A 57,671-nucleotide genomic window follows, 5' to 3' on the forward strand; every position below is an offset into this window, starting at 1 on the left:
TTCGATGCGGAACATACATTTGATGCAGCTGCCGTGGCGCCTTACGTCACCTGGGGCACCAGTCCGGACCAGGCCGTACCCGTGACCGGTACCGTGCCCATGGCGGAAGCAGTCACTGATGTCAACGACCATGCCGCACTGGAGCAGGCGCTTCGCTATACCGGCCTGAAGAGCGGTTCTGCGATGGAAGGCGTTGCGGTGCAGCGCGTATTCATCGGTTCCTGCACCAATGCCCGCATAGAAGATCTGCGCCAGGTCGCTGCTATCGTCAGGGACCGCAAGGTGGCGCCGTCGGTGCGCGCCATGGTGGTGCCGGGTTCCGGCGCGGTGCGCCTGCAGGCGGAAGAAGAGGGTATTGCCGCCTTGCTGATGGCAAGCGGCTTCGAATGGCGCCGCCCCGGCTGCTCCATGTGCCTGGCGATGAACGACGATATGCTGGCACCAGGCGAGCGCTGCGCTTCCACGACCAACCGTAATTTTGAAGGCCGCCAGGGCCGCGGCGGCATCACCCACCTGATGAGCCCGGCAATGGCCGCTGCTGCCGCGCTGACAGGGTATATCACCGATGTCCGGCAGATCGACGCCACGCTGGCCACTTTAGCCACAGCAACCACGTCCGTAACATCGGCCAAATCAACTGAACGCACAGCAGGAGCCGCCCATGTCTGAATCCGCACTGATACAGGGCGTGGGCGCGCCGCTGCCGATTTCCAACCTGGATACCGACCAGATCATGCCCAAGCAATTCCTGCGCATCATCAACAAGGCCGGGCTGGACAAGGGACTGCTGTATGACCTGCGCTTTGATGAAAACGGGCAGGCGCGCGCAGACTTCGTGCTGAACCGCCCTGGTTATGCACGCACCAAAGTGCTGGTCGGCGGCCCCAACTTCGGCTGCGGCTCCAGCCGCGAACATGCGGTATGGGGGTTGCAGCAATACGGCATCCAGGTGGTAATTGCCTCCAGCTTCGGCGAAATCTTCTACAGCAATGCGATGAACAACCGCCTGCTGCTGGTCATACTGGAAGAGGCTGACGTGCAGCGCATTCTGGCAGACGTCTCCAGCCCGGAAACCAACCAGGTGACGGTGGACGTGGAAAGCATGACGGTGCGCAGCCACAGCGTGCAGGCTGCATTCACGATGAGCGGGCGGCACCGGCACATGTTCCTGGAAGGGCTGGACATCATAGGCGCGACCCTGGCGCATAAGGAAGAAATCCAGGCCTTCGCTGCGGAGCACTGGCTACAACGGCCATGGCTGCAAGGCGTGGCGCAAAAGACACGCGAAAAACTGGGAGCCCGGCTGGGTTCCCAGCCGGGTAATTCATAAAAACTGCAATTTAACAAGCTAGGCCGATAACAACAGCGGCGCGCTGCATGGACACTGAGTCCATGCACAAGGCGCAGCCGCCAAAACGGGCCGCATATCCATCCCGTATGGATTCAACGAAGGAGACAATATGGACGCAAGCATGACAGATCTATCCACAGCCCCGGCCCTGGCAACAGCGCCAGCACCATCCGGCACATGGCAGAAGATCATGGATTACAAGATCGGGCCGCTGCCCTTGCCGGTATTCGTGGTCATTGCCGCGATGACGATCATTGCCGCACTGTGCAAAAGGCTGCCGAACGACATGATAGGCGGCTTTGTCGTGCTGATGCTGTCCGGCTTCCTGCTGGGCGAACTAGGTAACCGGCTGCCGGTGTTCAAGCACATAGGCGGCGCAGCGATCTTCTGCATGTTCATCCCCTCGGCGCTGGTCGGCTACAAGCTGATGGATCCTGAAATGCTGAAGGCCATCACCACCACGATGAAAACGGCGAACCTGCAATACCTGTACATCGCCTGCCTGGTGGCCGGCAGCATCCTGGGCATGAACCACCGCATCCTGGTGCAGGGTTTCATGCGCATGTTCATCCCGCTGCTGGTGGGCACGGCGGCGGCGGTTGCGGCCGGCATCTCGGTCGGCCTGCTATTCGGCTACGACCCCATGCATACCTTCTTCTTTATTGTCATGCCGATACTTGGCGGCGGCATAGGCGAGGGCATCCTGCCGCTGTCGATAGGCTATGGCGAAATACTGGGCAAGCCGCAGGCGGAACTGGTTGCCATGCTGGTGCCGGCCGCGTTGCTGGGCAATGTCATTGCGATCCTGGCCAGCGGCATGCTGAAGCGCCTGGGCGAAACCCACAAGCACTATACCGGCGACGGCATCCTGATCAAGTCCGGTGAAGACCGCGAACTGCTGCGCGAGCAGGGTACGGCAGCCCCCATCGAGCTCGGCCTGCTGGGTGCGGGGTTGATCATAGGCTGTGCATTCTTCATCCTCGGCTCGCTGCTGGCGCCGGTGACCGGCATTCCCGGACCCATCCTGATGATTATCAGCGCAGCACTGCTCAAGGTCAGCAAGATCATTCCGGCCAGGATGGAGCTGGGCGCTTATCAGATGTACCGCTTCATGTCCGCCAACCTGACCTTTGCCATCCTGGTCGGCCTGGGCACGCTGTTCGGTTCATGGAATGAACTGGTCAAGGCTTTTACGCTCGGCTATTTTGTCATCTGCGCCACGACGGTGGGCGCGATGGTGGCAGCCGGTTTCTTCGTCGGCGGCTGGCTGAAGATGTATCCGGTGGAATCCGCCATCGTCACTGCCTGCCATAGCGGCCTGGGCGGCACCGGCGACGTTGCCATCCTCTCTGCCTCCAACCGCATGGGCCTGATGCCGTTTGCTCAGATTTCCACCCGCATAGGCGGCGCTGCGATGATCGTGTTTGCCACCATCCTGATGAAGATATTACACTGAGTTTGCTGTATCCTGTCCGGGTGGCCTATGGCCGACCCGCAGGCCACGGCCCGGTCCGGTTTTAGCCGGCCCGGGCTTTCCTGTTTTTATTGTTTTACGTAATTTTTTTGCAAACCCTCCATGCCCGACCAGCACCTGATACTGACCGTAGTCTTCAATCTCATCATGGGTGTGGGCCTGGGCGCCGTCGGCGGCCTGCTGGGCATAGGCGGCGGCCTGATCGCCATCCCCGTGCTGACATTTTTATACGGCATGGACCAGCACCTGGCGCAAGGCACGGCGCTGGTCATGATCACGCCGAATGTGCTGATCGGCTTCATCCGTTACCGCCAGCGCAACCAGATAGACATGGGCGCCACCGGCGGGCTGGCGGTGGCCACCATCATCACCTCATTCATCTCGGCGCGCTTTGCGTCGATGGTGGGAGCGCATAGCCTGCAGTTTGCCTTTGCCATCTTCCTCATCGTGCTGGCCGTGTATTTCCTGTGGCAACTGCGCGCCAGGGCCAGTACGGCGGCTCCCAAGGCAGCGGTCCCTAAAAAATTCATACCCGCAGTCGGCGTGCTCAGCGGCGCGATGTCCGGCCTGTTTACCGTAGGCGGCGGGCTGGTGGCGGTGCCGGCGCTGGTCAGCCTGTTCGGCGCCACGCAGATGCAGGCGCAGGCCATGGCACTGGCGCTGGTGATACCCGGCTCCATCGTCGCGCTGTTCACCTATGCGCACGCCGGCCACGTCAGCTGGATCACGGGCATACCGCTGGCCATCGGCGGCATTACCAGCGTGTCCTGGGGCGTGGCGCTGGCGCATAAGTTTTCGCCGCTGAAGGTGCGTGTGCTGTTCTGCTCGGTGCTGGTGGCTACTGCCGTAATGATGCTGCTGCAGAAATAAACCGTTCGTTCCAGCCGCCAGCCTGTTTTTTATCCGGTTTTACACCAGTTTTACACCGGTTTTCCCCTTGCCCGTCTGTCGTTTTGCGGTTTCGTCGGATATCATGCGCCGGGAGTGGGAAGGGCTGTTATTCTTGCTCCAACGCTACTATCCTGGAACAGATCATGTTGACGAGCTTTCTTTTTATTCTCCGCACCGTCTTTGCGTGGGCATTTGTGTACCTTGCCTTCCTGATTTTTTCGCTGACGGTGATGTTCCCGTACAACTCGCCGCCTGCCGAGTTCTTCCTGACAATGGCAGCGCTGCTGGCCTGTGTTGTCATCAGCGGCGGTTTTTCCCACTTGCGGCGGGTGCGCCTGATTGCCGATCAGGTCAATGCCAGTACGCTGGCCAACCGCCAGCGCCGCCAGATAGAGATACCCTGCGAGGCGGGCGAGGCCTTCGATATCGTGGATGCCGCGATACGCGAGCTGCCGGGGACCGAGCTGGTGGAAAGCGCGCGAGACAGCCTGCAGGTGCGCGCCAAGGTAAAGCGCATCGATCCCTATACCAACCAGCTGCTGGCGCGGCTGAGCTTCTTCAACTGGTTCGGCTCCCGCCGCAACCAGATCCTCGCCACCGTCACGCCCGGGCAGGATACCGGCAGCGTCAAACTGATCTGCGAACCGGAGCGTGCCGCCTGGAGCGACTGGTTCCTGGTGGATGACGGCACCAACCTGGAAAATGCCGAAGCCATCAGCCGCGCCATCACGCGCCGCGTGGCCGAGCGCCGCCGCAGCGAGCAGGCCAGCGTCAAGCAGACCGTCACTGAAAAGGAACTGACGGTCGCCAAGCTCAGCCTGCTGCATGCGCAGGTGGAACCGCACTTCCTGTACAACACCCTGGCCAGCGCGCAGGTGCTGACCCGCACCGATCCGCCACGTGCCGACGAAATGCTGGGCAACCTGATCACCTACCTGCGCCATTCGCTGCCGCGTACCGAGGATTCGCTGTCCACCATAGGCGAGGAGCTGGAGCGTGCCCGCGCCTACCTGGACATCCTGAAGATACGCATGGGCTCGCGCCTGCAGTTGCAAATCGACATTCCCGACACGCTGAAGTTTGTGCCTTTCCCGACGATGATGCTGCAGACGCTGGTGGAAAACGCCATCAAGCACGGCTTGGAACCCAAGACCGGCGGCGGCACGATATGGATACTGGCGCGCACTACCGATAGCGCGGTGGCGGTGACGGTGGCCGACGATGGCCGCGGCTTCAGCGCCGAAGGCGGCGGCACCGGCATCGGCCTGCGCAATGTGCGCGAGCGCTTGCGCCTGGCTTACGGCGCCGCGGCATCTTTTGCGATTGTCGCCAATTTCCCTAACGGCGTTGCCGCCACGATTACCGTGCCTGTATCGGGCGAAGGAGCCGAACATGCCTAAATGCGTTGTCGCCGAAGATGAGGCGCTATTGCGCGATTCGCTGCTGCAGCTACTGTCGGAAGTCTGGCCGCAACTGGATGTGGTGGCTGCCTGCGATGACGGCGGCGCGGCGCTGGAAGCGATTGCCGAGCACCAGCCCGACGTGGTTTTCCTGGATATCCGCATGCCCGGCCTGTCGGGCCTGGAGGTAGCCGCCGCCATGGCCGAAGCCAGCCCGCAATCGCAGATCGTATTCGTCACCGCCTATAACCAGTATGCAATAGACGCGTTTGAAAAAGGCGCTGTCGATTACCTGCTGAAGCCGATAGAAAAAGACCGCCTCGCCGCGACCGTGCAGCGCCTGCAAAAACGCGCCGCCGCCGGCACTACCGATGCCTCCGCACTGGCCGCGTTGCTTGCCCGGCTCAGTGTTGGCCTGCCAAAGACGCCTGTGCCTGAGCCACTGGTCTGGATCACCGCCAGCGCCGGCACCGAGACCCGGCTCATCATGGTGGACGATATCGCCTACTTCCAGTCGGACAACAAGTACACCATCGTCATGACCGCCCAGGGCGAAGCCATCCTGCGCAAGCCTATCCGCGAGCTGCTGGACGTGCTGGACCCCAACATCTTCAAACAGATCCATCGCGCGACCATCGTCAATGTGAAGGCGATTGCTTCCATTGCGCGCGATAATAGCGGGAAGGGGATCGTGAAGTTGAAGACCCGGCCCGAGACCCTGAGTGTCAGCCAGCCATTCATGGCCTTGTTTCGGAATATGTGAGGGGAGGGTAGCCGGCGAGCGACGGCGGGCTTTAGGTCTGCATAGGCTGGTTATCCTTTTTACGTGCCTGGATTTTGAAATTGCTGGCAGGGCTACCCCCAGGCCAGCAATCTCAAAACATAATTCATCAAGTCGCTACAAGCCAACATTCCATCGTTAAACAACACGCAGACTCTATCCCATCCCAACTTATGGCAAACTGAATCCCTCATTTGCCGAGCTATCCCTTGCCAAATGTCCATGCACCACATGCCGCATGGCGATCCCGCGGCAGCAAGCCCTGATTGAAAAAATAGAAAATAAATAGAAACCAACCTTGGAGAAGATATGCGTTTGAAATTATTGCAGTCCGCAGTGGTAACGGCATTGGCGCTGGGAGCGTCGGCGGGCGCGTATGCGATTGACGATACTGCCATGCAGAACATCACGGGCCGGGTGACGGCGATTGAGCCGCAGCTGATCAGCTGGCGGCGCGACATCCACCAGCATCCGGAATTGTCCGGCCAGGAGACGCGCACATCGGCGCTGGTGGCGGCGCATCTGAAAAAGCTGGGGTATGAGGTCAAGACCGGCGTTGGCGGCACGGGTGTGGTGGGTATACTCAAAGGCGGCAAGCCCGGCAAGGTCGTGGCGCTGCGGGCGGATATGGATGCCTTGCCGGTAAAGGAGATGGTGGATCTGCCGTTTGCTTCCAAGGCCAAAGGCACGCACATGGGCAAGCAGGTGGATGTGGCGCATGCCTGCGGACATGATGGGCACACTGCTATCCTGATGGCGGTGGCAGAAGTTCTGGCGGGCATGAAGGACCAGTTGCCGGGCACGGTAAAGCTGATTTTCCAGCCGGCGGAAGAGGGCTTGTCCGCCGAGCAGGCCGTGCCGGGTGCGCATATAGGCGCGGCGGCGATGATCGATGCGGGCGTCATGGACAACCCCAAGGTGGATGCCGTGTTCGGCCTGCATCTGTCTTCGGGCTTGCCGGCAGGTGTGATCGGCTACCGCAGCGGGCCGGTGATGGCGTCGGCTGATACCTATACGATCAAGGTTACGGGTAAACAAACGCATGGCGCGATCCCCTGGGGCGGCATCGACCCCATCGTGTCGTCCGCGCAGATCGTGCTGGGGCTGCAAACCATCATCAGCCGGCAGACCGACCTGACCAAGGAGCCGGCAGTTGTCACCGTGGGCACCATCCACGGCGGCAACCGCGAGAACATCGTGCCGGATTCGGTGGAGATGATGGGCACGGTGCGTACCTTCGATGACGGCATGCGCGACGACATCCTGCGCCGCATGAGCCTGACAGCGACATCGATTGCACAAAGCAGCGGCGCCAGGGCGGACATGGCCGTCAGCCCGGTGCATTATTCGACCACCGTCAATAACGACGCGCTGACGCAAAAAATGCTGCCCACGCTGGGCAAGGCGGCCAACGGCAGGGTGGTGATGGTGCCGAAGGTCAGCGCGTCGGAAGATTTTTCGGAATACCAGAAAAAAGCGCCTGGCCTGTTCTTCTTCGTAGGCTCGACTGCGCAGGGCATCGATCCTAAAACGGCGCCGGTCAACCACTCGCCGCTATACCAGGTGGATGAGTCTGCATTGCCGGTCGGTGCGCGGGCCTTGTCTGCGCTGGCGGTGGATTATCTGAGCTCAAATTAAGTCTACACTGGGTGCACCGCCGGGTGCATAAGCCGCAATAGCGCGGTAGCATGCAATATAAAACTCCTTTAAAACCCATTGCCCTGGCGGGCGGTGGGTTTTTGTTTTGGGCATTGGCTATTTTGCAAGCCCTGAATGATAGCGATGAATGATAGCAATATGTTCAGACCGGACATGGAAATTACTATAGACTTCAATGCTCTCCAAATGAAAAAAATTGCAAAATGGCCGGCTCTTCTACACTTGACCAGGCGGATTTTCGCCGCATCCTCGCCCGCAATGTCACGATCCCGCTAGCCACCGGCATAGGCAGTGCGCTGGTCTTCGTCGCGCTGATGATCTACCTGATCTCCACGCTGGACTGGGTAGACCATACGCATGAGGCCATCGCCCATGCGAATGATGTGTCCAAGCTGGTTACCGATGAGCAGACCAGCGTGCGCGGTTTCCTGATCACCGGCGATGAAAACTACCTCGCGCCTTTCATGCTGGCCAAATCGAAGATTGCGTCGGCGCTGCCCTCGCTGGCGGACTTCGTCAATGACAATCCCATCCAGGTAGACCGGGTCAAGCGCATCATCGCGCTGCATCGTGCATGGGAAGCTTATGCCGTCGGCACCATAGAGTTGCGCCGTCAAAGCGACAAGCTGCCTTATGCACGCGTAGGCGGCGGCAGGGCCGAATATGAAGAGATGCGCAAGGAGTTCGACGATTTCGTGCAGCATGAGCAGGGACTGCTCAAGGAGCGCAACGATTCCGCAAAAAGCGTGTCTTTCGGCGGTGCGGGCCTGTTCGTTATCTTCAGCCTGGTGCTGAGCGTTATCCTGGCCATATTCGGCCGGCGCGAGCTGGTCGGCTTGTCTACTACCTACAACAATGCGCTGGTGCACAGCACCGAGCAGGCCAAGATACTGGAGCAGCAAGCCTGGCAGCGCAGCGGCCAGAACGAACTGGTGGAAAAAACCATAGGCGAATCTTCGGTGCAGCAACTGGGCCGCAGCCTGCTGGATTTTCTTGCGTCCTATCTGGATGCCGCCGTGGGTGCGCTGTATGTCAGGGATGCATCCGGCACGCTGACCCGGGCAGCCACCTATGGATTCAGCAAGGAAAGCGAAGCAATGCCGCAGACCTTCCGCGATGCAGAGAGCCTGGTTGGCCAGGCGGCACTGTCGAAGCGCGTGATCCGGCTGGACAATGTCCCCGACAGCTATCTGACGGTGAATTCCGGGCTGGGCGCCACTCTGCCGAAGAGTATTGTGCTGGTTCCCATTGACCAGGAGCGCGATGGGTATGGCGTGGTGGAGTTGGGGTTCATGCATGCGCTGACGGCGCGCGATCTTGAATTTTTGACGCTGGTAGCACCGCGCATCGGCGCTACCGTCGCATCCGTGATGTCGCGCCTGCGCCTGCAGGACGCGCTGGCGGAAACGCAGCAACTGAACGAAGAACTGCAAACCCAGCAAGAAGAATTGCGCGCGGCGAATGAAGAACTGGAAGAACAATCGCGGGTACTGGAGCAGTCACAGGCCAACCTGGAGAACCAGCGGGCGGAGCTGCAGCAGACCAATCACGTGCTGGCGGAACAGGCGATGGCGCTGGACCAGAAGAATATCGCCCTCAATACTGCGCAGCATGAGCTGGAACAGCGCGCGCTGGACCTGCAGCGGGCCAGCAAGTACAAATCCGAATTCCTGGCCAATATGTCGCATGAGCTGCGTACGCCGCTCAACAGTTCGCTGATCCTGTCCAAGCTGCTGGCGGACAACCAGCCCGGCAATCTGAGCCCGGAGCAGGTCAAGTTTGCGCAGACCATTTACTCCTCCGGCAACGACCTGCTGAACCTGATCAACGACATCCTGGATATTTCCAAGGTGGAGGCAGGCAAGCTGGAGCTTGATCCCGAAGACATACCAGTGGCTTCGCTGGCGGAAAGCATACGCGCAACCTTTGCGCCGCTGGCTTCGCAAAAGGCGCTGACGTTCACCGTGGATATCCAGCCCGATGCGCCTGCGGCGATCTTCTCCGACCGCCAGCGCGTGGAGCAGATACTGAAAAACCTGTTGTCCAATGCCGTCAAATTTACCGAGGCAGGGCAGGTGAAGATGACGGTGACGTCGGGCGCACACGGCGCGATTGTGTTTGCCGTTGAAGATTCTGGTATCGGCATCGCAACCGAGCAGCAGAAAATCATCTTCGAAGCTTTCCAGCAGGCCGACGGCACCACCAGCCGCAAATACGGCGGCACCGGCCTGGGCTTGTCCATCTCCCGTGAACTGGCCAGCCTGCTGGGCGGCGCGATCACGGTGGAAAGCGCCATCGGCAAGGGCAGTACCTTTACGCTGACACTGCCACCGAAACTGCAACTGGATACTGCTACCCCTGCTGTGGCAATAGCAGGGGCGCCATTGGCTGCGCCGTCCTCTCCTGCGCGGGAGCAAGTGTTTATCGCCCAGGTTCGGCAGCCGGCTGCGGCTCCGGCTCCGGCAATCCTCAAAACACCTAGTGCCCAGATGCCTGCCTTCCCGGATGATAGGCATCAGCACGGTGCGGGCAACAAGCGCACCGTGCTGGTCATTGAAGACGAGCCGGATTTTGCCCGCATCCTGTACGATCTGGCGCATGAGATGCAGTACCAGTGCCTGGTGGCGATGACGGCGTCGGAAGGCCTGCAGATGGCGGCCGATTTCCTGCCGGATGCCATCCTGCTGGATATCAAGCTGCCGGATGCGTCCGGCATGAGTGTGCTGCAAAAACTGAAGACGACGGGCGCCATCCGCCATATCCCGGTGCATATCGTGTCCGCCACGGACCGCGTGCAGGTGGCCTTGCAGCAGGGCGCCGTAGGCTACGCCGTCAAACCGACGACGCGTGAACAGCTGAAGCAGGTGTTTGAGAAACTGGAATCCAAATTCAGCCAGACCACCAAGCGTGTGCTGCTGGTAGAAGACGACGACCGCCAGCGCGAAAGTGTGATGGAGCTGATCGGTAGCGATAACGTGGAGATCACTGCGGTGGGCTACGGCAATGAAGCGCTGGAGCTTCTGCGCACCAGCATTTTCGACTGCATGATCATCGACCTGAAGCTGCCGGACATCCAGGGGCAGGAGCTGTTGCAGCGCATGGCCAGCGAAGAGATTTTCTCCTTCCCGCCGGTGATCGTGTATACCGGCCGCCAACTGACGCGCTCCGAAGAGGCCGAGCTGCAAAAATACTCGCGCTCCATCATCATCAAGGGCGCGCGTTCGCCGGAACGCCTGCTGGACGAGGTGACGCTGTTCCTGCACAAGGTGGAATCGGAATTGCCGACAGACCGCCAGGCCATGCTGAAGAATGTGCGCAACCGCGACCAGATACTGGAAGGCCGCCGCATCCTGCTGGTGGATGACGACATCCGCAACATCTTCGCGCTGACCAGTGCGCTGGAGCAAAAGGGCGCCAAGGTGGAAATAGGCCGCGACGGTTTCGAGGCCATCCGCAAGCTGGATGAAGTCAGCGACATCGACATGGTGCTGATGGACGTGATGATGCCGGGCATGGACGGGCTGGAAGCCACGCGCAATATCCGCAAGGATGCGCGCTTCCAGAAACTGCCCATCATCGGCATTACTGCAAAAGCAATGAAAGACGACCAGGAGCAATGCCTGAACGCCGGCATGTCGGATTACCTGGCCAAACCTATCGACCTGGAACGCCTGTATTCGCTGCTGCGGGTATGGATGCCGAATATTGACCATCCATGACCATGAACTTCGCCCTTTCCTCCATGAACAAGCGCCGGCTAGGTATCGCCATCATTCTTGCGGCACATTGGGCCATTGCGCCGGCGGCTTCGATAGCTCCGACAGCTTTGGTAGCAACGGCGGCGACGGACCAGGCGCTCAGCACAACGCTGGCGCAATGGAACCGCGATGAACACCCGGACCTGAAGGCTGTCATCGTGCTGCGCCATGGGAACGTCATCGGCGAGCAGTATTACAACGGCGAATTGCCTACTACCTTGCATGACATCCGTTCCGCCGGCAAGAGCATTACCTCGCTGTTGATCGGCGCTGCGCTGGACCAGGGCAAAATCCGCAGCGTGTCGGACAGTGTGCAGCAATACTGGCCCGAAACGCGCGGCACGGCAATCGGCGATGTACGCCTGCAGGATGTGCTGACCATGCGCTCCGGCCTGGCAGCTTTTGATGAAGACCCAGACTCTCCCGGCAATGAAGACAAAATGGATGAAGCCGCCGATCCCTTCGCCTTTGCCTTTGCCGTTCCACGTGCGGACCCGCCCGGCACGCGCTACCGCTATAACTCGCTGACAGCCTATATTGCCGGCATCATTGTGGAAAAAGCCGCGCATCAGACCATGGCCGATTTCGCCGGCTCCGCGCTGTTTGCACCGCTGGGCATCACGGAATGGCAATGGGCCGGCGACGCCAAGGGCCACACCAAGGGGCAGGGCAACCTGTCGCTGACGGCACGGGACCTGGCGAAAATAGGGCACATGGTGCTGGACAAGGGCCGCTACCAGGGCCGCCAGGTGCTGAGCGCATCTTGGATAGAAGAAAGCCTGAAGCCGCGCTTCCCCATCTCGGCCACCGACCCCTATGCCGACAGCTACGGCTATTTCTGGTACTACAAGGTGCAGGATGTCAAAGGCGTCAAAGTGCCGGTTTCCTTCGCATCTGGCAACGGCGGCAACAAGATCTACGTGGTGCCCAGCCTCGATCTGGTGGTTGCCATCACGTCCAGCGCCTACGGCAAGGGATACGGCCAGCGCCGTTCAGAGGCTATCCTGAAGGCGATATTGCCCTTGTACGCCGAGCCTTAGCGGGGGCTTCATGCGAGGGAGGTAGGGTGCAATAAGCGCAGCGCATTGCACCGCAAGCGCCTTCATATCGGCCTTCAAGTCAGCCTTTACATCAGTGCGGCGTCAATTAAAAAATTGGCTTTAAAAAATCGGCTCACACGCGTCAAACCCCTGGGTCATTCCCTCCGATACGCAATCCACGCTCCCCAAAACAGGCTGGAAAAGAAGGGCAAAGGCGTATCAAAGCCAGCCTCTGCCAGCAGTACGGCCACTGCCTGTTCTGAATGCGGCGGGTCTGCGCCTTGTAGGATCTTGCCGAGTTTGGCCTTTACCTCGTCCGGGCTTGCTCCTTGTTGGCGCCAGCGCTCCCCCCATGCCGCCAACAGTAGCGGCTGGCTTGCATACGCATACCGGTTGCACGCCAGGATCAGCGGCGCCCCCGGCTTCAGGCGGCGGGCCATTTCATGCAGGATGGCGCGCTTGGCGTCGTCGCCGGGCAAGTGGTGCAGTACACCTATCAGCGTCGCGGCATCAAAACGTGCCTGTTGCGGCAAATCTGCGACTGTGCCGGCGATGGCCTCCACCTTGGGTGTCATGCCGGCTTCGGCGACTTTGCCCATGGCGATTTCCAGCATGACGGGCGATGGGTCCACGGCGGTGAAGCGCCAGCCGGGCTCCAGCCTGCCGGCCAGCGTGATTTCCCGGGCCGGGCCGCCGGCGCCCGCCACCAGTATGCGCGCCGCGCCGCCGCTGCCGAGCGAGGCTGCCAGCATACAGGCTGCCAGTTCATGGCAGGCATCGTAGCCGGCCAGCGCGATGCGGCTTTGCTCTTCATACTCTGCGGCGCGGGCGGTAAATTTGGCGGCGCTATAGGTGGCTGCTGTGCTCATGGCTGGTCCTGGTGGAAAACGGGATTACAGATTAGCAGCGGCCTTCAGCGTCAACAAGACGGTGGCTTATCCTGGAATAGCAGCTACCAGCTTAAGCATCAGCGGTGCCAGCGTCGTTGCACCCGGATGGGAAAACCACAACCATGGCAAAAAAACATGGGCTTGCCTGAAAATAATATTAAAATAAAGATAACACATTGCGATCCAGGTCCGAGGGTCGCCGGCTCCCGCACCACAGGCGTATCTGCAAGGGGCTGACGATCAACCGCCTGCTTTTTGATATGCGCCCATGAAGCCAAGTACGGAATTTCTCAAAGGCCTGTTCAAGGCTTTTCTATATTCGCTGTTGTCGCTTTTCCTGGTGCCGGCAATCACGCTGGCCTTTGTAGAGTACGCGCAGCCGCATGATGACGAAGCCTTTGAGCAATGGGTCGCCAAGGATATCGGCGCCGATGCGCGCATGTCGGCGCAGGAAAAGGAGGACCGCATAACGTTCTTCCGCAGCCATCCGCCGTCTACGATGTGCAGCAATACCGACCCGGCACTGATCAGGTACCAGGAAGGCGTATGCGCGCTCTATTCCGAGAACTGGCAGTTTCATGTGGCGAAAAAGGCGGCGGTATGGACGATCGCGGGTGGCGGCGTCATCCTGTTGGCGGTGCTGGTGCTCAGCGTACTGGCCTTTGCCGACCGCAGTGCGCAATACCGCAGTTTTATCGCCGGCTGGCAGCTGCTGCGGTTTTCCAGCGCACTTGGAGTCCTGCTGCAGGGAGGCATGCTGGTATGGCTGTCTTTCTGGTTGACGGCCTATTTCCTGGAGCGTTACTCGGTCAAGCTGATCCTTGTCATCGGCCTGGCGGTGGGCGCCGGCGTGCTGCTGACCATGGTCAGCATCTTCAAGAAAGCCGGCCACGATAGTGAAGTGGATGGTGAGCTGGTTGATGAAGCCAGCGCGCCTGCGCTATGGGCCAGGGCGCGCGAGCTGGCGACCAGGCTGAAAACGGATGCGCCGCGCCAGATCATCGCCGGCATCGACACCAATTTCTTTGTCACCGAAGCACCGTTGACCGTCAATGGCAAGACGCTGACGGGTCGCTCGCTGTTCGTCAGCATTCCGCTGCTGCGCGTGCTGGACCAGTATGAAGCCGATGCGGTGCTGACGCATGAGCTTGCGCATCTGCGTGGCGGCGATACTGCCAGCAGCGCCGCGCTGGGTCCCAAGCTGGTGCAGTACGACCAGTATTGTCGGGCCATGGCGAGCGGCGGCCTGACCATTGTCGTGTACCAACTGATGAACCTGTACCGCGTGATCTTTGAGATTGCGCTGAAGAGCGACAGCCGAGAGCGCGAGTTCCTCGCAGACCGCATTGCCGCCAAGATCATTTCGGGCAAGGCCATCGTGCAGTCGCTGATCAAGATCGCTGCGTATGCGCGCTACCGTTCGCAGATAGAGCGCGGCCTGTTCGAGCAAAACCAGAAGCACGGCGGCAGCCTGGGCATTGCCGGCTATGTCGCTTCGGGCCTGGCGCCGTACGCTACGTCGCCGGAATTTGTCGATGAAATGAAAAGCGCGCGCGTGCCGCATCCCTTCGATTCCCACCCCATGCTGGAAGACCGCATGCGCAATGTGGAGCACACGGTGCCGGAACAGGAATACGGCAGCATCGTCACAAGCACACCGCTGACAAGCTGGGCCGATGCGATTTCCACCGCGCCCGACATTGAGCACCGCTTATGGACCGCATACGAAGAGCAGTTTGCCGCCGCGCATGAACACAGCCAGGCCTACCGCTATGAACCGGCGAATGAAGAAGAGCAGGCCATCGTGCTCAAATATTTCCCCACCATCGCCTTCGACCTGAAAAACGAACAGCAGATCATCATCAGCTACGCCGGCATCACCGCGCCGGGGCAAGATGAAATTCCCTGGGACAGCGTGCACAAGACCAAATATGAGGATGGCATAGGCGGCGACGTGCTGACCATAGAGCATCCGGAAAAAGGCTTCTTCGGCGCCAAGACCACCAAGATCAAGCTGCCAGGCCTGGGCAAGCAGAAGGACAATTTCAAGGCGGCTTTCGGCCACTACTGGCAGCGGCACCAGGTGATGCGGCGCGGATAGGGCGGCTTGCCGGGGCGGGCCTGCATCTCGGGGGGGGCTGTGCCCCGGCAGTATTGTTGGACGGCGGAAGCAGGCATTGCCCCACGGCACGTAGAACTTTTTTCATTAAAACCGGTATACACTGGGCGCAGGCTGTGTCTTCCTGATATCGGCCGTTCGCAAAAATAAAAGGAGATAAGATGAATATGCAATCCAGCAAGCTTACCCGTCTTGCAGGCCGCCTGTTGATGGCGGGTCTGACTGTTGCCCTGGTGTCCTGTGCCAACGGCGGTTTCATGGGCAAAGGCTCTTCGACGACAAACATGAACGTTGCGCTGAACGGCGCTTCGGAAGTGCCGGCCAATACCAGTACCGCGACCGGCAATGCCAAGCTGGTGCTGGATACTGCCACCAAGGCGTTGACGGTCAACGTGACCACGACCGGCATCACCGGTACTGCCGCGCATATCCACCAGGGCGCGGCCGGGACTAACGGCGGCGTCATCATTCCCCTGGCCGAGTCTCCCGCCGGCAGCGGAACCTGGACTGCGAGCGTGACCTTGACCGATGCGCAGCTTGCCACGCTGATGGCCGGCGGCTACTACATCAATGTGCATAGCGCGGCCAAGCCCGGAGGTGAAATCCGCGGCCAGATCGTCAAGTAGAGAGTAGAAGCACGCAGGAAAACGCGGGAAAACCTTGGATGCAAGGTGCAATAGCCCCGGCTATTGCACCGCATTGCCGGCTATTTCCGTTACATTGTCAGCCGCGCCGGTTTCGCTGTTGACACTGCGAGTTCGGCAGCGGGCCGCGCAGTGGACAGCCTGGCCGGCGCCCGGCTTGTTGGGCTTGTTGCATGGTGGTGGGCGGCATCCAGCTTGAAGATGCTGACCACGTCCACCAGGTTAGACGCCTGATCCTGCAGGGATTGTGATGCGGCGGCGGCTTCTTCCACCAGCGCGGCGTTCTGCTGCGTAACCTCATCCATCTGCGTGATGGCGAGGTTGATCTGTTCTATGCCTGTGCTCTGCTCATTGCTGGCAGACGATATTTCGCTGATGACGTCGGTGACGCGCTGCACGCTGGCCACCACCTCATCCATGGTCTTGCCGGCATGCTGCACCAGCCTGCTGCCTGCATCCACTTTTTCCACCGAATCGCCGATCAGTGTCTTGATCTCTTTGGCCGCACTGGCCGAACGCTGCGCCAGGTTGCGCACTTCGCTGGCGACCACGGCAAAGCCGCGGCCTTGCTCGCCGGCGCGCGCCGCTTCCACCGCGGCGTTCAGCGCCAGGATGTTGGTCTGGAAGGCAATGCCGTCGATAACGCTGATGATGTCCACGATCTTTTTCGATGAATCGTTGATGGAGCTCATTGTCTGGATTACCTGGCCCACGACGTCACCACCGGTGATGGCGACTTCAGAGGCGCTGGCGGCCAGCTGGTTGGCCTGGCGCGCATTGTCTGCGTTCTGCTTGACGGTGGAGGTCAGTTCTTCCATCGCGGAGGCGGTTTCTTCCAGCGAGCTGGCCTGTTCTTCGGTGCGCGAAGATAGGTCCATGTTGCCGACGGCAATTTGAGACGAGGCGGTGGCGATCGTATCGGTGCCGGCGCGCACCTGGCTGACGATGCGCTGTAGGTTGTCGTTCATGCTTTTCAGCGCGCCGAGCAGGCGGCCGGTTTCGTTGGTGCTGGTGACATGGATCTGGCGCGTCAGGTCGCCGCCGGCAACCGATTCGGCAACATCCACCGCGTTATTGATAGGGCGTGTGATGGAGCGTGTGATGAATACGCCGATTGCCGCTGCCAGCAAGACGGCAATGCCCGACAGCGACAGCATCAGGATATCGGCAAAGCGGGCCTGGGCCATCGCATTGTCGCTGTCCTTGCTCATCATGTCGGCCTGGTAGGCAACCATTTTATCGACCTGTGCAAAATAGTCGGCCTGCGGCGCGACCACTTCTTTCAGCATATACGCGACGGCTTCATCCTTGTTGCCCTCGTTCAGAAGCTTGATCGTCGCGCTGCGTACGGCGCTGTATTTTTCCCTCGCGTCCATCTGTGCCTGCAGCAGGGTTTTCCCGGCACTGGACACGAGGGATTCTTTCAGTTTTTCGTACGCCGCCGTGTTGGCTTTGGAGGAATCGGCAAGCTGCTGCAGCATCTGCTGCTTTATCTGGTCGTTGGGCGCCAGCAGCGCACCGCTGAGGCTGCGCGCGCCGGTATTGACGTTGCTCTTGATCTCACTGCTGAGCGCAACCTTGGCGTAGCGGTCATGGACGATCAGTTTTGTCGTCTCCACGTTGCTGTCCAGGCGGTCGATGCCGATGCCGGCGATGACCAGCATCAGTGCGATCAGCAGGCCGAAGCCTATTGCCAGCCGCGAACCTATGGTGATGTTTGCGATTTTCATGCTTTCTCCAGCGGCAGCTTGTTTTTTATAGAATTATTCCGGGGTGGAGCGGACTGCTTTCGGGCCTTGCCCGAATATGATATGCAAGAACGCATGGCCGGTAAAGTACCGCCGGCCACCGCGTTTAGCTAGGGCCCTTCCCCGGCAGGGAAGGGCCATGGTCAGACTTTATCCCTTGCGTGGCGGCTTTCCCTTGCCTGGCATGCTCTTGGATTTGAACGGCGCCGATTTTTCCATCACGCGCCGGTCGCCGCCGCTTTTGCCGGCGCCCAGGGGCGCTTTCTTCGGCGCCGGTTTGCTGTCTACGGCTGCCCGTTCCTGCGCGCCTGCGAGGCTGATCTGCAGCTGCTGGCCGCCGACCCAGACTTTTTTCAGGTGCTCGAACAAATCCTTCGGCATGCCGTCCGGCAGATCCAGCACGGTGTAGCTGTCGAAGATGTCGATGCGGCCTATGTGCTTGGCTTCCAGCCCGGCTTCATTGGCGATGGCGCCGACGATATTGGCCGGCGTCACCGCATGGTCTCGGCCGACTTCTATGCGGAAGGTCTGCATGGGGATTTTGCCTTTTGCAGGCTTTTCTTTTTTCTCCGCAGCGGGACGTTCCGCCAGTGCCGCCTGGACGACTTCTTCCAGCGCTTCCGGCTTAGGTTTGCGTTCAGCCGTTTCCTTGCGTTCTACCGGCTCCTTGCGTTTTGCCGGTTCGGCGAAAGTGTCTTCATGCGCTTTCCTGGCGGCAGGTTCTTTTTTTGCTGCCGGCCTGGCTGCAGGCGCCGATGGTGAAGAAGGTGCAGAGGATGCAGCGCCGTCCGCGCGTATGCGCAGCTGCTGGCCCGCAACCCTGACGGTTTGAAGCTGTTCCAGCGTGGAGGAGGATAAATCTTCTGGCAAGTCCAGAACGCTGTAGTCGTCGTAGATTTCTATGCGGCCGATGTGCTTGGAATCCAGCCCGGCTTCGTTGGCGATAGCGCCGACGATATTGCCCGGTTTGACGCCGTGTTCATGGCCGACTTCGATGCGGTAGGTTTGCATGCCGGCATCGGGCTGGCGGTCTATGCGTTCTTTCCTGCCGAAGGCGGGGCGCTCGAACCTGTCGTTACGCTCCATGCGTTCTGGACGGTCTGCCCGCTCCGGACGGTCGAACTTGCCGGCACGCGCCGGCCTGTCGTCGGACCAGGACGCAGTGGCCTGCGGCTCGCGCTGCTGTTTCTTGTCCAGCAGCAGCGGCACGTCGCCGCGCGCCATTTTGGCCAGCGCCGCGGCAATTTCTATCGCCGGCACATTGTGCTCGCGCTCGTATTCTTCAATGATGTTCTGGAACTGTTCCAGCTCTCCTTCGGCCAGCGTGTCTTTGATCTGGTCCTTGAACCTGGCGATGCGCACGTCGTTGACGGCCTGTATGCTCGGCAGCTCCAGCGGTGCAACCGGCTGGCGGGTGGCGCGCTCAATTGCCTTCAGCAGGTTCTTTTCACGCGGCGTGATGAACAGGATGGCTTCGCCGCTGCGTCCGGCGCGGCCGGTGCGGCCGATACGGTGGGTATAGCTTTCCGGATCATGCGGCACGTCGTAGTTGATGACGTGGCTGATGCGGTCCACGTCCAGCCCGCGGGCAGCCACGTCGGTGGCGACCAGGATGTCGATCTTGCCGTCTTTCAGCTGCTGTATCGTGCGTTCGCGCTGCTGCTGCTGGATATCGCCGTTGATGGCGGCGGCGGAGAAGCCTCTTGCCTGCAGCTTGCCGGCCAGCTCTTCCGTGCCCAGCTTGGTGCGGGAAAAGATGATCATGCCGTCGAAGGTTTCGGCTTCCAGGATACGGGTCAGGGCATCCAGCTTGTGCATGCCGCTGACCAGCCAGTAGCGCTGGCGGATATTGTCGGCCGTGCCGGTTTTGGCGGCGACGGTGATTTCTGCCGGTTTGTTCAGGTAAGTCTGTGCGATGCGCTTGATGGCGGACGGCATGGTGGCCGAGAACAGTGCGGTCTGGCGGCTGGCTGGTGTTTCTTGCAGGATGCGTTCCACGTCATCGATAAAGCCCATGCGCAGCATTTCGTCGGCTTCGTCCAGCACCAGGGTTTTCAGGTGAGACAGGTCCAGCGAATTCTTGTCCAGATGGTCGATCACGCGGCCCGGCGTGCCGACGACGACGTGCACGCCGCGGCGCAATGCGCTCAGCTGCGGACCGTAGCTCTGGCCGCCGTAGATGGGCAGCACGTGGAAACCGGGGATGTGCGTGGCATAGCGCTGGAAGGCTTCTGCCACCTGGATTGCGAGTTCGCGGGTAGGCGCCAGCACCAGCGCCTGCGGCGTAGTCTGCTTCAGGTCGATGCGGGACAGGATAGGCAGCGCGAAGGCAGCCGTCTTGCCGGTGCCGGTCTGCGCCTGGCCCAGCACGTCGCGGTTGGACAGCAGCACGGGAATGGTGGCGGCCTGGATCGGCGACGGCGTCTCATAGCCGACTTCCTTCAGCACGCGTAACAAGGGTTCGCTGAGATTAAGGTCGGCAAAGAGGGGGATAGGTGTTTCGGACATGGTATAACTCGCTGGTTTGCCGTCATCGCACTGTGCGATGGGCTTAAGGGCGTAGTTTACTCTGTTGTGCACGTGACAGGGCTCCAGATTGGCCATGATAGGCATTAATTAGGTATAAATTAGGTATTATTTAGCGGATATTTGGCAATATTTGGCTGCGGTCGTGGGCAACCGTCGAGGCAACCGTCATGCCGTCCCGCGCCGCCTGTCTTGTTTTTATCCGCTACTATCCCCTGCGATGCCTGCTGCCATCCCGTTCCTGCCTGCCCCGGCAGGGTAAAATGCTGCCGGAGACGTGCACGCCTCATTGACTACGCAGATTGCCTGTATAGTTAGCTTTTTACCTATTTTTTTCCAGATAATGATGACCGCAGCAGATCCTTCCCCGATATACCTTTTGCCCGCAGGCGTACCTGTCACGATCGCGGAACTGCCGCCGCAAGCGGTGGACACTGCGGCCAGGCACCTGGCCGATGTCCTGGCGCTGGCGATGGAGCATACCGCCGGACAAGGCGCGGTGGTGGTGTCGGATGCGCGCTGCGACCTGTCGATTGCGCTGACTGAAGCCTACCGGCGCTGCCTGCCGGACGCGCGTTTCATCGATTTCGATGCGGTGCCGCAAGGGGATATCCTGGCGGCGTTTGAGACGCTGGCGCCAGGCGATCTGGTGGTGCTGGTGCAGTCCACCAACTTTCGGCTGGAAGCCTACCGCATACGCATAGAGCTGTTCAAGCGTTCGCTGAAGGTGATTGAGCATCCGCATCTGGCGCGCATGCCGGGGCAGGAAGCCTTGTACTACATAGAGGCATTGGCGTACGACCCCGCCTATTTCCGTGGCACCGGCGCCGCGCTGAAGGCACGCATCGACAGCGCCGAATACGGCGTGGTGGACAGCGGCGGCGAGCGGCTGGTGTTTGGTTCACCCTTTGAAGCCGCCAAGCTCAATATCGGCGACTACAGCGGCATGAAAAACATCGGCGGCCAGTTTCCCATCGGTGAAGTGTTTACCGAAGCGCAGGATCTGGAGGCCGTCAACGGGCGAGTGCGCATCTTTGTTTTTGGGGACACCCGGTTTTCCGTCAATAAACCGGAAAAGCCGATCACGCTGGTCGTGACCAAGGGCAGGGTAAGCGACGTCATCGATAGTACGCCCGATTTTGATGAGGTAATGGCCAACATCCGCGCCGACGAGGGCGAGGTCTGGCTGCGTGAATTAGGCTTCGGCATGAACCGGGCCTTTTCCAAGGACAGGCTGGTCAGCGACATCGGCACCTATGAACGGATGTGCGGTATTCATCTGTCGCTGGGCGCCAAGCACGGCGTCTATACCAAGCCCAATTTCCGCCGCGCCGACGCGCGCCACCATGTGGATGTGTTTGCGGTGACGGAGGCGGTGTATCTGGGCGAGGAAGTCGTCTACAAGGACGGCGCCTGGATTATCTGAGGATAATCAGCGCCACCTCTGCCTTCTGTGCAGGGGCTGCCGGGACGTTTGGTTCGTGACAATTATTTGATGTCGGGGCGGCGCAGCACCAGGCGCGTCAAAGGCTCCAGCCAGCGTTGCAGGCGATCATGCAGGTGCAGGTCTTCGCTGGCCTTGTACAAGGCCATGGCGATGCCGAACGCCATCAGGCCAACCGGGATAGTCCACATCAGGTACAGCGGGGCAAGGCTGCAATTTTGCAGACCGCTGCAAAACGTGGACTGGCGCGGTAGCAGGCTCAGCATATCCGCACCGATCAGGATGAAGAAGGCGTAGCAGACATAGGCATAGCGGCCATTGCGTTTGGGTCTGGACATGGTGCGCTCCGTTCAGCTGGCGTACATGGTACGGCGGCTCATCCTCGGCTCTTCGATCTGCCGGAAGAAACGGGCAGGGCGGCGCGCGGGTTTGTCGCCGTTGTCATCGCCGCCGCTACGCAGTTGCAGCTTGCGCTGCTGGCGAAAATGCTCCTCCAGCTTCAGTGAAGTATCGTCGTCGCTCGTCAAACCCATATTCAACAGATTTTTCATGATTGCCCCTTTGCCCGCATTCGGAAGTAGTCGGAAGTCATTAGCCGGAAATAAATAAGCTGGAGTCATCATAAATTTCTCCACGCACACCCACTACAGGAGTGCGCCGTTACACTTTGTAAGAATTGTCCGATCAGCAGCGGGATATTTTCTGATGCGAGTGTGGCAACGCAGTCTGTTCTGCAGAGCGGGCGCGAGGATGGAGCTGCTGGGGTTTTTGGGAGGTTGATAATTGGGATGCAGCCTTTAGCCTGCATCAGCCTGCCATCGGCCTGCCGAGGGTATTGAATAAGAGGAGGTAAGAGGACGCGTGCAAGCAGCCCGCGTCAGCAGCGCAGTGGGGACTCTGTTTGCACGGTCTGCTGCATCACTCGCCGTTGCCTGGTTTTTTTCTTGACCTCGGCCCCGTGACGGCCGCTACGCGCGCCTCGGTACGGACCTGGACCCGGTCGCTGAACCAGTTCTGCAAATCATCCGTAAAGCCTGCCGGCGCATTGCCGCCTACGCCCTGAGCCAGGTCGTGCAGCGTGGTACGCGCCAGTTCTGCGCGCATGCTTTTTTCCGCCCTCAGCATCAGTGCGTGGATGCCGCAGATGCCGCTGGTCATCCATCCCGGCACGGCGCCTTCGTACAGCGTGCAGCGGTCGCGTATCTGCTGGCAATCGAATAGCGGTTTGGGGCCTTCGATGGCGTCCACCACGTCGAGCACACTGATCTGGTCCGGCGCGCGCGCCAGCTGGTAGCCGCCGCGTATGCCTTCCGACGCCTTGACGATGCCGGCCTTTTCCAGCTTGGGAAAAATCTTGGCCAGGAAAGAGACGGAGATGCCCTGTAGTTCCGCCAGGTCGCGGCTGCTGGCCGGCTCGGCAAGAGGCCGGGCCAGGAACAGCAGGCAGTGCAAGCCGTATTCGGTGCCGGTTCCATAATGTGCCATGGCAAGTCTCTCCCAAAATGCAAAACGAAGACTTTATCACTCCACGTTATGGGCGGCAAGCGCGCTTACAGCACCAGTTCAAAGTCGGGATCGGCTGCCGCCAGCGCTTCATCGCTATCGGCAGGCGGATAGATTACCCGGCTGTTGATGGCGATTTTCATGGCTTTCGCTTCGTCGCCTTTCAGCCAGATATCGCGTTCCCAGCCTTTGGTGACCACCGCACCCCAGCCGCCCAGGTCGAGGCAGGTGACATAAAAAGGCTGGCGATAGCTGCGGGTGGGCAGTCCCAACAGGTCGGCTGCGGAATTGTCGCCGGCAAAACGTCCCAGATACAAGGCGTGCTGGCAGCTCATCAGCGTGTGGTTGCCTTCGTCGTCCGTTGCCGCAACGGCAGCGTCGCCGGTCGCAAATACGCCCGGCACCGCCGGCACTTTCAGGTCTTGCCCGACCTGCAGGCGGCCCAGCGCATCACGCGAGGCAGGGATTTGCGCTGTCAGCGCGCTGGCACGCACGCCGGCAGTCCAGATCACAGTAGCTGCTTCTAAACGCTCGCCGGCAGCGGTGGTGATGCCGTTGGCGTCTATCCGCGCTACTGCAGAACCCAGGCGGCATTCCACACCCAGTTCGGCCAGCGCCTGGCTGATGACGGGGCGCGGGCCCGGTCCCAGATCCGGTCCGATCTCGTCGGCACGCTCCACGATGATGACCTTGACATCCGCATCCTGGCCCAGCACGGTGCGCAGGCGACCGGGTAATTCCGTTGCCACTTCGATTCCGGTAAAGCCGCCGCCGGCGACGATGACGGTATTGCGCGCCGGAGAAGCCGGCTGTTTTGCCAGCTGGCGCAAATGCTCATCCAGTGAGACTGCCTCATTGCGCTGGTCGATACTGAAGGCGTGCTCGCGCAGGCCGGGAATGTCGGGGCGGAACAGATTGCTGCCGGCGGCCAGCACCAGACGGTCATAACGCATGGTGCTGCGTTCTCCATCGGCAGCCACGATGTCGACTTCGCCTGCTTCGGTGTGGATGGTTTCCACCTTGCCCTGGATGTAACGCACCTTGGTATCGTCGAACAGTTTTTGCAGCGGCACTGCCATGGTGGCGGGTTCGGCTTCATACAGCCTCGGACGCATGGTCAGCACCGGCTCGGGCGCAACCAGGGCAATTTCAATGGCGCCTTCGGGGCTGCCTTCCAGTTTGATGCGGCGTGCTGCGGCGAGGGCACTCCACACTCCGGCAAAACCGGCGCCGATGATCAGTATGCGTTTTTTCATGTCGTTCTCCTTGGGTTGATAACTAAGACTATATCAGTCCTAGTTATTCGCCGCAAGGGTTGGTCCCGAAAATACCGCGAAGCGGCAGCAGCGGTTTTGTCTGGATGTTTGCAAAATGCCGGCCGGTATTTGCTCCGGCAACTGCGGGCAGTGGCCGCCAGCCCTTATAATCGGAGTATTAAATTGATAAGAGGATGCTTGGTGCATGGAGCGGAATGGAAGACGTGAGCGGCGCTGAAGTGAATGGTGCTGAAGAAAATCCTGCCGAATTGCCGGGCCGGTTCCGTCCGCGCATTACCCTGCAGACCCTGGGCCGCGGTGATGGCCTGCTGGGAATGCGTCCGTCCGGTGGTTTTGGCCCACGCGGCGGCAGTGTCACCGTGGCGCAGATAGACTGGCTGTACACCACCAAAAGCGGCTTGCGCTGGGAAACACCTGCCCCCACGGCCTTGCTGAACCGCAGGCCCACTTCCACGCATGAACTCAGCGATGCCCAGGGCCGCAGCGTGACGCTGGTGCGCGACCTGGGTGCCGAAGCGGATGCGCTGGACAAGGTGTGGGAGCTGGGCCTGCATCCGGTCCCGGCGGAAACGCTGCAATGGCGCACAGAAGAAGCCGGCATGCTGCACGGACCGTTGTGGAGCCTGTTGCAGGAAGGTTTCTTTGCCGATTTTTGGGCCGAGCAATTGCCGGCCTTGCAGGCGCAGGGCTGGTCGGTAGTCGTGCGGCCCGGCTTTGCACACGAGAGCGTGGCGGTGGAAGCCTGGCACCTGATCGTCAATCCTGATACCGGCGAGGTGCTGGGCAAGGAGGCCGTCGCCGCCATGCAGGGGCGGCCGGTGGAAATTACCGCGCTGGGCTTGCCTGTGCGCGAAGGCTCGTGGATGCTGAGCCTGGGCGTGGAAATAGACGGCCAGATGCTGGACCTGGTGCCCATGCTGGCCAACCTGCTGCAACGCGATGCACGCTGGCTCAGCGCCAGCCAGGTGGCCGCAATCGACGACCTGGCCGTCATCACCTTGCGCGCGCCGGGCGGCAAGCGCATAGATGCACTGGCTGCGCCGCTGAAAGCCATCGTCGGCAATATGCTGGAACTGCTGACGGACATCCAGCAAAAAGAAGGGCCGCTGCCGCTGTCTGCGTGGGATGCCTACCGGCTGGAAGCGCTGCGCCAGAGCCTGCTGGACAGCCAGCAGACACGCGCCGGCGCGCACGGCGCCTGGCAGTTGCAGGGCGACGCTGGCCTGCGTTTGCTGGCGAAACGACTGCAACATACAGGCGGGCCGAAGGCCGTGGCGCCGCCGGAAGGGCTGGGCATCAGCCTGCGCCCCTACCAGCTGCACGGCGTCGCGTGGCTGCAATACCTGCGCGAGCAGCACCTGGCCGGCATCCTGGCGGACGACATGGGTCTGGGCAAAACCGCGCAGGCGCTGGCGCATCTGCTGATCGAAAAACAATCGGGCCGCATGGATGTGCCTTCGCTGATCGTGTTGCCAACCTCGCTGATCTTCAACTGGCAGGCGGAAGCAAAACGCATGGCGCCCGGTTTGCGCGTGCTGACCTTGCAAGGGCCGGAGCGGGAACAGGATTTCCGCCACATGGCCGCTTATGACCTGGTGCTGACCACCTATCCATTGCTGTGGCGCGATATCGATGCGCTGGCCCGGCAGCAATTCCACCTGCTGGTGCTGGATGAGGCGCAGACGGTGAAAAACGCCGCCGGCCGCAGCGCGGACGCAGTGCGCCGCATCCGTGCGCGACACCGCTTGTGCATCACTGGCACGCCGCTGGAAAACCACCTGGGCGAGCTGTGGACGCAATTTGATTTCCTGATGCCGGGTTTCCTCGGCGACATGCGCAGCTTCATGCGCCTGTGGCGCAGGCCGATAGAAGTGAATGGCGAAACCTTGCGCGCGCAGCTGCTGGCGCAAAGGGTGCGACCCTTTATCCTGCGCCGCCGCAAGCAGGACGTGGCGTCTGAACTGCCGCCGCGGGTGGAAGTCATCAAACGGTTGCAGCTGCAGGGCAAGCAGCGCGACCTGTATGAGAGCGTGCGCGTGGCGGCCGATGAACAGGTGCGCCGCATCCTGCAGCGCAAGGGTTTCTCCGGCGCGCAGATCACCATCCTGGATGCGCTGTTGAAGCTGCGCCAGGTTTGCTGCGACCCGCGCCTGCTGAAAGGCGGCAAGGCGGCAGACGACATGGAGCGCGCCAAGCTGGACATGCTGGCCGACATGCTGCCGGCGCTGGTGGCGGAAGGCCGGCGCGTGCTGGTATTTTCCCAGTTCACCGAAATGCTGGATCTGGTCGCAGAAGAACTGGCCGCGCTGGAATTGCCGTGGCTGTCGCTGACGGGGAAGACGCCAGTCAGCCAACGCGGCGGCGTCGTCGCGCAGTTCCAGGCCAAGACCGTGCCTATCCTGCTGGTCAGCCTCAAGGCTGGCGGTGTGGGCCTGAACCTGACTGCTGCCGATACGGTGATTTTCATGGACCCGTGGTGGAACCCCGCAGTGGAAGAGCAGGCCGCAGCCCGCGCGCACCGCATAGGGCAGGAACAGACCGTGCTGGTCTACAAGCTGGTGGTAGAGGGCAGCATAGAAGAACGCATCTTGGACCTGCAGGCGCGCAAGGCCGCGCTGGCGGAAGGCGTGCTGGGCAGCGACGGCGCGCTGGCGCCCAAGTTCAACGCCGACGATCTGCAGGCGCTGCTGGCGCCGTTGGGCAAGTAGGCTTTATTGGTTTTTTGGATCGCAAGCTTCCCTTTTTACTGAGCTAAGATATCCGCCTGCTTATGCATTTCATCATCTTGTACAGTTCATCATCGCACAGAGGATAACCGGGATATGTCCATGAAAAAAATCGCCGTCGTCACAGGCTCCAGCCGCGGCATCGGTGCCGCCACTGCCAGTCTGCTGGCAGCGCAAGGCTATGACGTGTGCATCAATTACCACTCCAACGAAACCGCTGCGCTGGAATTGCTGGCGCAACTGAAATCCACCGGTGCGAACGCCATCGCCGTGCAGGCGGATACGTCGCAAGAGGCCGATGTCGTGCGCCTGTTCCGGACTGTTGATGAGCAACTGGGCCGTATTACCGCGCTGGTCAACAACGCCGGCATCCTGGCGCCGCAGATGCGGGTGGAGGACATGGATGCCGCGCGCATCAACAGGATACTGGCGACCAATGTGACCGGCTATTTCCTGTGCAGCCGCGAAGCAATCAAGCGCATGTCGCCCCGCCACGGCGGCCAGGGCGGCGCCATCGTCAACGTATCTTCCGCAGCCTCCCGCCTGGGCTCGCCGGGTGAATATGTGGATTATGCAGCGTCCAAAGGCGCGGTGGATACCTTGACCACTGGCCTGGCGCTGGAACTGGCGGCTGAATGCATACGCGTTAATTGCGTGCGGCCCGGCATCATTTATACCGATATCCACGCGAGTGGCGGCGAACCGGGGCGCGTGGATCGCGTAAAGCAGAATATCCCCATGCAGCGCGGCGGCACGGCGGAGGAAGTCGCGCAGGCGATTGCATGGCTATTGTCGGAGGGGGCTTCTTATTCCACGGGGGCGGTTTTGGATGTGGCTGGGGGGAGATAGGTTTTGTGGCGGCACGCCTGCGTAACGGCAATGCCTTGCAAGACAATGCCCCTACCCATAGGGGGCCGGCATACGGACATAGGGCCAGCGGGTGACGGTCAACAACAACTGCAAATTCAAAAGCAAGGGCAACCAGACCCTACAGTTTCGAAAAATCCATCTTCTGGATTTTTGTCACAGAAGTGTGACGCTATTGCCTCAGCATCAATCAAATCTGTAACATCTTCACAATCAATGCAAACAAATGTGACATTGTTTGACAATCCACTCGCTTCCTCGGCGTGCCGCATGCTATATGCTGGTATCACAAGTCTTGCCTTTTTTACCTGCTAATAAAACGAGGTATTTGGTGCAGGGAAATGTTGTCGGGACAGGTAGAAAAAGGCTGAAACCATACAAATAATATCTGCGTTTTTGCAGACCAATACGACGCTTCGCGTTGTTATCCATATGAGTTTTAGGATCTCACGTGAACCTGATCAAGGCCTTCATCCGCACCAGCCTGAAGCTGAAAATATCGGCCCTGGTGCTGCTGGTTATCTTTGCGAGCTGCTGGGTGCTGGCGTATTCCGTCGCGCGGCGGCTGGAACACGATATGACGGAGTTGCTGACGGCGCAGCAATTTTCGCAGGCGTCATATATGGCGGAAGACATACAGCTGAAGATGCAGAGCCGCGTTGCGACGCTTAAAAAGGCGGCGGCTGGGATTACGCCCGAGATGCTGCATAGCACGGACAAGACGCGGCAGTTCCTCCGGGAGCATAAAGAGCTGCAGGATTTGTTCAAGGCCGGCCTGGTGCTTATTGCGCGCAGTGGGGCCGGCATCGCCGATGAACCGCATAATCCCGACTTCAATAATTTTCCGTATGGCGAGCGCGAATATTTCAAGGATGCTGTGGCGACAGGAGAGGTGGCATTCGGCAAGCCGCGTGTCAGCCTGAGCAGCAAGCGGCCGGTGGTGGCGATTGCCAATCCCATCAAGGATGAAGCTGGAACTGTCGTCGCCGTGCTGGTCGGTTTTACCTCCATCTCGGACTCATCGCTGTTCGGCCTGATAGAGCAGGCCAGCTTCGGCAAGTCCGGTTATGTCGTCATCAATGCGCCTAAATACGGGCTGATTGTTACATCCAGCAAGTCGCCGCAGAAAGCGGACGCGGGTGTCACGCGCGGCATCAGCGAGATGGACGACCCGTCCGCCGGTGCCCACGAGGGGTCGGGGATTGCCGTCAACTCCAAAGGCATCCCCATAATGACGTCTGCGAAACAGATCCCGATTGCCGGCTGGTATGTGCAGGTGGTGTTGCCGACAGAGGAAGCGTTCGCGCCGGTGCAAAAGATGAAGCAGTATGCGTACGGCGTGGCAGCGCTGCTGGCAGCGCTGGCGACCTTGCTGATGTGGCTGATCGTGCGCTCCACACTGTGGCCGCTGGAAGTGGCAACGAAATCCATTTACTACATGGCGAAGGGGAAATCCTTGCTGCACCGGCTGCCCGTGGACAGCAATGACGAGGTGGGCAAGCTGCTGCTCAGCTTTAACCTGCTGGTAGACCAGCGGCAGGAGACCGAGCGCGCCCTGCGCAAATCTACCGATGTGTTCCAGACCATATTGCTGTCGATCACCGAAAGCATCTTCCTGTTCGACACTGCCAAGAATATGATCGCCGTCAACCCGGTCGGCGCCAGGCGCCTGGGAAAGACCGAGCAGGAACTGATAGGAAAAAATATTTCCGAACTGTTTCCGTCCGAACTCGCAAGGGACAGGGAAACCATCGTTGATAATGTCTTCCTGACAGGGGAGCCGATCACGCATGAAGATGAGAGGGATGGCCGCATGTATTCCAACGCACACTACCCGGTAATGAGCAAGACCGGCAAGATCGAGGCGCTGGTGGTGGTGGCCACTGACATCACCGAGCGCACCCGCGCGCAGGAGTTGCTGGAGGCGGAGCGCAGGCTGGCGCAGAGCACGCTGAACGCGCTGGACGAACAGGTCTGCGTGGTGGACGGCAATGCGACGATCCTGATGGTCAATGATGCGTGGAAGGTATGCGCGCGGGAGAACGGCGGCAATGCGCTGAAGCTGGGCGTAGGCGCCAATTACCTGGCAGTCTGCCAGCCCGTGATCGGCCTGTGGGGGGAGCCGGCGCGCAGGTTTGCGCAGGGGCTGCGTGCAGTCCTGAAAGGTGAGCAGCAGTTTTTCAGTCTTGAATTCCCCTGCAATTGCACGCCGGTGCCGCGTTTTTTCCTGGTGAAGATACTGTATTCGCCGTCCGCTGACGGCGAGCGGGCGGTGATCGCGCATCTGGACATCACACAGCGCAAGCAGATGGAAGACCAGTTGCGCGAACTGGCGACGACCGATGCGCTGACGGGCTTGCCGAACCGCCGTTCTTTCCTGGCGCATGTGGCGGAAGAGCTGCACCGCATGGCGCGCGCACCCCATGCACAGGCGGCGGTGCTGATGATAGACATCGATTATTTCAAGCAGGTCAATGACACTTACGGCCATGCCACCGGCGATGCGGCGCTGCGGCTGTTTGCCGTTACGCTGGGTGAAGTATCGCGCGACGTGGACATGAAAGGCAGGCTGGGCGGCGAGGAGTTTGCGCTGCTGCTGCCGGGCTCCGACTTGATGGCGGCGCAGATCGTTGCCGAGCGCCTGCGCATGCTGGTGGCGGAAACCCCGCTGATCCAGGAGGCCTACAATGTCTACCTGACGGTCAGCATAGGCATCAGTATACTGTCGGCGGCGGATACCGGCGTGGATGTGGTATTGAACCGCGCGGACCAGGCTTTATACAGGGCCAAGCACAGCGGCCGCAACAGGGTCGCGATTTAGCCTGGCGCCACGTCCGGCGTGGAGGCGCCGTCAGGGATGCCAAGTTCGATGCCGTCCAGGTCTGCCAGTTCCCTTAGCGATGTCACGTGCCCGACAAACGGGCTCCTGTCTTCCCAGCCGCCGTTGCGGGCGGGCACCAGCCAATACCCGTCTTCATCGTGTGCAACCCAGAAGCGCGGCTGGCTGGTGTATTCGTACAGCTTTACCATCGACGCTATTTTTCTAAAGGTGCAAAGAGCGACAGCACCGGGTAGCGGCGCCACCCAGGCTCGGCATGGCGTTCGCAGTTTTCATAGATGAAGTTCAGCACCGCTTCCTGGCTGTTCAGCAATTGCGGATTGGCTGCTTTCCATTGCCCGAATTTTTGCTTCAGCGCACGCTCTTCCTCCAGCAGTTGCAGGGCCAGGTCTTCAAATACGTAATCGGAAAAATGTTCTTTCTTTTCCAGCACGCTGTTGAAGAAACCCCAGCGGAAAAAGCTGTCATGCCCTTGCGGCTCCAGCGTTTCCACCGCATAGCGGGCATTGTCCTGGTTCAGCGGCAGGTAATAATCGCCCGTGCGCAATGGCATGGTGGCGCTGTGTTTTTCCAGCTGTACTTCGTCATGGAACATGTGGCCCTCATACGGACCGGAACGGGAGGCTACCGATGTGATGGTGTAGTACTGCGCCTGCACGGTCCTGGCCGCGCCGATGCGCTCCATCTGTACGCCGTTCCACTGCAGGCGCTCTATCACATGGCGCCATTCTTGCGGCACCACATACGCCACCGGCGCATCGATGACGGCGTCCTCGGTGAAGTGGTTGTAGTAGGCGATATCCTTTTCCCACGGCTGGCTGCGGTCGTAGGCCAGGCGCTGGTAGCTGCCCAGCAGGCTGGCGCTGTAGCGGGCGGCGTAGCCCTTGAAGCGGAAGGTGGAAGGATTTTTTTCATCCATGGCCCAGCTCACCGGCCATTGCTTGCGCTGCCGGCCTTGCTCGCGCGCTTCTTTCCTCAGTCGCTGGATCTGGCCGGCATGGCTGACGGTGAAGGCCATCACGGTTTCCACCAGCGCGCGCATGGAATCATAGCGGTCGGCAAAAGGCTTCAGCATGTGGGTTTCGGGCATGAAGCCTATCGTATGGTGCAGTGCTGCAAAACCGGTGGAAAAACGCGGTACTTCGAGGAATTCCGCAATGCCGTCATCCGGGCTGTCTTTGATGGGGTTCACGTACGGGCAGGTCGGCCAGCCGCGCACTTCCATCTGTTCAAAGATATGCGGCAGCATGGTGTCGCGCAGGAACGGGCCTAGGTCGCTGCCCAGCTTGTCTGCCTGCGTGTGGATCAGCGTCATTGTGTACGGGTAATCGGCGCCGTTGGAGGTATGGGTATCCACCATCACATCCGGGTCCCAGGCCGTGAAGAACTGGTTGAAGAAGCGCGCTGTCTGGCTGTCGCATTTGATGAAATCGCGGTTCAGGTCCAGGTGCAGGCTGTTGCCGCGAAAACCGAACAGCTCCGGTCCATCCTGGTTTACGCGCGAGGTATTTTGGCGGTTATGGCAGCCGTCTACATTGTAGATGGGAATAAACAGCAGTACCGTGCGCCCCAGCGCCGCCAGCCGCGCCGGTTCCACGCACAGGTCGCGCACCATGGCCATGCAGGCATCCACGCCTTCGGGTTCGCCGGGATGGATGCCGTTGTTGTTGAAAAACACCGGGCGGCCTTCGCGCTTGATCTGCTCACGGTCAAATACCCCGTCTGCGCTGACGACGCCCGCATACAACGGAATGCCGGCATCCGATATACCGGCCTGGCTAAAGCTCAGGATCGTGGGGTAGCGTTGCGCCAGCTGCTGGTAGAAGGCGATGCATTCTTCCCAGGTCGTGGTCTGGTTGCGGTTGCCCTTTTCGTAGGGTGTTTGCAGGTCGGCTGTGCTCATGGCGGCTCTTTGTATAAATTCGGTAAACAGATGCAGGCCGGATGCTGAAGTCGGGCGCAGCGCGGATCGGGTAGGGAATTGTAGCATTGCGAGAACTGCAAGCGTGCCATAATGACAATTCAATTGAGGTTGTTGTTAATATTTTAGCGTAACAAAAGTGTAGAGAAAGGTTGGTTTGGTGAATCGCATCGCAAGATGACATTAGTAGCAGACCTACAGAAATTCAATGCCCCAAAATTTTTACGAATATAGAAGCTTTGCGAATGCTTCTACTACTTTGCGTTGGCTAGAAATAATGCAGTGCGTTGATTAGTTAACCAAGTAGTGACAGATAACCTCATAGGATATTTATGTTTATAAAAAGCCTTTATATTGAGAATTTCCGTTCGATACGCAATGCAGAGGTGTCGTTTGATCGAATGACTACTTTCTTAGGTCGTAATGGAGCAGGTAAATCTACGGTTTTATATGCTTTGGAGTCTTTTTATAATATCTCGGCTCAATACTCTCATTTCGACTACTACAATCATGAGCAGATTGATAAATCTATTCGAATACGCGTAACGTTTGCAGATTTACAGCCAGATGAAATAGCAGAATTTGGGAATTACGTTAGTAACGATACATTGATTATTTCAAAAGTAATCAATCAAGGCGGAGCTCGCTACTTTGGAGTGGTTGCACAAATTCCGGCTTTTGCAGAGCTTCGAAAATTAGGTGCTAGCGACAAAAGAGCAGCTTTAAAGCAGCGCCTTGACAATGACGAATTTCCAGGATTCGCTCCATTGTCACGAAGAGCAGATGAAATCGACGCTGCAATGGAGAGTTACGAAGCAGCACATCCAGAACTTACCGAATTGATCGAGCGCGAAACCCAATTTTTAGGGCCGAAAAACATCGGCGGTGGAAAATTAGATAAATTTACCAAATTCGTCCTCGTGCCTGCGGTAAGAGATGCTGCTTCTGAGATGGAGAAGCGAGGGGCGATTATGCAGCTTCTTGACTTGATCGTCACTCGTAGTATTAGTAGCAGGCGCGACTTTCAGCAGTTTCGAACCGAGTTTGAAGCGAGAGCTAGGGAGCTTTATGGAAGAGAAAATCTGCCTGAATTAGCTGAGCTTGGCCGACTAATAACTTCAAAATTGAATCGCTATGCTCCAGGTGCAGAATTAGTGATTGATTTCGCTACGTTAGAACCACCGTCAATACCCTTACCAGACGCCATAGTCTCGGTGCTTGAAGATAATTTTAAAGTTCCAGTTCGTTACAGCGGACATGGACTTCAGCGTGCCTTAATTCTAGCATTGCTACAGCAACTATCAATGACTGTTCTAAGAGCAGTGGTGCCCGATGTTGATCTTGCTTAAATCCAAACAACTTGGAGCCGTTGCCAAGACTACCTGCTCTTATACTTGCCGTTGAAGAACCAGAGCTTTATTTACACCCTGCCCGAAGTCGGTATATGGCAAAAATACTGCGCGATCTATCGTTGGTAAACGACCCTGTTGCTGGCGCTGGCACACAGATATTGTCCGTAACTCACTCTCCTTATTTTGTGAATGTTAAATATTTTGATGAAGTTAGGATGTGTCGTAAAAGGCCAGTCTTGGAGGAGGGGCGCCCTCATGAAACTATCTTTGAAAGTTTCACTAGGCTAGCGGCAGCTAGAAGGTTAGCTGAAATCTACGAAAACGATCCAGAAAGTTATACTGCCAACTCATTCGTTGCCAGGGCGACTCCCGTTCTAAATTCAATTGTAAATGAAGGGTTGTTTGCAGAAATTGTAGTGGTTGTTGAAGGGGATTCCGACGTTGCTGCCATTTGGGCCATGCAAGAAATTATGCAGATGCAATGGGACGAAAATGGAATAGTTGTGCTTCCTGTTGGAGGGAAAAATAATATAGATAGAGCGGTAGTCGCTTTTCAAGGGGTTGGCATCCCGACTTATTTTGTTTTTGACGGTGACATTTCAACTCGCCAGGGTGTAAATACAAATCGAGCATTGCTACGGTTAGCAAATGTTGAGCCGGCAGATTTTCCAGCTACAGGCGTTTATGGTGGATGCGCGGTTTTTGAGGACAAAATAGAAACATATCTGCGAACTGCTGTAGGTGGTCGATATGATCAAATTCTACAAGGTTGTGCCACGCAGGCCGGATATATAGGAAGGGAATCGTTAAAAAATTCTGAGGTTATGGCACTCTTTGTCAAGACTACTAGTCAAGAAAATATTGACCTTCCTTTATTACGAGAGATAGTAAATATGATTTCCATTGTAGGCGCTCAGTTTGTCGTAAATCCCAATGAAGGCGTTATCGCGAATGAATAATAAATTGTTTTCATAAAAAATGGGTGAGCCCCGAGGGGCTCACCCATTTTCACTTCCAGCCAGATTTTATACGCTTAGAAATCCACCGATCCTGATACGACGAAGGTACGCGGTGCGCCCAGCACCAGGTAGCCTGCGCCTGGGTAGCCACCGGCGGATGCCCAGTAGCTCTTGTCGGTGACGTTGTCCACGCGGACGCGGAAGGTGACTGCACGGTCGGCGATAGTCGTCGTGTAGCGTGCGCCCAGGTCCAGGCGGGTCCAAGATGGCAGTTCCTGCTTGTTGGCGCCGTCTGCATACTGCGAGGACGTGTACACAGTGCGGCCTGTCAGCGTCAGGCCGCGTAGGCCTGGTATATCCCATTCCACGCCCATATTCAGTTGGGTATCCGGCACGCCGATGGCGTCCTTGCCGTCATTGGCGCCGCCGAAGCTGCGGTTTTGCTTGGCATCCAGCAGGGTCAGGCCGCCCAGCAGGCGCAGGCCGCGGGTAGGCACGCCGTACAGTGACAGTTCCAGGCCGCGGTTGGTCTGTTCGCCGAATACGCCGAACACTTTATTCTGCACATAGGCCGAAGGCTGCGACGTGGTGAAGATGGCGGCGCTCATCATCAGTGTGCCGGCATCATATTTGACGCCGATTTCCTTTTGTTTGGACTTGTACGGCGAGAAGGTCTGGCCCTGGTTGACGATATCCGTGCCGCTGGCGACTGCGCCCTGCTGTAGCGCCTCAATGTAGTTGGCATACACGGACACATTTTTCATCGGCTTGAAAACCAGGCCGGCGACCGGCGTAACGGCACTCTCGTTGTACTTGCCATTCTCTGAGCCGGTGCTGTAGTCGTAGCTATAGTCCTTGATGGTCTGGTTACGCGCACCCACGGTCAGCAATACGGTGTCGCCGGCGAAAGACATGGTGTCTGCAATCGCATAGCTGGAGAGGATGCTCTTGTGCGTTGTTAGCGGCGACGCCAGCTTGCCGCCGGTGAAGAAGGTAGCCGCCGGTTCCGGGGAGGCAAGCGGGCGGTAGATATTGGTCGGCAGCGTGTTGATGAAGTCGCTCAGTGCATAGGCATTGCGTGAATCCAGCCAGAAGCCGGACAGCGTGCCGCTCAGGCTGTGGCTGACGGAGCCGGTCTGCAGCTTGCCGCGCAGGCCGACTTCGCCGGTGCGCACGGTGTCTTTGCGTTCATTGTCGAAACGGTAGGTGTTGGCGGTGCCGTCTACATTGGTGACGGTGGGTGCTGCCAGCACATTGGATTCGCGGCCGGAGCGCGCGCCGAAAGCGGCCCAGGCAACGATGTCTTTTGACAGGTCTGCCTCACCGCGCAACGTGCCGAAGGTGTCGCGTTCATTTGAATAGCTCCACGGTTCGGCAAAGTTACTGGAGGCATCGGGTGCCTTGGGCAGCGCGATGCTGGTATCGACCGTGACGCTGGGGCGCGGGGCAGTCAGCCTGTGGTCCTGGTAGCCGACATCGGCAGACAGGCGGAAATCGCGGCCTTTGTAGTCCAGGCCGACAGAAATGACGTCCAGCTTGCGTTTTTCATTGTCGACCGCAGTATCGCCATCGCGGTGTGCGGCATTGATGCGAATGCCGGTATTGTTGTCCGGGCCGAAACGGCGGCCTATGTCGGCCGCGGCATATACCTGGCCGCCGCTTTCCATGCCGGCGGTGATCTGCGTCAGCGGCTCGTTGGTGGCGCGCTTGGGCAACAGGTTGATGGCGCCGCCGATGCCGCCGCCGCCCGGTGCTGCGCCGTTGATGAAGGTGTTCGCGCCCCGGAACACTTCCACACGCTCCAGAAGTTCAGACGATACATACTGGCGCGGCAGCAAGCCATACAGGCCGTTGTAGGCGAGGTCGTCCGAGTTCACCGCGAAGCCGCGGATCACATACAGTTCCTGGAAATTGCCGAAACCGCGCGCCACGCGCACGGAAGGGTCATTCTGCAATACGTCGGCCACACTGTGCGACTGCTGGTCCTGGATCAGGGCCTGCGTGTAGTTGGTGCTGTTGAAAGGCGTATCCATCACGTTGACATTGCCCAGCAAACCCAGCCGGCCGCCGCGTGCCACCTGGCCGCCGGAATAGGCGGAAGACAAACCTTCCTTGGATGCATCGGCCGAGGCGCTGATGGTCACGGTCTGCGCCTGCGCTACCGGCGTTGCATCTGCCTGCGGCGCGGCTGGCGCCGTCTGCGCATGCGCTGCGGAATTGACCAGCAGGAATGCGGCGAGCGCAACAGGGGAGAGCTTGAATTTATTATTTTGCATGATATTGAGCCTGTGATGATAATGCGAATTATTATCATTGTATCTGTCGCGCCCTGTATTTGGCTAGTAAATGAGAGTGATTCCGATTAATATTCTCCTTTTAAAGCGTGAACGATTGTAAATCACCCGCTGCATGCACCGCTGTAGTAACAGGTATTAGCACTACGCCAAGTTTTACTGATTAAATACTGAACATGACACCAATCGCCATACGCCGCTGGGCCTGGATACATAAATGGAGCAGCCTGGTCTGCACCGTTTTCATGCTGCTGCTGTGCCTGACGGGTTTGCCGCTGATTTTCCATCACGAGATTGACCACCTGCTGGGCAATGGTATCGAGGCGCCGCAGCTGCCGGCCGGCATGGCGGCATCCACAAGAGCAAATGTGGATGACGTGCTGGCAGCGGGCAGGGCGCTCTACCCCGGCAAGGTAATGATGTACATGTCGCAGGAAGCGGGCGACGACCGCATCTGGAACCTGACGCTGGGCGATACGCCGACCGACATCAACTACAAATCCATCGCGGTGGATGCGCGCACGGGCAAGGTCATTGCCGAGGCTAAAACGGAAGGCACCCTGATGACCTTCATATTCCGTCTGCATACCGACCTGTTCATCGGTCTGCCGGGCTTGCTGTTCCTTGGCTTCATGGGCTTGCTGCTGCTGGTGGCGATTGTGTCCGGCGTGGTGCTGTATGCGCCTTTCATGCGCAAGCTGGAGTTCGGCACCGTGCGGCGCGAGCGCACGCCGCGCACCAAATGGCTGGACCTGCACAATCTGCTGGGCATCGTCACCCTGGTGTGGGCGCTGGTGGTGGGCGCGACCGGCATGATCAACACGTGGGCGGAACTGCTGTTGAAGTACTGGCAGGTGACGGAGATGGCCGATATGGTAGCGCCATATAAAAACCTGCCGGTGCCCACCGTGCTGACGTCGATGCAGAAATCGCTGGATGCCGCGCAAAAGCTGGAGCCGTCGATGAGCTTCGGTTTCATTGCGTGGCCGGGCACGCCGTTTACCAGCCCGCATCATTACGGCGTGTTCATGCGCGGCAAGGAGGCGCTGACTTCGCGCCTGTATAAACCGGTGCTGGTGGATGCGCAAACGGCAAAGGTAACGGATAGCCGCAGCCTGCCTTGGTATTTGACGGGCTTGCTGATTTCGCAGCCGCTGCATTTCGGCGATTATGGCGGCGTGCTGATGCAGATACTGTGGGCCTTGCTGGATATCGCCACTATTATTGTACTGGGCAGCGGCCTGTACTTGTGGCTGAAGCGCGGCGCGCGCGTGGTTGCTGGCAATGACATTGCTGCTGAAGCGGCAGCCAACTCCGGCCTGAAACCGGCGCTGGTCCGCAGCGGAGACGCATCGTGAACAGCCCCTTCATGCGTCTGTGGGGCTGGCCGATTGCGCTCGGCATCCTGACTATCATTGGACTGGTTTCCGCCTTGCTGGGAGACGGCGTATGGGATTACCTGTCCGCACTGGCGCTGGGTGTCCCCGTAGCCGTAGGCGGCTGGTACAGCTTGCGGCGCGGCCGTGGATAGGTTTTCGCCTGGCCAGTAGCTAATCGTCGATTTGCTTCAGACGCTACTGCTTCAGTTTTTTGTGTTCGTGCCGGTGGTGAATATCCGGATAGTGCGGATGCGCATGCACCAGCACGGCATGGTGGTGCGGATGCACATGCGGCTCCTTGCCGTCCCACGTAAAGTCATGCTCGTGCCCGTGATGCTCATCGTGGCTGTGCGCATGCGCATGCTCCATTTCTTCATGCTGATGCGTATGCGCATGGTGCTCCATTAGATGCAGCCAGATGCCGGCGCCCATCAGCGCCGCCGCGAGCCAGAACGCCCATCCCGCGCTTTCACCCAGCAATGCCAGTGAGAGCGCGGCGCCGGCAAACGGCGCAACGGAGAAATAGGCCCCGGTGCGCGCAGTGCCGAGATGCCGCAGGGCGAGTACAAACAGCACCAGGCTGAGTCCGTAGCTGCAAAACCCGAGCAGGCCCGCCGCCAGCACCGTCTGCACTGCCGGGAATGTAAGGCCGGAAGCAAGTGCAATCGCTACATTCACGGAACCTGCAACCAGGCCCTTGAGACCGGCGATTTGCACCGCATCGCTGGCCGATATCTTGCGCGTCAGGTTATTGTCCACGGCCCAGCAAAGGCAGGCGCCGATGATGCACAGCGGCCCCCACGGCGCGCCGGACTGCGGCATCTGCTGCCAGGATAAAATGATGCCTGCGGCGACTATCATCAGCATGCCGGCAAAGATGCGGCGGTCTACATTTTCCCTGAACACGCACCAGGCCAGCAACGCAGTCAGCACGCCTTCCATATTCAGCAGCAAGGAGGTGGAAGACGCCGGCGTCAGCGACAAGCCCAGCATCAGCAGCACAGGGCCGGCAATGCCGCCCGCCATGATGGCACCGGCCAGCCACGGCAGATCACCACGCCCAAGCGATGCTCCGGATGCTCCGGCCTGTTTTACTTCGCGGAACTTGGCAGCGCGGACAACATAGACTGCCAGCAAGCCTGCGCCGCTGCCCAGATACAGCATGCCGGCCAAAGCGAAGGGCGCAACGTGTTCTGCCAGCAATTTGGCAAACGGCGTGCCGGCGCCAAACAGCAGCGCCGCCAGCAAAGCGTAGAGTATGCCTTTATGCATTGGACACCGAGGATGATGGATGTGCGGGAATGCTTTCCATTAGTTGCTATCATTGTATCCGCATACATCACCGTATACGCTGGTGCAGCGGGCTTTTCGCACCGGTGCCCGGTTTGCAGTTTATAATCCGCCCATGCCGAAAAAATTCATCTACATGCTGATGCTTGCTTTCACCCTCCAGATCAGCTGGGGCGTGGCAAGTGCGTATTGCATGCATGAAACAGGCAAGGCAGTGCAGCATTTCGGTCATCACCCGCATCAGCATGCCGCTGATGCACCTGGTGTTGATGCACTTGGGATTGATACCTCCAGCGTTGATACCTCCGGTATTGATGCGGCATCCACCATCGCCGATGATCACCAAGGTTCCCCTTCCAAAAAGCTGGCCGCCGATCCGGACTGTGCATCGTGTACGCATAGCCCGCTGGCTGCTTACACCTGGGGCATAAAGCCGGCGCAGCCTTTGCTGCCGGTCTACCGTTTTATTTCCCTTCTGTCTGATCTCCCTTCGCCCTATCTGGGCATGCCTGAACGCCCTCAGTGGCTGGTCGCCGCTTAAGTCCGGCGACAGGCAGATCCTTCTTATTCTGGTTTGACCTTGGATAGCGCATCAATGCGCTGACAAATCCACTCGGCTTGCCGTCGCCGGATTCTTCCTTTTCATTTTCAGGAGAATTCCATGCGATCTTTTTATTTGCCGCTAGGGCTGGCGGCAGTTTGTATCCAGCCTTTATCTGTTGCTGCGCAAGCAGATTTACTTCCTGCACTGCCTGCGGAGGTGCATTCTTTTCATGCGCAGCCTTTGCCAACTCAGCCGCTGGCGCCAGCTCGGACGCTGGCAACCGCAATACAGCAGGCCCTGCTGGCAAACCCGGATCTCCAGGTCGCCGCGCAGGATGTGGGCATTGCCGAGGGCGGCATAGTGCAGGCCGGCGCCAGGCCCAATCCGGAACTGGCGCTGCTGGCCGAGGGCCTGCAAAAAGAAAACCGCACCACGACCGTACAACTGAACCAGGTATTGGAAACAGGCGGCAAGCGGTCTTTGAGAATTGCCGCCGCCGAGCGCGACAGGGATGCTGCCGTGGCAGACCTGGCAATCCGCCGCGCCGAAGTGCGGGCGGCGGTAATTGCCGCGTTTTTTGATGTGTTGGTCGCCCAGCAGCGCCTGCAACTGGCAGAGACTGCGTTGCAGCTGTCGCAGCAAGCGGCAGGCGTCACAGCCAGGCGGGTCATAGCGGGCAAGATCTCGCCAGTGGAAGAGACGCGGGCCCGCGTCGCGCTTGCTGAGTCAGGGTTGGAGCAGAGCCAGGCGATGGCTGAGCTTGACATTGCCCGCCGGCGGCTGGCTGCAAGCTGTGGCGCCAGTTCGGTGGATTTTCTGGAACTTGCCGAGCCCGGCAAACCTTTTTCTGCGGAACAAAGTCTTGCTGCGCTGAACGCCGGCTTGGCGAATGCGCCCCAGTTGGTGCGTGCGCGGCTGGAAATTGAGCGGCAGCACGCGCAGGTGGCGCTGGAGCGCAGCCGCCGGATTCCCGACCTCACGCTGAGTCTGGGCAGCAAGCGGGATGAGCAGGCAGGGCGCAGCCAGACGGTAATCGGCTTGTCCTTGCCATTGCCCTTGCTGGATACCAACCGGGGCAATCTGCTGACTGCCTTGCGCAAAGCGGATAAGGCGCGCGACGAACTGGCAGCGATTGAACAGCGGCTGGCGCTTGAGCTTGCAATCGCTTTCCGGCGGCATGCGCAGGCCCAGGCTGAGTTGCACGTATTGCGTAGCGACGTCTTGCCCGGTGCGCAAAGCGCCTATACGGCAGCGATAAAGGGTTTTGAGCTGGGGAAATTCAATTTCCTGGAAGTGCTGGATGCACAAAGAACCCTATTCCGCAGCAAATCACTCTACCTGCGCTCGCTGGCCGAATCCTATCGCGCACACGCAGACATAGGCCGCATCACAGGCCTGGATCAAACTTTTTAGGACTCATGATGAAATTCCTCCATATAGATAAAAAACAGGGCATTGCGATTGCCGTCATGGTAGCGGCGGGCGTGCTGTTGGCTGCGCTGATCCTGGCCTCGGGCAAGGACAAGACGGCCGCTGGAAAAGGCGCAGATGCTGCGGCATCCCACGGCGAACAGGAAAATTACGGTGATGAGCACAAGGCTGAAAGCAAGGATGGCGAGAAGATAAGCTTCAGCGATCAGCAGATCATCGAGGCCGGCATGGCGATTGCGGTCTCCGGTCCAGTCCGCATGGAACGTACGGTGCAGCTCTCCGGTGAAATTATCCTGGACGAGGATCGCACCGCACACGTGGTGCCCCGGCTTGCAGGCGTGGTTGACAGCGTGCCCGGCAAGCTGGGACAGCAGGTAAAAAAAGGACAGCTGCTGGCAGTGATCGCCAGCACGCAGCTGGCCGACATGCGCAGCGAATTGCTTGCGGCGCAAAAGCGGCGTGCGCTGGCCCAGCTCACGTATGAACGCGAGAAAAAATTATGGCAGGAGAAAATATCCGCCGAACAGGATTTCCTGCAGGCGCAGCAAAGCCTGGCGGAAGCCGGCATTGCAACGCAAAACGCGCAGCAAAAACTGGCGGCGCTGGGGGCGTTGGTGAACGGCTCCGGCCGGCTGAGCCTTTATGAATTGCGCGCGCCTTTTGACGGCCTGATTGTGGAAAAACACATTACGCTGGGTGAATCGGTCAAGGAGGATGCCATTGTCTTCACCATCGCCGACCTTTCTACGGTGTGGGCAGAAGTGATCGTTGCGGCGAAAGACCTGGAGATTGTCCGCGTAGGCAGCAAGGCTGCCGTCAGAACGGCATCAACGGACACGGTTGCCAATGGCCGCGTGTCCTATGTCGGCTCTTTGCTGGGAGAACAAACCCGCACCGCCAAAGCACGTATCGCGCTGGACAATCCGGGCATGGCATGGCGGCCTGGTTTGTTGGTAAATGTGGACCTGAGCGCAGGCGACAGGGAGGTGCCGGTCGCGGTGCTGGCGGAAGCACTGCAGACGCTTGACGGCAAGCCTGTGGTTTTTGTCAAAGCCGACGGCGGCTTTGTTGCACAGCAGGTGCAGACGGGCGATGGTGACGGCAAATACCTGGAAGTACGCAAGGGATTGAAGGCGGGGGTTTCGTATGCCGCCGGTGGCAGCTTCGTCATCAAGGCGGAGCAGGGCAAGGACAGTGCCGGGCATGCCCACTAAGGAGACCATCATGTTTGAAAAAATTATCCGTTTCTCCATTGATCAGCGCTGGCTGGTCATGCTGGCGGTGGTTGCACTGGCCGCCGCCGGTATTTTCAGCTACCAAAAACTGCCGATAGATGCGGTGCCCGATATCACCAATGTGCAGGTGCAGATCAATACCCAGGCGGAAGGCTATTCGCCGCTGGAGGTGGAGCAGCGTATCAGCTTCGCAATAGAAACCGTGATGGCAGGGCTGCCTGGCCTGGAGCAGACGCGTTCGTTGTCCCGCTATGGTCTGTCGCAAGTCAGCGTGATCTTCAAGGATGGTACGGACATCTACTTTGCGCGGCAGCTGGTGAACCAGCGCCTGCAGGAAGCCAGGCAAAGCCTGCCGCCCGGCATTACACCCGCGATGGGGCCTATCTCCACCGGCCTGGGGGAAATTTACCTGTGGACGGTGGAAGCGGCAGAAGGGGTAAAAAAGGTGGATGGATCTACCTACACGCCTACCGATTTGCGAGAGATTCAGGACTGGATCGTCAAGCCGCAGTTGCGTAATGTGCCCGGCGTCACCGAAATCAATACCATCGGCGGCTATGCCAAGGAATACCACGTGGCGCCCGACCCGGCAAAGCTGGCATCGTATGGTTTGAGCCTGCAGGATATCGTGGCTGCGCTGGAAAAAAATAATAGCAACGCCGGCGCCGGATATATAGAAAAAAGAGGTGAACAATTGCTGGTGCGCGTGCCCGGCCAGGCAGGTTCAGTGGAGGACATCTGCAACATCGTCCTTCGCAGCGTGCAGGGCGTGCCAGTCCGCGTGCGGGATGTGGCCCAAGTTGGTGTAGGCCGCGAACTGCGCACGGGCGCCGCAACGGAAGATGGCCGTGAGGTCGTGCTGGGTACGGTCTTCATGCTGATAGGGCAGAACAGCCGCGCGGTATCACAGGCGGTAGACAAAAAAATGCTGGAAATTAACCGTACGCTGCCGGCGGGAGTACAGGCGGTCACGGTGTATGATCGCACCGTCCTGGTAGACAAGGCCATCGCGACGGTAAAGAAAAACCTGCTGGAAGGTGCAATGCTGGTGATCGCGGTGCTGTTCCTGTTTCTTGGCAACATGCGGGCGGCGATCATCACGGCAATGGTCATTCCTTTGGCGATGCTGTTTACATTTACCGGCATGGTCAGCTACAAGGTCAGCGCCAACCTGATGAGCCTGGGTGCACTGGATTTCGGCATCATCATCGACGGTGCGGTGGTGATCGTTGAGAGTTGCATACGCCGCCTGGCGCATGCTCAGCAAAGGCAGGGCAGGCTGCTCACACGCAGCGAGCGTTTTGAAGAAGTGTTTGCCGCAGCAAAGGATGCGCGCAGGCCGCTGCTGTTCGGTCAGCTGATCATCATGATTGTCTATATTCCCATTTTTGCGCTGACGGGAGTAGAAGGCAAGATGTTCCACCCCATGGCGTTTACCGTCGTGGCGGCCTTACTCGGTGCGATGATATTGTCCCTGAGCTTTATTCCTGCGGCAGTGGCGCTATTTATTGGCAAACGTGTATCGGAGCAGGAAAACCGCCTGATGGAATGCGCGCGGCGCCTGTATGCACCATTGCTGGCATTGACAATGCGCAACAAGGCTGCAGTGCTGGCGGCCTGCACTGTGCTGGTGTTGTTATCCGGCTTGCTCGCTGCGCGCATGGGCAGTGAGTTCGTTCCCAGTCTGGATGAGGGCGATATCGCGATGCAGGCGTTGCGTATTCCCGGCACCAGTCTCAGTCAGTCATTGCAGATGCAAATGCAGCTGGAACAGGGACTGAAGAAGAAATTTCCAGAGATAGAGCGCATTTTTGCCCGTACCGGCACGGCAGAAATCGCTTCCGATCCCATGCCGCCGAATATTTCGGACGGCTATATCATGCTGAAGCCGGAAGGCGAATGGCCGGCTCCAAAAAAATCGCGGAGCCAGCTGCTGGCGGCAATACAGCAGGAGGCGTCCGCTTATCCCGGTAACAGCTTTGAGTTTTCACAGCCCATACAGCTGCGTTTCAATGAATTGATTTCCGGCGTACGCAGCGACGTTGCGGTCAAGCTGTTCGGCGACGACATGGAGGTACTGAACGCGAACGCTGCCCGCGCGGCGCTGCTGCTGGGCCGCGTGCCCGGCGCAACCGAGGTGAGGGTGGAGCAGACCAGCGGGCTGCCCGTGTTGTCGGTAAATATAGACCGCGGCAAGGCCGCCCGATATGGACTAAATATCAGCGACGTGCAGGATGCAATCGCCATTGCCATCGGCGGACGCACGGCGGGCATGATGTTTGAAGGCGACCGGCGCTTTGACATAGTAGTGCGCCTGCCGGAACAGCTGCGCAGCGATCTGGATGCGCTGAAGAGGCTGCCCATTCCCTTGCCCGGCACTGCCGACGGTAAAACCGCTTTCATCCCGCTGTCAGAAGTGGCTGAACTCGACATCGCGCCCGGTCCCAACCAGATCAGCCGCGAAGACGGCAAGCGCCGCGTCGTCGTCAGCGCCAATGTACGAGGCCGTGATATCGGCAGCTTTGTGCCGGAAGCGCAGCGCCTGTTGCAGAAGGAGTTGATACTTCCTCCGGCCTACTGGACCAGCTGGGGCGGCAGCTTTGAACAGCTGCAGTCGGCGACGCAGCGCCTGCAGATTGTCATCCCGGCCGCGCTGCTGATGGTTTTGCTACTGCTGTTCATGATGTTCAACAATATCAGGGATGGCGTGCTGGTCTTTACCGGCATCCCGTTTGCGCTGACCGGCGGTATTGCGGCGCTTTACCTGCGCGACATCCCGATGTCGATCTCGGCAGCGGTGGGGTTTATTGCCCTGTCTGGTGTGGCAGTGCTGAACGGACTGGTGATGCTGTCTTCTATCCGCGGGCTGCGCGACGAAGGCATGGAGCTGGAGGAGGCCGTCAATACAGGTGCGCTGACACGGCTAAGGCCAGTACTGATGACCGCGCTGGTGGCCTCGCTGGGCTTCATTCCAATGGCGCTTGCAACCGGCACCGGCGCAGAAGTGCAGCGGCCGCTGGCAACCGTGGTGATAGGGGGAATACTATCGTCCACGGTGCTGACCTTGCTGGTGCTGCCTTTGCTTTACCGGCTGGCGCATGGTGCCGGTATTGGCAAGGATGGGGACGCAGCTTATCGTGTGAATTGAATCAACAGAGCCAGACGAGCGGGAGGCGTTATCCTCCGGCCCGCATAGTCATTTTGCTTCTTTGGACGATGTCGGTTTTTGCATTTGCATGCGTTTCTTCGCCAGCGCAATGGCAGCGTTCAGCTTGCGGATGATGCCTTTATCCAGGTCCGGGCGTACGGCGAAATGCACGTCCATCACCGAAATCGGTTTCGGCAGCACGCAAAACAGCCTGGCGCCATGGTCGTTGGCGCCTGTGGCGCTTTCCGCATATTGTTTGTTGACCGATGCTTCATAGGCTTCACGGTCCACGTTGTTGCCATACATGACGATGGCGTCTGTGCGCTTCAGCAATAATTTTTTCATGCGCGCCGGATTGGAGTTGGTGTCGTCGTCCGCCTTGAACAGGACATTGGCCTGGCGGTCGAACTCTTCCCCGTAAGTGGTGCCGCGCACGATACCTATGGTTTTTCCTTTCAGGTCGCTGACGCTTGCGAAGGGGAAGGTGGCGTCGCAGGCTGCCACCAGCCAGGCCACGTCTGCCATGACAGGGTCTGAATAGGTAAAGCGGCGCAGCCGCTCCGGCGTTTTGGAAATGCCGAAGATGACGCCTTCACCGCTCTCAGCATTGATCATCGCGCGTTTCCACGGATAGCGGCGGATGTCGAATTGCAGTTGGCCGGCGACTTCCACTGCGTGCAGCGTATTAATGATCTCCGGCACCAGCGGAATCATATTGTTTCTGTCATCCAGTTCTTCGCTCATCAGCAAAGGCATGGTCTGGGCCTGTGCTATGGCAGAGATGCAGGCTGCCGGGGCGATCAGCAGGGCGATCAGCAGCTTCGCGGCTACTGGTATGCGTGTTTTCATGAAGACTTGATATTCCTTATATTCACCGCTTGTTAGCGGTTAGTGCGTTGCTTGGCCTCAATGTTAATCCAGAACTACATTTTTAGAGCGGTGCCTTGCTCAAATGGCGAATTACTTTGCTAAATGCTTGCCATAAAGAAATCATTGGCATGACGTATTGACATACGGCGATGCTAATTCAGTGGGATGATCCAGGCAAATAGTGATTTTTTGAAAATAATGAATTGGGTTCGAGCCTTGGGAAGAATGTCTGGTGTGTCTGGTGAAGTGACGAAAATCTGTTTACGGAAGATAATTCTGTATTTTTGCCCCGCTAACTATGTGCATTAATTTCCTGACTGTCGGCAAGCAAACCTTGCAGGATCATTTTGACGTGGTCGTCAATTCGCCGGAAGAATGGCCGGAAGAGGTTTACCAGGATTACCTGGCGCCGGTAATTGTCGCAACCAGGTCGGGAAGGCGTGCTGCCGTGCCTGCAAGCTACGGCATGGTCCCTAAGCGGCACATTGCTGCCGACGTGAAGCATTATTCGACAATGAATGCGCGTGCGGAGACCATTGCCGAGCGGCCCAGCTATGCACTGCCATGGCGCCGCGGCCAGTTGTGCCTGGTACCCATGCATGGCTATTTTGAGCCCAGCTGGGAGACTGGCAGCGCCGTACGCTGGCGCATCGCGCAGTCGGACGAGGCGCCGTTTGCGGTCGCAGGACTGTACAGGTCATGGGAAGAGGCAGACGGCAGCCGCGCGTTTTCGTTCACGCAATTGACGGTGAATGCGGACGGGCATCCGCTGATGAAACGCTTTCACCGGCCGGAAGATGAAAAACGGTCCCTCGTGGTCATTCCCAGGAACCGTTATGACGACTGGCTGAACTGCCGCGAACCGGAGCTGGCCAGAATGTATCTGCAGTCCCATCCGGTAGAGTTGATGGCGGCGGCGCCTGCTCCCAAGCCGGCAGTGAAACAGCCGGCAGCTGATTTGAACGGAACCCTGTTTTAAGACCGGTTCGCCGTATTAACGGCTTTGCTGCAGACTTTGCTGCATCATAGCCGGGCCAGCAGCCTTCTGACTGCGCCTGAAGCGATCGCCACATCCGGTGCGGTCTGCATCAGTTCCAGATAACGCGAGCGAAAATCTTCGCGCAGGGCCGGGGCGGGCCCCAGCAGTCTTTCTATGACTTCCTTGCAAGGAGTAATAGGGTGAGCAGTATCTGCTGCGGCATCGGCCAGTTCATCAATCTCGACGATCAGCTCCGACAACGCATGCAGCCAGTTGAAAGCAGGGTGCTCGACGACCATCACCAGCCTGTCAAAGGGACCTCTCGCTTCCGGGAAGTTAAGGCTTTCTGCCTCGATCAGGCTTCTGTGCAGATGGCGCAGGACGCTGGATAATTCTTGCAGTGTTGGATGGCCCGGCATGATATCTCCCTGATGGACGCAGAGCGTGTCTGCAAAAAATAGGGAATCAGTATAGCGCAAGAGAGCCACTGGCAAACAGCTTGCGGGCGTCTTCCGGCTCGCCGTGCAGTGAAATAAGGAAAGCTCCGGTTAAATAAGGAAAGCTCCGGTTAAATAAGGGAACCTCCGGTTAACAGTGGCATGCCTTCCAGGGCCGGGGGAAACAAAGGTGCGGCGACTGCATGCGCGGCGAAAGATACGGCGAGCTCTCCATCAAAGCTCTTCTCTCACCAAGGTGTGCGCCTCCACACACTCGCAACATCGCCATACCAGACGGCCGGGGACGGGGACCACGGATCAGGCTAACAACGTTAATCAGAGGTTCGATTTCATGGTAAAACTGGCGTCATTTTGCGCGCATAGGCGCATTCTTAGAACCATGTCGGACAAAACGCTGAATTTGTTAACGGCCTGCAAGCCAGGCGGTAGTGTCCGGATGGCAGCGGCTCATGGTGAAGGAACGAACTTTAAAACAGGCCGTCTTCGGCTAGAATTGTGCGATATTTTCTGGCAAGGTGAAAAGAATGCGATTATTGCTGGTCGAAGATGATCCCATGGTGGGCGAGGGCTTGCGCAAGGGGCTGCGGCAGGACGGCTTTACCGTGGACTGGGTGCAAAATGGCGGCGCGGTGGAAAATGCACTGGCGCTGGAAAACTATGATTTGCTGCTGCTGGACCTGGGTTTGCCCGGCAAGGCCGGGCTGGATGTGCTGAGTTCGCTGCGCAGGAAGGGCAACAGCATGCCGGTGCTGATACTGACCGCGCGTGACGCCGTGGCCGACCGGGTCAAGGGCCTGGACTCCGGCGCTGACGATTACCTGGTCAAGCCTTTCGATCTGGAAGAATTGGAAGCCCGCATCCGCGCTTTGCTGAGAAGGCAGTCCGGCCGTGCCGATCCGGTGGTCACCTTCGGCAACCTGACGCTTAACCCCGCCACGCATGAAGTTCACCTGCAGGGCAAGCCTGTATCGCTGTCCGCCCGCGAGTTCAGCCTGCTGGAAGCCTTCCTGGACCGGCCCGGCGTCGTGTTCTCGCCGGCGCAGCTGGCGGAAAAGCTGTATGGCTGGGATGAGCAGGTGGAGAGCAATACCGTGGAAGTGTATATCCACGCGCTGCGCAAGAAGCTGGGCGCCGACTTCATCAAGAATGTGCGGGGCGTAGGCTATATGATTCCGAGGCCCGCATGAGCGCTGCCGACAAGCTCATCCACCCTGAAAATTCTTCAGTCCGCCGCAGCCTGCTGCTGTGGCTGTCCATCGGCATCCTGGCCGGCATCGTGTTTGCCGGCAGCATGATCTACGTGCAGGTGCGCGAGCAGGCTAACCAGTTGTTCGATTACCAGATGAAGCAACTGGTGGCATCGCTGCCGTCGCAATCGTATGCGCCGCTGATCCCCACGCGGCCGGAGTTGTCGAATATCCAGGAAGACATCATCATCCAGATCTGGGACACCCACGGCCTGCGCATCTACCATTCGCACGACAGCTCTGCACTGCCGCAACGTGCTGAGCTCGGTTTCTCCAATTTCTCGGCGCAGGGCACGACCTGGCGCATCTATAGCGCGCAGCTGGGCGACACCATCGTGCAGGTGGCGCAGCCGCTCAGCGCCCGGCTGGAGCTTGCTGCCCGGCTGGCGCTAAAGACCGTTGCGCCACTGTTGCTGATCCTGCCTTTCCTGGCCGGGTTGATCTGGGTGACGGTAGGGCGCAGCCTGTCCGCTGTCCAGCGTGCCGCCAGTGATGTGCAGAGCCGCGACGCCGGTGCGTTGACGCCGATTTCGGAGGCCGGCGTGCCGCAAGAGGTGCAGCCGCTGACAAAGGCGCTCAATGCGCTGCTGCAAAGGCTGGATACTTCCATCAAGGCCCAGCGCAACTTTATTGCTGACGCCGCGCATGAATTGAAAACGCCGTTGACGGCGCTCAAGCTGCAGATACTGCTTGCGGAGAGGGCAGCCGACGATGGCGCGCGCCAGGAAGCATTCGCTGACCTGAAGCAAGGCCTGGAACGCGCAATCCATCTGGTGCAGCAATTGCTGACGCTCGCCAGGCAGGAGCCCGGCGCGGTGGAAGAGGCGCCCGCGCCGGTGGACCTGCAGGCACTGGTGCATGGCGCGATCGGCGACTTCGCCATGACGGCGGCCGACAAGAATATAGACCTTGGCATACGCACCGAGATGCCGGCGCAACTGATGGGCAACCCGGACAGCCTGCGCATTCTGATGAATAATCTGCTGGACAATGCAATCCGCTACAGCCCGCCGGGCTCGACCGTAGATGTGTCGCTGCTGGCGGATGCCGGCAGCGTTGTTATCAGCGTGCAGGATAACGGCCCCGGCATACCGGAGGCGGATTTGTCGCGGGTGTTTGACCGCTTCTACCGCGTGCCGGGTTCGAATGCGAAGGGGACGGGATTGGGGCTGGCAATTGTGCGCAGGATTGTAGAGGGGCAGGGGGGGGAGGTTGTGTTGGCCAACACGGGTAAGGGCTTGCTGGTGACAGTTCGCCTGGGTGGCGTTCAGCCTTAGTCTTTGATACTGAATACTTTCTACGGCAGCACGTCCCTCCCCCTAACTCTCTCCTGCAAGCGGGGAAGGGAATGCCAATACTGATGAGAAAGCATGCACTTCCGCCTTCTAAAATACGGAAAGCGGAGTCATCGTTCATCGAACAAAAACAAAATTTTCAAAAAAAATTCATCCTTTAAGTCTATTTTAAATCTTCACTCCTAATATCTATCTCAACGATTGCTAGTCCAGTCTATTGATACAGAAGGAGTGTTGCATGAAAAACCAAGTTTTTGCGAAAAGCCTGATCTCCGCCGCCGTAGTCGCCGCCGCAGTCGGCGGGTATGTCTACCTGGAGGGCGGCAGCATCAGCAAGGTGCAGGCTGCCAATGTTGCCGAGAGCACGCTGCCGGTTGCGCATACCGTGTCTGCGGGCATTGCCACGACAACGGATTTCTCCGGTATCGTGGACCGCTACGGCGCTGCCGTGGTCAATATCAGCGTCATCGGCAAGACCCATAAGGTCAGCATGCGCGATCCGCAGGATGACGACGATGATGACGACAGCGGCCAGCAGCAGGATCCTCTATCCGAATTTTTCCGCCGTTTCGGTCCATTGATGCCGAATATGCCGCATTCGCCGCATGGCCAGGGCGGCGGCATGATGCGTGGGCTGGGTTCCGGGTTTATCGTCAGCCATGACGGCCTGATCCTGACCAATGCACACGTCGTGGATGGCGCGCAGGAAGTGACGGTGAAGCTGACCGACAGGCGTGAATTCAAGGCTAAGGTGCTGGGTGCGGATAAACGCGCCGACGTGGCTGTGATCAAGATCGATGCCAAGGATCTGCCGACTGTCGTGCTGGGCGATCCAGCATTGACCAAGGTGGGCGAGCCGGTGCTGGCAATAGGTTCGCCGTTCGGGTTTGAGAATACGGCCACGGCCGGTATTGTCAGCGCCAAATCGCGTACTTTGCCGGGTGACCCCAGCGTGGGTTTCATGCAGACCGACGTGGCTGTCAATCCCGGCAATTCCGGTGGCCCGCTGTTCAACCTGAAGGGCGAAGTGATTGCGATCAACTCGCAGATCTATAGCCAGACCGGCGGTTATCAGGGCCTGTCGTTTGCGGTCCCTATCGATGTCGCCAACAAGGTGCAGGCGCAGCTGATCAAATATGGCAAGGTAACGCGCGGCTACCTTGGCGTGTACACACAGGAGCTGGACCAGGCACTGGCAAATTCCTTCGGCTTGAAAAAGACTGAAGGCGCGCTGATCAGCTCCACCGAGAAGGATAGTCCGGCAGAGAAGGCCGGCCTGCTGCCCGGTGACGTCATCATCGGCTTTAACGGCAAGACTGTGGAGCATGCGTCCGATCTGTCCGGCATCGTCGGCGACCTGGCGCCCGGCACCACGGGCAAGCTGGACGTGATACGCAAAGGCGATCCTATCAAGCTGGCAGTGACGATAGGCGAACTGAAAAACACCAAGCTGGCGCAGAGCGACGATCCCAAGCTGTCCAAGGGCCGTCTGGGCGTAACGGTGCGTCCGCTGGAGAGGGAAGAGCAAAGGCAGTCGGGCCTGAGCAAGGGGCTGGTGGTCGAGCAGGTGGCGGGCGCCGCCGCCAAGGCGGGCATAGAACCGGGAGACGTGATCCTGTCGATCAACGGCGTCACGGTCAATGACGGCAAGCAGTTCCAGGGCATGGTGCAGAAGGCAGGCAAGACAATCGCCTTGCTGGTGCAAAGGGAGGACGCCAAGATATTCATACCTGTTGATCTTGGCTGATACCTGAGGTATCGGAGCCTGGCGCTGGAGCCAGGCATGTACAGCCCGGTGGGGAAGCAGCGTGAGATGCTTCCCCGCTTTTTTTATGCCCGCATGCTTTCCGGCATGCCGTCCGCTGCTTGATCGATGGATTCTATGGACTCGGCAGATTCGACGGACCCGGCAGCCCCTGCAATAAAGGTATCCTGTTCCGCTGCGGATTTTTTTTCATACACGTGCCGCATGATGCTGTCGAAATCGATGACCTGTATCATGCGGTTGTGGCTGCCGGTCTTGATCAGGTTGCAGACGAAACGCGGCTGGTTGTGAAACATGTTCAGCGGCGGGTCGATCTGGCCGCTGCCGAATTCCAGCACGTCGTGCAGGCTGCCTACCAGCAGGCCCAGCGTATGTTTTCCTTGCCGTACCACGATGATTTCGCCTAGTTCTCCCGTGCTGTCCGTGCCGGGACGGATTAGATTGCGCATATCCACCACGGGCACGAAGATGGATGGTTCGCCGCTATTGTCCTGGTAATCCAGTACGCCGGAAATCAGCGGCTTCAGCGTGGAGGCGGAATGCATGCGCCCGGTTTCCACGGCTTCCACCACATGCGACGTGGGTAGCGCAAAGACGTCGCCATCGATCAGGAAGGTCGCGTATTCCAGAACATCCTGCTTCGGTTCATGGCTATCGTCGGTATACGCCCAGCCCTGATCCGCGGCGTTCGCCTCCGTCTTCTCGCCTATGGGGACAAAGACCATGGCGATCACATCGTTGTGGTAGTCGCCGCTGTTTTTGAACTCGCGGTATCCGAAAGAGGCGGTGTGGCCCACCATCATGTACTGGCCGTCCTGCACCAGGATCTGCGCGGCGCTGACGCCGGTCTTTTCCTGCATGATCGCCTGTGAAGGGTGCAGTTCAGCGCCGGGCGGATAGCCTGCGTGCGTGCTGGAAATGACGTTTCCTGCGCGGTCGGTGAATGCGGCAAAGGCGCCGGCGCGCTTGGGCAGGGACGACAGCAGGATGTTCCTGAATTCCGGTTCCGAATCGAATACGATGCCTATGCCGCCGACGGCCCGGTTTTCATCCGGGTGGAAGATTGCGGCGCAGTAGATATAGGTCGGCCGGTCCGCATACAGCCAGGTAGGTTCGAAGCCCGACACGCAATAGGCCTGGCTGCCTGGCAGCGCCAGCGTCTTGCGCACAAGGGCGGGGTCCATCATGCAGCCTGCGGTTTCCAGTCCGTCCTTGTGCAGGTCGGAGGCGGCCACTATCCTGCCGCTGGCGTCGAATACCACCAGCCTGGTATAGGCCGTGTAGAGCGCGTTGATGGCTTCCAGTATCTGCGCGATGCGCAGCGTGTCTTCGTTGCCCAGTGAGCCGGTTTGCAGGCTTTCGGCCATCAGGCGGCGGATATCCGGCGTCAACGCCCACCAGCGGCAATCGTTGGCGCGCTCGTACAGGTTGCGGTCCATGATGTCTATCATCAACCGCGAAATGAATTGCGCATCCTGCAAGCCCGATGAGATGACAGTGCCGTACAGGTCGTGGATGGAGTCCTTGAAGACGCGGCTGGTTTCGTCGCCGGTCTGGCTGATTTCCTGCAGTATCGATTTCAGCCGCAGCAGGTCGCTGTCCTGGCCGGCAGACATGTTCTTGCCGTTCCACACTACACGGCGCAAGGCCAGGTTGATGGCTTCGGCACTGACGGAAACCTCATGCAGCGGCGGACAGAAGGTCTTTGCATGCGCCATGATGCCGGCCAGCGTCGCCGCATCGTAGGCGGACAGCGCATCCAGCGCCTGTCCCTTGAAAGCAGCTTCACAGGGGATCATCACGTGGCCGAGCCAGCCGGGGCCGCCGTAGCCCTGGTAGTTCTGTGCCGCGCAGGTCTTGGCAAAATAGTCGCGCCCGGCATAAGAGATAATCTGATAATCGCCATCGAGCGCCAGCGGCACTTGCCGGCCCACGGGGATGTGCGGCTCGTCGCTGCTGGAGATTACGTAGCCGTCGGCGTCCAGCATCAGCATGACGGAACGGTCAGCTGTCTTGCGCAAGCCGTCGAATACACCTTCCATCTCCACTGCATGTGGGAAGCACAGGCAAAGCACGCCAATGGCGCTGCCGTCTCGCGGGTGGACGATCTTGCGCGAATAGATCAGGCTGCGTTCCTGCCCCGGCCGCAGGTCGGAGTGGTGGAAGCTTTCCACGTAGGAGTCGGAATTGAGCGTTGCTGCAATCAGCGCGTCGGAGGAATGGCTGACATCGCTGGCGCCATCCAGATGGGCCAGCACTTCGCCGCCAGTATCGAGGATCAGGATTTCATCATAGACCGTGTATTTGTCGCGGTAGGCCTGTAGGCGCGGCACGAGAGTGCCTGCATCCCTGTCTTCATCAAGAATGAACGCACGTATTGCATCATCCATCGCCAGGAAGCCCACATCGGCCGTGCGTTCAAACAGGTTGCGCACGACGATGTCGATAATGACCTGAGCCTTGAACTGCATCTCCTGCACCGATTTGGTGATGTTCTCCTGCGCCAAATTGGTGATCAGCTGCTTCTCCAGGCTGTTGAAACCTTCCCGCGTGGCCTTCATCGTCGGCAGTATGGTTTTGGCTTCCGCCGGGCAGACCATCTTGGCGGTCGATTCTATCAACCGCCATGCAAAGTTCAGCTCTCTCAGCGAACGCTCGCATTTTGCTACCCCAGGCATATATGGCAAAAATTCTTCCACCTGTATTGTTGCTTGCATCTGTCCCTCTATCCTCTACTTACAAAATTATTCCGTTTGCTTGTGGCAAACGCAGCGCTTTGAATTGTGCTTATGCTTAATGCAATAAGCTTGCCACGCAGTATTAATTTTGAGCAGTATGCATCTCGCCGAATTTTGTGTTCTCAAACGAAAATTTTTAGTGAATTCGACGTTGTCTTGTAGCAGATGTCATGCAATTGTCACAGTCTCCGTGTGCGTCAGCTCGCCGCAAAACTCGGCATTTGTTCATCGCTGTTGCGTGCTGGCAAAAGCTGGTGCTGCGGGCTGTTTGGGCAATGGACAAGGCCTTGAAATGGACTATGATGAATTGAGCTTAGTTTCCCTTTGCCAAGGCACGTGTGCCGTATTTTTCGGCAGTTTACCTGTGCTGGCAGAACTCACTCGCAGTGATGAAACTGTATGGCCCTAGCGAGGTGACAAGGATGAATGTCCAGCAACCAGGACGTGTTGTCGGTCTCAGTGATCTGCTCACGGCAGTGCCCCTGATCAAAGTGCAATCCGCGCTGACGACAATGCTGGGCGCGCGCTGGGGCGTGGTGGACATGGCAGGTATGGTGTTGCTCGGTAAGGGCGCCAGGCCGAGGCACGATACGATGGCCTTGCCGCTGTATCTGGAGACGTCGGTTGTGGGGAAACTGTCGGTCAATGGCGGGCGCCGGGAGCAACTGATTTCCGCCGCCAACTGGCTCTGTATCGTATTGGCAGATGCGCAACGCTATCTGCTGGTAGCGGGTTCGCATAAAGAGCCGGTGGGCGCAGGGGCGCAGAATGTGCCGTTGTCGCTGCAGACCTTGCAGGATCTGGAGTTGCGCAACCGGGAACTCACTGCGCGGCTGGCGCATGCGGAAGCGCAACTGCTGCATTTCCGGCAGATGCAGGACGTTGTGCTGGCCCTGAGACGCGGGCAGGTGGCGCATGCCGAACAACTATCTCAGCATGCCGGCATCGGCCTAGCGGTCAGGGAATTTCTGGCCTCGGCGGATGAGGCGGGTGGGACGGATGATGTATCCGTCAATCCGGAAAGCTGATTGCAATACTCCACAGCCAAATTCAGAGCAAGATCAGTGCACCTGTACGTGCAGTTCCTTTACCGCATTCAGCGTGTTCTCGATGTGCTTGGAAGGGTTCAGGCTGCTGTACCGGTAGCTGATCTTGCCGTTCGGCGCGATGACGTAGGAAATGCGGTTCGCATAGTCGGGCCGGGTCGTCAGCACGGCATCGTAGGATTTGGCGATGGCCAGGTCGGGGTCGGCGGCCACGGCAAACTTGCCGTTGCATGCGGTGACGGAAAATTTCTTCTGCGTGTCCATGTCATCGCGCGACACGCCCACCACGGTAGCGCCGGCGGCCTTGAACTGGTCGATGGCGTCGGCAAAATTATGTGCCTCTATGCTGCAGCCTACCGAGAACGAGGAGGGAAAAAAATATACCACTACCGGCCCTTTGCGCAGTTCGTCTGCAAGCGAGAAGTTTTGTGCCTGCCCGTTGACCGATACATTGGCCACAAACTTGGGCGCATCCTCGCCTATGTCCAGCGCGGCAAAGCTCGCCGTGCTGGACATCGCCAGCGCGATCGTTGCAGGAATGAATAGATGAACTGGTTTCATGATGATTTCCTTGCTCGTTACGCCATTGCAGGAGCTGCCATATCTGCTAAATTACCACATGCTTGCCGCACGCGTCGGTTTTACAATAACTCTTCCGGGATCAACGGCCCCAGCAGCCACAGTTTCAGCCGCAGCCACGGCGTGGAATCCGGCTCGGTATTCAGTATCATTTCCTTTTCATCATCGGCGGTCAGCCATTGCAGGCCGTGCCCGCTGGGATCC

44 protein-coding genes (2 of these 44 running past the window's edge) are annotated in these 57,671 nt (G+C 59.0%); 28 read left to right on the plus strand and 16 right to left on the minus strand.

Features of this window, described 5'->3' with window-relative positions; genetic code table 11:
* The 9 genes from leuC to ACO0LO_RS03895 form a co-directional block, all read left to right on the plus strand.
* Positions 1 to 669 carry the end of a 3-isopropylmalate dehydratase large subunit gene (gene leuC, locus ACO0LO_RS03855; protein ID WP_422962878.1) on the plus strand. The gene continues 819 nt to the left of window position 1, outside the view, so only the last 669 of its 1,488 coding nucleotides appear in the window; its start codon lies beyond the left edge, outside the window; the stop codon is at positions 667 to 669.
* The gene (gene leuD / locus ACO0LO_RS03860; protein WP_422962879.1) at positions 662 to 1,330 is read left to right on the plus strand and encodes a 3-isopropylmalate dehydratase small subunit; all 669 of its coding nucleotides are present in this window, start codon (positions 662 to 664) and stop codon (positions 1,328 to 1,330) included. Before leuC ends, leuD begins: the two co-directional genes overlap by 8 nt.
* A gap of 142 nt (positions 1,331 to 1,472) precedes the next feature.
* Positions 1,473 to 2,807, plus strand: a complete 1,335-nt coding sequence (locus ACO0LO_RS03865; RefSeq protein WP_422962880.1) for a 2-hydroxycarboxylate transporter family protein — start codon at positions 1,473 to 1,475, stop codon at positions 2,805 to 2,807.
* Between the two features lie 120 nt (positions 2,808 to 2,927).
* Entirely contained in the window at positions 2,928 to 3,695 is a 768-nt protein-coding gene (locus ACO0LO_RS03870) for a sulfite exporter TauE/SafE family protein (protein WP_422962881.1), read from the plus strand.
* Positions 3,696 to 3,859: 164 nt separating this feature from the next.
* Positions 3,860 to 5,116, plus strand: a complete 1,257-nt coding sequence (locus ACO0LO_RS03875; RefSeq protein ID WP_422962882.1) for a sensor histidine kinase — start codon at positions 3,860 to 3,862, stop codon at positions 5,114 to 5,116.
* Positions 5,109 to 5,879, plus strand: coding sequence for a LytR/AlgR family response regulator transcription factor (locus ACO0LO_RS03880; RefSeq protein ID WP_422962883.1), 771 nt, complete (start codon positions 5,109 to 5,111; stop codon positions 5,877 to 5,879). Before ACO0LO_RS03875 ends, ACO0LO_RS03880 begins: the two co-directional genes overlap by 8 nt.
* Positions 5,880 to 6,206: 327 nt before the next feature.
* Complete coding sequence (locus tag ACO0LO_RS03885; RefSeq protein ID WP_422962884.1) at positions 6,207 to 7,535, plus strand: amidohydrolase; 1,329 nt, start codon at positions 6,207 to 6,209, stop codon at positions 7,533 to 7,535.
* Between the two features lie 224 nt (positions 7,536 to 7,759).
* Positions 7,760 to 11,275, plus strand: coding sequence for a response regulator (locus ACO0LO_RS03890; RefSeq protein ID WP_422962885.1), 3,516 nt, complete (start codon positions 7,760 to 7,762; stop codon positions 11,273 to 11,275).
* A complete protein-coding gene (locus tag ACO0LO_RS03895; protein ID WP_422962886.1) occupies positions 11,272 to 12,354 on the plus strand; it encodes a serine hydrolase domain-containing protein in 1,083 nt (360 codons plus the stop codon). Before ACO0LO_RS03890 ends, ACO0LO_RS03895 begins: the two co-directional genes overlap by 4 nt.
* Before the next feature lie 155 nt (positions 12,355 to 12,509).
* Here the strand turns inward: ACO0LO_RS03895 and ACO0LO_RS03900 are convergent, their stop codons facing one another.
* A complete protein-coding gene (locus tag ACO0LO_RS03900; protein WP_422962887.1) occupies positions 12,510 to 13,223 on the minus strand; it encodes a class I SAM-dependent methyltransferase in 714 nt (237 codons plus the stop codon).
* A 289-nt stretch (positions 13,224 to 13,512) separates the two neighbouring features.
* On the opposite strand from ACO0LO_RS03900, the gene ACO0LO_RS03905 reads away from it, so the two are divergent.
* Both ACO0LO_RS03905 and ACO0LO_RS03910 read left to right on the plus strand, forming a co-directional pair.
* A complete protein-coding gene (locus tag ACO0LO_RS03905; protein ID WP_422962888.1) occupies positions 13,513 to 15,345 on the plus strand; it encodes a M48 family metallopeptidase in 1,833 nt (610 codons plus the stop codon).
* A 179-nt stretch (positions 15,346 to 15,524) separates the two neighbouring features.
* Positions 15,525 to 15,989: a CHRD domain-containing protein gene (locus tag ACO0LO_RS03910; RefSeq protein WP_422962889.1), complete on the plus strand. Its 465-nt coding sequence runs from the start codon at positions 15,525 to 15,527 to the stop codon at positions 15,987 to 15,989.
* A gap of 89 nt (positions 15,990 to 16,078) precedes the next feature.
* Here ACO0LO_RS03910 and ACO0LO_RS03915 read toward each other — a convergent pair whose 3' ends face one another.
* Both ACO0LO_RS03915 and ACO0LO_RS03920 read right to left on the minus strand, forming a co-directional pair.
* Complete coding sequence (locus ACO0LO_RS03915) at positions 16,079 to 17,737, minus strand: methyl-accepting chemotaxis protein (RefSeq protein WP_422962890.1); 1,659 nt, start codon at positions 17,735 to 17,737, stop codon at positions 16,079 to 16,081.
* A gap of 168 nt (positions 17,738 to 17,905) precedes the next feature.
* Positions 17,906 to 20,263 carry a DEAD/DEAH box helicase gene (locus ACO0LO_RS03920; RefSeq protein WP_422962891.1) on the minus strand — a complete coding sequence of 786 codons (2,358 nt, stop codon included), beginning with the start codon at positions 20,261 to 20,263 and terminating at the stop codon, positions 17,906 to 17,908.
* Positions 20,264 to 20,627: 364 nt separating this feature from the next.
* Between ACO0LO_RS03920 and ACO0LO_RS03925 the strand changes: the two genes are divergently transcribed.
* Positions 20,628 to 21,707: a hypothetical protein gene (locus tag ACO0LO_RS03925; protein WP_422963474.1), complete on the plus strand. Its 1,080-nt coding sequence runs from the start codon at positions 20,628 to 20,630 to the stop codon at positions 21,705 to 21,707.
* Between the two features lie 62 nt (positions 21,708 to 21,769).
* On the opposite strand, the gene ACO0LO_RS03930 is transcribed toward ACO0LO_RS03925, so the two are convergent.
* From ACO0LO_RS03930 to ACO0LO_RS03945, 4 genes are all read right to left on the minus strand, one after another.
* Positions 21,770 to 22,063, minus strand: a complete 294-nt coding sequence (locus tag ACO0LO_RS03930) for a hypothetical protein (RefSeq protein ID WP_422962892.1) — start codon at positions 22,061 to 22,063, stop codon at positions 21,770 to 21,772.
* A gap of 12 nt (positions 22,064 to 22,075) precedes the next feature.
* Entirely contained in the window at positions 22,076 to 22,276 is a 201-nt protein-coding gene (locus ACO0LO_RS03935) for a hypothetical protein (RefSeq protein ID WP_422962893.1), read from the minus strand.
* A gap of 367 nt (positions 22,277 to 22,643) precedes the next feature.
* Positions 22,644 to 23,210 carry an RrF2 family transcriptional regulator gene (locus ACO0LO_RS03940; protein WP_422962894.1) on the minus strand — a complete coding sequence of 189 codons (567 nt, stop codon included), beginning with the start codon at positions 23,208 to 23,210 and terminating at the stop codon, positions 22,644 to 22,646.
* A 65-nt stretch (positions 23,211 to 23,275) separates the two neighbouring features.
* Positions 23,276 to 24,484 carry an NAD(P)/FAD-dependent oxidoreductase gene (locus tag ACO0LO_RS03945; RefSeq protein WP_422962895.1) on the minus strand — a complete coding sequence of 403 codons (1,209 nt, stop codon included), beginning with the start codon at positions 24,482 to 24,484 and terminating at the stop codon, positions 23,276 to 23,278.
* A gap of 215 nt (positions 24,485 to 24,699) precedes the next feature.
* On the opposite strand from ACO0LO_RS03945, the gene ACO0LO_RS03950 reads away from it, so the two are divergent.
* From ACO0LO_RS03950 to ACO0LO_RS03960, 3 genes are all read left to right on the plus strand, one after another.
* A complete protein-coding gene (locus ACO0LO_RS03950) occupies positions 24,700 to 27,213 on the plus strand; it encodes a DEAD/DEAH box helicase (protein WP_422962896.1) in 2,514 nt (837 codons plus the stop codon).
* Between the two features lie 120 nt (positions 27,214 to 27,333).
* On the plus strand, positions 27,334 to 28,080 hold the full coding sequence (locus ACO0LO_RS03955) for an SDR family oxidoreductase (protein WP_422962897.1): 747 nt from the start codon (positions 27,334 to 27,336) through the stop codon (positions 28,078 to 28,080).
* A gap of 469 nt (positions 28,081 to 28,549) precedes the next feature.
* Positions 28,550 to 30,919, plus strand: a complete 2,370-nt coding sequence (locus ACO0LO_RS03960; protein WP_422962898.1) for a diguanylate cyclase — start codon at positions 28,550 to 28,552, stop codon at positions 30,917 to 30,919.
* Here ACO0LO_RS03960 and ACO0LO_RS03965 read toward each other — a convergent pair.
* Together ACO0LO_RS03965 and ACO0LO_RS03970 are read right to left on the minus strand one after the other, a co-directional pair.
* Positions 30,916 to 31,128: a hypothetical protein gene (locus ACO0LO_RS03965; RefSeq protein WP_422962899.1), complete on the minus strand. Its 213-nt coding sequence runs from the start codon at positions 31,126 to 31,128 to the stop codon at positions 30,916 to 30,918. The genes ACO0LO_RS03960 and ACO0LO_RS03965 overlap by 4 nt on opposite strands.
* Before the next feature lie 5 nt (positions 31,129 to 31,133).
* Positions 31,134 to 32,840, minus strand: a complete 1,707-nt coding sequence (locus ACO0LO_RS03970) for a M14 family zinc carboxypeptidase (RefSeq protein ID WP_422962900.1) — start codon at positions 32,838 to 32,840, stop codon at positions 31,134 to 31,136.
* A gap of 350 nt (positions 32,841 to 33,190) precedes the next feature.
* Here ACO0LO_RS03970 and ACO0LO_RS03975 point away from each other — a divergent pair, with 350 nt between their 5' ends.
* Together ACO0LO_RS03975 and ACO0LO_RS03980 are read left to right on the plus strand one after the other, a co-directional pair.
* Positions 33,191 to 34,207, plus strand: coding sequence for an AAA family ATPase (locus ACO0LO_RS03975; protein WP_422962901.1), 1,017 nt, complete (start codon positions 33,191 to 33,193; stop codon positions 34,205 to 34,207).
* Between the two features lie 20 nt (positions 34,208 to 34,227).
* Positions 34,228 to 35,169 (plus strand): ATP-dependent nuclease, encoded by a 942-nt coding sequence (locus ACO0LO_RS03980; protein ID WP_422962902.1) that lies wholly within the window; start codon positions 34,228 to 34,230, stop codon positions 35,167 to 35,169.
* Positions 35,170 to 35,243: 74 nt separating this feature from the next.
* On the opposite strand, the gene ACO0LO_RS03985 is transcribed toward ACO0LO_RS03980, so the two are convergent.
* Positions 35,244 to 37,445, minus strand: a complete 2,202-nt coding sequence (locus ACO0LO_RS03985; protein WP_422962903.1) for a TonB-dependent receptor — start codon at positions 37,443 to 37,445, stop codon at positions 35,244 to 35,246.
* Positions 37,446 to 37,639: 194 nt separating this feature from the next.
* Between ACO0LO_RS03985 and ACO0LO_RS03990 the strand changes: the two genes are divergently transcribed.
* Together ACO0LO_RS03990 and ACO0LO_RS03995 are read left to right on the plus strand one after the other, a co-directional pair.
* Positions 37,640 to 38,821, plus strand: a complete 1,182-nt coding sequence (locus ACO0LO_RS03990; protein ID WP_422962904.1) for a PepSY-associated TM helix domain-containing protein — start codon at positions 37,640 to 37,642, stop codon at positions 38,819 to 38,821.
* Positions 38,818 to 38,994, plus strand: coding sequence for a hypothetical protein (locus ACO0LO_RS03995; RefSeq protein ID WP_422962905.1), 177 nt, complete (start codon positions 38,818 to 38,820; stop codon positions 38,992 to 38,994). Before ACO0LO_RS03990 ends, ACO0LO_RS03995 begins: the two co-directional genes overlap by 4 nt.
* Before the next feature lie 43 nt (positions 38,995 to 39,037).
* Here ACO0LO_RS03995 and ACO0LO_RS04000 read toward each other — a convergent pair whose 3' ends face one another.
* Positions 39,038 to 40,114 (minus strand): DMT family transporter, encoded by a 1,077-nt coding sequence (locus ACO0LO_RS04000; protein WP_422962906.1) that lies wholly within the window; start codon positions 40,112 to 40,114, stop codon positions 39,038 to 39,040.
* Between the two features lie 133 nt (positions 40,115 to 40,247).
* Between ACO0LO_RS04000 and ACO0LO_RS04005 the strand changes: the two genes are divergently transcribed.
* From ACO0LO_RS04005 to ACO0LO_RS04020, 4 genes are all read left to right on the plus strand, one after another.
* Positions 40,248 to 40,673 carry a hypothetical protein gene (locus tag ACO0LO_RS04005; protein ID WP_422962907.1) on the plus strand — a complete coding sequence of 142 codons (426 nt, stop codon included), beginning with the start codon at positions 40,248 to 40,250 and terminating at the stop codon, positions 40,671 to 40,673.
* Positions 40,674 to 40,793: 120 nt separating this feature from the next.
* A complete protein-coding gene (locus ACO0LO_RS04010) occupies positions 40,794 to 42,089 on the plus strand; it encodes a TolC family protein (protein WP_422962908.1) in 1,296 nt (431 codons plus the stop codon).
* Between the two features lie 5 nt (positions 42,090 to 42,094).
* Positions 42,095 to 43,321 carry an efflux RND transporter periplasmic adaptor subunit gene (locus tag ACO0LO_RS04015; protein WP_422962909.1) on the plus strand — a complete coding sequence of 409 codons (1,227 nt, stop codon included), beginning with the start codon at positions 42,095 to 42,097 and terminating at the stop codon, positions 43,319 to 43,321.
* A 10-nt stretch (positions 43,322 to 43,331) separates the two neighbouring features.
* Entirely contained in the window at positions 43,332 to 46,490 is a 3,159-nt protein-coding gene (locus tag ACO0LO_RS04020; protein ID WP_422962910.1) for a CusA/CzcA family heavy metal efflux RND transporter, read from the plus strand.
* 48 nt (positions 46,491 to 46,538) lie between these two features.
* Here the strand turns inward: ACO0LO_RS04020 and ACO0LO_RS04025 are convergent, their stop codons facing one another.
* Complete coding sequence (locus tag ACO0LO_RS04025) at positions 46,539 to 47,339, minus strand: substrate-binding periplasmic protein (protein WP_422962911.1); 801 nt, start codon at positions 47,337 to 47,339, stop codon at positions 46,539 to 46,541.
* Positions 47,340 to 47,658: 319 nt separating this feature from the next.
* Between ACO0LO_RS04025 and ACO0LO_RS04030 the strand changes: the two genes are divergently transcribed.
* Positions 47,659 to 48,339, plus strand: a complete 681-nt coding sequence (locus tag ACO0LO_RS04030) for an SOS response-associated peptidase (RefSeq protein ID WP_422962912.1) — start codon at positions 47,659 to 47,661, stop codon at positions 48,337 to 48,339.
* Positions 48,340 to 48,383: 44 nt separating this feature from the next.
* On the opposite strand, the gene ACO0LO_RS04035 is transcribed toward ACO0LO_RS04030, so the two are convergent.
* Positions 48,384 to 48,758, minus strand: coding sequence for a hypothetical protein (locus tag ACO0LO_RS04035; protein ID WP_422962913.1), 375 nt, complete (start codon positions 48,756 to 48,758; stop codon positions 48,384 to 48,386).
* A gap of 563 nt (positions 48,759 to 49,321) precedes the next feature.
* On the opposite strand from ACO0LO_RS04035, the gene ACO0LO_RS04040 reads away from it, so the two are divergent.
* From ACO0LO_RS04040 to ACO0LO_RS04050, 3 genes are all read left to right on the plus strand, one after another.
* On the plus strand, positions 49,322 to 49,984 hold the full coding sequence (locus ACO0LO_RS04040; RefSeq protein ID WP_422962914.1) for a response regulator: 663 nt from the start codon (positions 49,322 to 49,324) through the stop codon (positions 49,982 to 49,984).
* Positions 49,981 to 51,321, plus strand: a complete 1,341-nt coding sequence (locus ACO0LO_RS04045; RefSeq protein ID WP_422962915.1) for an ATP-binding protein — start codon at positions 49,981 to 49,983, stop codon at positions 51,319 to 51,321. Before ACO0LO_RS04040 ends, ACO0LO_RS04045 begins: the two co-directional genes overlap by 4 nt.
* Positions 51,322 to 51,577: 256 nt before the next feature.
* The gene (locus ACO0LO_RS04050) at positions 51,578 to 53,086 is read left to right on the plus strand and encodes a Do family serine endopeptidase (protein ID WP_422962916.1); all 1,509 of its coding nucleotides are present in this window, start codon (positions 51,578 to 51,580) and stop codon (positions 53,084 to 53,086) included.
* A gap of 83 nt (positions 53,087 to 53,169) precedes the next feature.
* Here the strand turns inward: ACO0LO_RS04050 and ACO0LO_RS04055 are convergent, their stop codons facing one another.
* On the minus strand, positions 53,170 to 55,821 hold the full coding sequence (locus ACO0LO_RS04055) for a chemotaxis protein CheW (protein WP_422962917.1): 2,652 nt from the start codon (positions 55,819 to 55,821) through the stop codon (positions 53,170 to 53,172).
* Positions 55,822 to 56,264: 443 nt separating this feature from the next.
* On the opposite strand from ACO0LO_RS04055, the gene ACO0LO_RS04060 reads away from it, so the two are divergent.
* The gene (locus ACO0LO_RS04060) at positions 56,265 to 56,870 is read left to right on the plus strand and encodes a hypothetical protein (RefSeq protein WP_422962918.1); all 606 of its coding nucleotides are present in this window, start codon (positions 56,265 to 56,267) and stop codon (positions 56,868 to 56,870) included.
* Between the two features lie 33 nt (positions 56,871 to 56,903).
* Here ACO0LO_RS04060 and ACO0LO_RS04065 read toward each other — a convergent pair whose 3' ends face one another.
* Positions 56,904 to 57,449 (minus strand): peroxiredoxin, encoded by a 546-nt coding sequence (locus tag ACO0LO_RS04065; RefSeq protein WP_422962919.1) that lies wholly within the window; start codon positions 57,447 to 57,449, stop codon positions 56,904 to 56,906.
* Between the two features lie 80 nt (positions 57,450 to 57,529).
* Positions 57,530 to 57,671, minus strand: the final stretch of a protein-coding gene (locus ACO0LO_RS04070; protein WP_422962920.1) for a phospholipase D family protein. 1,487 nt of this gene lie beyond the right edge of the window; only the last 142 of its 1,629 coding nucleotides appear in the window; the start codon falls outside the window, past its right edge; the stop codon is at positions 57,530 to 57,532.

The sequence above is a fragment of the Undibacterium sp. TJN25 genome (assembly GCF_049339885.1).
GTDB lineage: Bacteria > Pseudomonadota > Gammaproteobacteria > Burkholderiales > Burkholderiaceae_D > Undibacterium.

Excerpts from the sequence above, each read along its gene's own strand:
- leuD (WP_422962879.1), top strand. The coding sequence starts at position 662 with ATGTCTGAATCCGCACTGATACAGGGCGTGGGCGCGCCGCTGCCGATT.
- ACO0LO_RS03865 (WP_422962880.1), top strand. The coding sequence starts at position 1,473 with ATGACAGATCTATCCACAGCCCCGGCCCTGGCAACAGCGCCAGCACCA.
- ACO0LO_RS03870 (WP_422962881.1), top strand. The coding sequence starts at position 2,928 with ATGCCCGACCAGCACCTGATACTGACCGTAGTCTTCAATCTCATCATG.
- ACO0LO_RS03875 (WP_422962882.1), top strand. The coding sequence starts at position 3,860 with ATGTTGACGAGCTTTCTTTTTATTCTCCGCACCGTCTTTGCGTGGGCA.
- ACO0LO_RS03880 (WP_422962883.1), top strand. The coding sequence starts at position 5,109 with ATGCCTAAATGCGTTGTCGCCGAAGATGAGGCGCTATTGCGCGATTCG.
- ACO0LO_RS03885 (WP_422962884.1), top strand. The coding sequence starts at position 6,207 with ATGCGTTTGAAATTATTGCAGTCCGCAGTGGTAACGGCATTGGCGCTG.
- ACO0LO_RS03890 (WP_422962885.1), top strand. The coding sequence starts at position 7,760 with ATGGCCGGCTCTTCTACACTTGACCAGGCGGATTTTCGCCGCATCCTC.
- ACO0LO_RS03895 (WP_422962886.1), top strand. The coding sequence starts at position 11,272 with ATGACCATGAACTTCGCCCTTTCCTCCATGAACAAGCGCCGGCTAGGT.
- ACO0LO_RS03900 (WP_422962887.1), bottom strand. The coding sequence starts at position 13,223 with ATGAGCACAGCAGCCACCTATAGCGCCGCCAAATTTACCGCCCGCGCC.
- ACO0LO_RS03905 (WP_422962888.1), top strand. The coding sequence starts at position 13,513 with ATGAAGCCAAGTACGGAATTTCTCAAAGGCCTGTTCAAGGCTTTTCTA.
- ACO0LO_RS03910 (WP_422962889.1), top strand. The coding sequence starts at position 15,525 with ATGAATATGCAATCCAGCAAGCTTACCCGTCTTGCAGGCCGCCTGTTG.
- ACO0LO_RS03915 (WP_422962890.1), bottom strand. The coding sequence starts at position 17,737 with ATGAAAATCGCAAACATCACCATAGGTTCGCGGCTGGCAATAGGCTTC.
- ACO0LO_RS03920 (WP_422962891.1), bottom strand. The coding sequence starts at position 20,263 with ATGTCCGAAACACCTATCCCCCTCTTTGCCGACCTTAATCTCAGCGAA.
- ACO0LO_RS03925 (WP_422963474.1), top strand. The coding sequence starts at position 20,628 with ATGACCGCAGCAGATCCTTCCCCGATATACCTTTTGCCCGCAGGCGTA.
- ACO0LO_RS03930 (WP_422962892.1), bottom strand. The coding sequence starts at position 22,063 with ATGTCCAGACCCAAACGCAATGGCCGCTATGCCTATGTCTGCTACGCC.
- ACO0LO_RS03935 (WP_422962893.1), bottom strand. The coding sequence starts at position 22,276 with ATGAAAAATCTGTTGAATATGGGTTTGACGAGCGACGACGATACTTCA.
- ACO0LO_RS03940 (WP_422962894.1), bottom strand. The coding sequence starts at position 23,210 with ATGGCACATTATGGAACCGGCACCGAATACGGCTTGCACTGCCTGCTG.
- ACO0LO_RS03945 (WP_422962895.1), bottom strand. The coding sequence starts at position 24,484 with ATGAAAAAACGCATACTGATCATCGGCGCCGGTTTTGCCGGAGTGTGG.
- ACO0LO_RS03950 (WP_422962896.1), top strand. The coding sequence starts at position 24,700 with ATGGAAGACGTGAGCGGCGCTGAAGTGAATGGTGCTGAAGAAAATCCT.
- ACO0LO_RS03955 (WP_422962897.1), top strand. The coding sequence starts at position 27,334 with ATGAAAAAAATCGCCGTCGTCACAGGCTCCAGCCGCGGCATCGGTGCC.
- ACO0LO_RS03965 (WP_422962899.1), bottom strand. The coding sequence starts at position 31,128 with ATGGTAAAGCTGTACGAATACACCAGCCAGCCGCGCTTCTGGGTTGCA.
- ACO0LO_RS03970 (WP_422962900.1), bottom strand. The coding sequence starts at position 32,840 with ATGAGCACAGCCGACCTGCAAACACCCTACGAAAAGGGCAACCGCAAC.
- ACO0LO_RS03975 (WP_422962901.1), top strand. The coding sequence starts at position 33,191 with ATGTTTATAAAAAGCCTTTATATTGAGAATTTCCGTTCGATACGCAAT.
- ACO0LO_RS03985 (WP_422962903.1), bottom strand. The coding sequence starts at position 37,445 with ATGCAAAATAATAAATTCAAGCTCTCCCCTGTTGCGCTCGCCGCATTC.
- ACO0LO_RS03990 (WP_422962904.1), top strand. The coding sequence starts at position 37,640 with ATGACACCAATCGCCATACGCCGCTGGGCCTGGATACATAAATGGAGC.
- ACO0LO_RS04000 (WP_422962906.1), bottom strand. The coding sequence starts at position 40,114 with ATGCATAAAGGCATACTCTACGCTTTGCTGGCGGCGCTGCTGTTTGGC.
- ACO0LO_RS04005 (WP_422962907.1), top strand. The coding sequence starts at position 40,248 with ATGCCGAAAAAATTCATCTACATGCTGATGCTTGCTTTCACCCTCCAG.
- ACO0LO_RS04010 (WP_422962908.1), top strand. The coding sequence starts at position 40,794 with ATGCGATCTTTTTATTTGCCGCTAGGGCTGGCGGCAGTTTGTATCCAG.
- ACO0LO_RS04015 (WP_422962909.1), top strand. The coding sequence starts at position 42,095 with ATGATGAAATTCCTCCATATAGATAAAAAACAGGGCATTGCGATTGCC.
- ACO0LO_RS04020 (WP_422962910.1), top strand. The coding sequence starts at position 43,332 with ATGTTTGAAAAAATTATCCGTTTCTCCATTGATCAGCGCTGGCTGGTC.
- ACO0LO_RS04025 (WP_422962911.1), bottom strand. The coding sequence starts at position 47,339 with ATGAAAACACGCATACCAGTAGCCGCGAAGCTGCTGATCGCCCTGCTG.
- ACO0LO_RS04030 (WP_422962912.1), top strand. The coding sequence starts at position 47,659 with ATGTGCATTAATTTCCTGACTGTCGGCAAGCAAACCTTGCAGGATCAT.
- ACO0LO_RS04035 (WP_422962913.1), bottom strand. The coding sequence starts at position 48,758 with ATGCCGGGCCATCCAACACTGCAAGAATTATCCAGCGTCCTGCGCCAT.
- ACO0LO_RS04040 (WP_422962914.1), top strand. The coding sequence starts at position 49,322 with ATGCGATTATTGCTGGTCGAAGATGATCCCATGGTGGGCGAGGGCTTG.
- ACO0LO_RS04045 (WP_422962915.1), top strand. The coding sequence starts at position 49,981 with ATGAGCGCTGCCGACAAGCTCATCCACCCTGAAAATTCTTCAGTCCGC.
- ACO0LO_RS04050 (WP_422962916.1), top strand. The coding sequence starts at position 51,578 with ATGAAAAACCAAGTTTTTGCGAAAAGCCTGATCTCCGCCGCCGTAGTC.
- ACO0LO_RS04055 (WP_422962917.1), bottom strand. The coding sequence starts at position 55,821 with ATGCAAGCAACAATACAGGTGGAAGAATTTTTGCCATATATGCCTGGG.
- ACO0LO_RS04060 (WP_422962918.1), top strand. The coding sequence starts at position 56,265 with ATGAATGTCCAGCAACCAGGACGTGTTGTCGGTCTCAGTGATCTGCTC.
- ACO0LO_RS04065 (WP_422962919.1), bottom strand. The coding sequence starts at position 57,449 with ATGAAACCAGTTCATCTATTCATTCCTGCAACGATCGCGCTGGCGATG.